A 57,671-nucleotide genomic window follows, 5' to 3' on the forward strand; every position below is an offset into this window, starting at 1 on the left:
ATACATGACCACCCCGCCGCCCGTTGTGATCCAGAGATTCCCCAGACGGTCCTGCATGATCCGCTCGGCCGCAAAAGGAGGCAATCCATCGGCGGTGGTATATACTTTTAGGGAGAGTTTCTGAGAAAATAAAATCGACGGACAAAAAAACATGGCCATTAATAAACGTGCGATAAATTTGTGATTTGAAAAAAATGCCATCATAAACGTTGCCTGTTCTGTTCCAGCTTCAGTTTTTTACGTCCTTCGGCCAGCGCCTCGTCATAAAGCGACTCCAGTTTTTTGTTGGCTCCGCGAACGCCATTGATAACATTTTCAGTCCAGTCAAGATATTCCCATCGCCGTTCAAACGGCCAATCTTTCGGAGGCGAATTCGTCACGTCGCGCACATTGCATATTTTGTCGCATATTTTGAGTTGCTTAGCCCGTATACTCTTTAGCGGCGCGCGCTCGATCTGTAGTCTTTTTCTTTCCTTCTTAGACAACCGTTTATCATCCGTCACCTCGAGCACCAGGTCAAGCACATCATTGCCAAAAAGTTTTTTTATCTCATCGGGCGAGGTCTCGGTGTCTTCGATCGTATCGTGCAGCAATGCACCCAAGATAACCACTATATCCCGAACTTCGCCTACATTCCAAAGAAGTTCTGCTACCTGAATGGGGTGATTGATGTACGGCGAAGCCTCGGCGTCTTTTCGCCGCTGATTGCGATGTTTCTCGGCGGAAAACTTCAGCGCCGACAAAATCCTTTCAATGTCTTTTTCATGAAATGCGGTCATATTTCTACGGTTTATTTTTTCTGCTCGCGATCATGGCTGTAAATGAACCTGCTCGAAGATCTTCTGCATTGAGTCCCGAGTGCTGAATCTCTTTTTCCGTAAATGCGCCGCATTGAATCCCTCGGTAAAAAAAATTCAATAAACCCTGCCCGCTCGCCGCATCATCGAACATTTGCCCGCTTAAAGAAGCCTGATTGCCCTTTTCGATGGACGATTTCATCCGCAACGACGCGGCTTCCAGTCCTTCTAAATAGAAATTATACACTGCCGCGTATCGAACGGGCAGATGTCCCGGATGAAGATCCCAGCTTTGATAAAATCCTTGCGATAAAGACCGTTGTACCTGAACAAAATAATTTTTCCAGACGCCATGCACGGCTTCTCTGTTTTCTTTCATTTGTCGAACTGATAATACTTTGCCGCTTGCGCGATGCGGCCCTACGGGAATCTGATGGATAGCCCCATCCGAAAGCCGCACACCTGTTCCGGCTAGAGCAACCTGCATGGCTTGGCGCGCAAAATCGCATGCCGGGTGATCAAGCGTTTGAAAACGAGATGAAATATTTAATCCGGTGGTATAATCGTACGGCCCGAAATGCGCCGATACACATCGGCCTTCACCTGCGGTGACTATATCGGTTAATGGCGATTGACCGTTTGATCCGATAATGACCTGCGGCGATTCGATCATGAATTCCAATTTCAATTTTCCGTCAGGCAGGCGATGCAGTTGTTCAAATGCTCTCAACAACCGAACTAGAGATTTTATTTGTTCAGACGATACAACCTTGGGGAGCGTCACAACAAAATTTTCAGGTAAGCGGCCGCCGCTTTTTTCGAAAAGAGTGGTCAGAAAAATATCGAGCGTGCGAATCGCCCGTTTTTTTGATTCTTCTGAAAATGATTTGATTCGAATTCCAAAAAAAGGCGGTAAAAGATTTTGTTCCATCGCGCTTGCCGTCTCATGGGCTGTGCGCATAGCCTCATGATCTTCTTCCGCGTCGGTGCGATATCCAAATCCGTCCTCAAAGTCAACGCGGTAGTCTTCTATCGGTTGATGAGTCAATTTCTCGATGATTCGATTGTAAACGGTATTGGCAATCCACGCGTTTTTATTTTTGCTTTCAGGTAAAGATCCTTCCTTCTTTAATTTTTTTCTAAGTACCTCCGCCTGCTTTTTTGAAGCCGGTAACTTCTTGTTATCCGGCAGACCTACTGCTCTTGCAAATTCGGCAAAGTTGGCGGCATGAGTATGTATGGCAATTAACGCTAGTTTGCCAAGTTTAGGTATCGTATCCGACTTGAATAAATGCGCGCCGCCGTAAAACGTGTGAACCGGCTGTCTTTCAGTCTTATCACCGGGATAGGTTTGCATAAATTTTTCATTGACCGATTTTAATGAAACCAAAACCTGCTGTTCCGTTTCCGATGAAAGAGAACGGTGAAGATTGGTGTCCGCTATGGCTAACTGTGCCGCTATACGACTCATAAATTATACCTTACATGATCCGCATTGACATTCAACTTATTCCATCACCCACGCAAGCAATGCCATGCGAATAATAATTCCATTCTGCGTCTGACGAAAATAGGCGGCTCGCGGGTCATTGTCAACTTCGGGAGCAATTTCATTTTCACGCGGCAAGGGATGCATGATAATGGCTTGGGGCTGCATTAATTTAAGCGAACCCCCGTCAATAAAATATCGCTTAACGATCTTTGAATATTCTTCATCGGTGCCCGGAAACCGGTCACGTTCTATTCTGTTTACATAAACAACATCCACTTCCGGAAGAACGGCTCGCAGATCTTCTCCCAACGTAAACCAAACATGGTTTTCTTCCAGATGAGATAGAATATCTTCTTTCATCTGCATCGGTTTCGGCGCAATAAAATAGAGTTTCACCCTTTCATATTTTCCGAGCAGATAGGACAGAGAACGCGCAGTTCGGCCATCGGCAAGGTTTCCAACCATGGCAACTTTCAATCCGTCCAGTTTATTCGTTTCCTTATGAATCGTGTAAAGATCCAATAGGCCTTGCGTCGGGTGTTGCCCTCCTTTTCCGTCTCCAGCGTTAATGACAGGAGCGCTTGAAACTTCGGCTGCTCGTTTCGCCCCGCCATTTTGATTATGCCGCAGAACGATCACGTCGCAAAAGTCGTCAATCACGCGGACGGTATCTTCCAGCGAATCCGATGGCGTTGACGAAAAAAATTGAGAAGCGCGTTCCGTAGAAATCACTTTGCCGCCAAGCCGCGCCATGGCGGATTCAAAGGATAATCGTGTGAGTAAACCCGATTCATAGAACAGCGACGCCATGATTTTATTTTCATAATCGCGCGTGCCTCCGCGCCGGAGAATCTTTTCCATGTCGCGCGCGCGATCGAACAATTCCACCAGCATGGGCAGAGTGAATTGTTGTGATTCTATGATGTGCCTCAGTTTCATTGCCGACCTCTTCTTATTGTCAAGTACGATAAATATGCGTGCCTGCTTTTCCATTCACGGCGTCACCCAGAAATTCGGGTTTTGTAATAATCACTTCCTCGCCGCCACGGGAAAGAAAGTCCACAGCCGCTTCCATTTTCGGACCCATGCTTCCCGGAGGAAATTGCCCGCTTTCCAAATATTGTTTTGCCTCTGCAAGCGTTATTCTGTCCAAGGCAATCTGATCAGGCTGCTTAAAATTTAAATATACGCGATCGGTATCGGTTGAGATAATAAATCTTTTCAATTCCAGTTTTCCTGCAAGCAATGCAGATGCCCTGTCTTTGTCGATCACTGCTTCTATGCCGCTGAAATTTCCCTGTTCCTGTATAACGGGTATGCCGCCGCCGCCGACCGCAATAACGATCATCCCGTCATTTACGCAATGTTTGATGGAATCGAGTTCGACAATTTCAATCGGTTTTGGCGAAGGAACCACTCGACGATATCCTCTGGCGGCATCATCCACAATGTGCCAGCCTAGTTCCTGTTTCCGCATTTCGGCGGTTTTTTGGGAAAGAAACGGGCCGATGGGTTTTGTCGGAAACTGAAATGCAGGATCGTCTTTTGATACAACGACCTGAGTAAGAATCGTAACGATAGAATGCGCCACCCCCAACGTATTCATTTCGGTTCGCAATGCGTTTTGTAAAATATACCCGATCTCACCTTGGGTTGAAGCGTCACAGCAATCAAGCGGCAGCGGATAGACTTGAGAAGAGGCCAATTCCGAACGGATAAGCTGCGCGCCGACCTGCGGCCCGTTTCCGTGCGTGATGATCAACGAGTGTCCTTGTTTGATGAGAGCCGCGAGATAGCGACAGGTCGTTCTCGCATTTTCTATTTGCTCGCCGATCAATCCGCTCTGGCCGTGGCGGATAAGTGAATTACCGCCGATGGCTATTAATATGGGTGTGTTCATACAATCGAAAAAAAATTATAATGAATGCAATGGCTCACCGCGAACATAGAAAAAATGAAAAACACATAACAAGAAATTAATAATGGTAAAGTGAAAATGTGATGCAGAGAACCGAAAGTGATAAATGTTGTAAACAAATTGTCCGAAGTAATCTTTTGTTAGAGATTTTTTGTTTTTTGTTTAGTGTTATTCATTAAAATATGCTAGGCGGTTACCCACAAATAATTATCCTTTGACTTCTTTCAGATACATCTTTGGAAATGCCGCATACCACGCCGACGCTTTCACAAGATGTTCCACCGGAATATGTTCCGTCGCCATGTGCGCATAGATTTCATTTCCAGGCCCGAATCCGATACACGGAATACCGTGCATTCCCATCACCGCAACGCCGTTGGTGCTGAATACCCAGCGGCTTACTTGCGGTTTTTCACCGAACAATCCTTCAAACGTTTTGACGCCCGTCTTGAGCGCCGGATGCTCTTCAGGAAGAAGCCATGTCGGATAATATTTTTTGGTAGGATAGGTTAGGCCTTTCCAACTTGGAACAGCATAATCGAGCACGACAACTTCTGCCTCTGCCGCTTTTACGCTTGGAAGATCCTGAATTTCCTTCACGGCAGATTCCAGCGTATCCGTTGCAGCCAACCTGCGATCCAAATGAATGGCAGCAGAATCTGCAACCGCGCAAAGCGACGGCGAGGTAGAACGGAACTCCGCGATCGTCACCGTACCTTTTCCGAGAAACGGTTCTCCTCCGAGGCGTTCGTTCAGTTTTTCAATATCCAACACGATCGGCGCCATTTTATAAACAGCATTCACGCCTCGTTCCGGTGCGGAACCGTGGCACGATACGCCCTTGGTGCGAACTTCAATTTCCATTCGTCCGCGATGACCGCGATACACGGCCAGATTGGTCGGTTCTGTGATCACGACGATCTCGGGACGAATTTTGCCCTCCTTGATAATGTATTGCCAGCAAAGCCCGTCGCAGTCTTCTTCCTGCACGCTGCCGACGACATACAGCGTATAATCGTCTTCAAGACCCAAATCTTTTATGATTTTCCCGCCGTAAACAATCGATGCGAGCGCGCCTTTCATGTCGCATGCTCCGCGGCCGTATATGATACCGTCTTTTTCGTCGCCCTTGAACGGATCCACTTTCCAGTTTTCCGGATTACCCACGTCCACGGTATCAACATGCGCGTCGAGTGCAATAATATGTTTTCCGTGCCCGATGCGCCCGATAATATTTCCCATCGGATCGATCGTTATTTCATCGTAGCGGCATTTTTCCATTTCCGTCTTAATGCGGGCGATTACATTGGCTTCTTGTGAACTCATCGATTTGATCGCGATCAGATCCCGGAGAAACCCCGCAACTGCGCGTTCATTCTTTTTCGCTTCTTCATAGATTTTCTTTAGCATGCATTAAGTCCTTCTTGTTTTGTAGTCATCGCACCTGAATTAAAATTAAATTGCCACAGGTTCACAAATTATAAAAATGATTCATCGTGAATCTGTGGCGATTACATCATCGCATTAAACTCGGTAATCAATTTATCAAACTGAGCAACTTCATCTTCAAACAACTCGCGCCAATATTCCGGTTCCCATTGATCGCGCAATTCTTCCGACGATTTGCCTTGCTGTTCGATCCAGGTAAAATACTTCAGATTATGAATGGTTTTTTTGTCGTAATAAGAAAGTTCTTTGTAGTAATCGATACCCTGATGCATCAAAGGAGCGGCGTGGTCTTTTGCAGCTTCCACGGAAGTGTAAGCTCCCCGCTCCTGTTTCAATTCATCAATACGGGAATGGTACATATCCGCGCCGTCGGTGAAAATGGTCAGGATCACATCATTAGAATTGAATTCAAAATGTTTTGCGGTCTTTATCGCTGAAAGCATATTCGAAACGCTGGAAATGCCCATCAATTTTAGATTTTCCAATTCATCGTTAGTAACTCCCGCTGATTTCAAATATTTTTGTCCTTCAGGTTCATTGAACAACCGAAATACGCGCATACAATCTTCATCGTCAATGGCCGAAACGGTATCCGTATTCCGAACGTTGTGCACCCACGGAATATGCTTATCGCCGATTCCTTCAATACGATGTTCACCAAATCCGTTCATCAACAGGGTCGGGCATTGCAGTGCTTCACTCGCAACGATCTTGAGATTAGGATGAATTTTTTTGAGATAATCTCCGGCGCCGATCGTTCCGGCGGAACCCGTTGCCGAAATATAAGCGGAGGCTCTGCCGTTCTTCACGCCGAGCGCCTGAAATGCTTCTTGCAGCGCGGGGCCGGTAACATTATAATGCCAGATCGGATTGCCGAATTCATCAAACTGATTAAAAATGATATTCAGCGGGTCTTCCCTCAATTCCCAGCATTTGTCGTAAATTTCCTTCACGTTCGACTCCGTTCCGGGTGTCGCAATCACCTCGGCGCCAATCCCTTTCAGCCACGTAAATCGTTCCTTCGACATGCCTTCGGGAAGAATAGCGATCGGCGTACAATCCAGGAGCCTGCAATCGAATGCGCCGCCGCGGCAGTAATTTCCTGTTGACGGCCAAACCGCCTTGTGTACGTCAGGATCAAATTCCCCGCTCACCAACCGCGGAACCAGACAGCCGAACGCAGCGCCGACTTTGTGCGCGCCGGTCGGAAAATATTTTCCAATAATTCCGATGATCCGTGCATTCACGCCAGTTATCGCTTTGGGAATTTCAAAATAGTTTACTCCTCCAAAACCGCCGCTCTTGATATCATTTTTCCAAGTAATGCGGTAAAGATTCAGCGGATTGATGTCCCATAGTCCTATGGATGGAAGTTGTTTCTTGACAGCATCAGGAATCAGATCAGGATTTCGCATTTGGGCAAACGTCGGAATGGTGATGCCGTGTTTCTTGCACCGAGCCGCCGTTTTCTTTGCAATCGCGTGATTTATTTTCTTAATTATCTTCGACATTATTTCTCCATTTTATTTTTTTGAGGACAGATATAGTAACCAGGAACCATTTTTACAAAACATGTTTGCCAACAACCGGAATGAAAAAAAATACTGTCATTCTTGTAAGAATCTTTTTGAATTTAAGGCATTACTGACACCTACATTAGCCAGAAACCCATTTATAAAACACCTGAGCGATAAACAACACTGTCATTCTGTAAGAATCCTTTTAAATTGAATCTCTCACTTTATTCAAAAAAGATTCCTGCAGAATGACATTTACTGCTTGACTAAAATTCACTGACTATGATTACCTTCTCTTGATGTTGTTTTCCAGTAATTGTTTCATTTTCTCAACCGGATTTTGCATGCGTGTCAAAAACATCATCGCCGCAATGACGAACGGCTTATAACCCGCTTCAGCATACGTCGTAAGACGGTATTTTTCAAACACATCTTTTGACACTTCGCCTTCGTCGCAGCTGACGCCGGAAATGTCCGCAGGAAGGCAGTGCATGTACAGCGCTTCGCCTTTTTTTGTTAATTTCATTCTCGGTTCGTCGCATTCCCAGCTCTTGAATTTGGCATTATTCGCCAGGCATTCTTTTTCAAGTTCCTTCAGCCCGGACTTGTCGTTGTTATTCAGCAGAACGGTCCTTCGCTGCATGACATTGAACGGCGCCCATGATTTAGGATATACAATGTCCGCATCTTTGAACGCATCCTCCATCGTGTTGACAATCTCAAACTTTCCGGCGGACTTTGCCGATTGTTTCTTCGCCTGTTCGATCACGTCGGGAATTAAGCCGTATCCCTCCGGATAGGCAAGTGAAACGTCCATGCCGAAGCGCGACATTAGCCCGATAATTCCCTGTGGAACGGACAGCGGTTTCCCGTAACTCGGTGAATACGCCCACGTCATGGCAATCTTCTTTCCCCGCAGATTTTCAAGCGAACCGAAGGTATTCTTTAACTGCATCAGGTCGGCCAGCGCCTGCGTCGGATGATCGATATCGCACTGCAGATTGATAACACTCGGGCGCTGATGAAGAATCCCATGGTCAAATCCTTCCTGGACAGCATCTCCAAATTCCCGCATATATTTATTTCCTTCGCCGAGAAACATGTCGTCACGAATTCCGATCACTTCCGCAAGAAATGAGATCATATTCGCCGTTTCACGAACGGTTTCACCGTGAGCGATCTGGGATTTTTCTTCATCCAGTTCGGACAGTCCCAGTCCCAGCGCATTGGCAGCCGAGGCGTAACTGAAACGCGTGCGAGTCGAATTATCGCGAAAAATGGAAATAGCAAGCCCGGTATCGAATACTCGCAGCGACTTCCCGGCTTTATGCATGTCCTTCAATAATTGCGCGACCGTAAGAACGGCTTTTAATTCCTCTTCCGACCTTTCCCACGTCAAAAGAAAATCTTTACTGAACATATTGGTTTTATAACCGGACAGTGTGTCGAATAACGTCTGAAATTCTTTTTGCATCTTATCCTTCCTTGTTTATTAAACCTAATCTCTCCCGCAGATCACGCTGATCTGCGCAGATAAAATTCTGTGGGCAAATGGAAACATAATGTATTTTCATTTCTAAAAATCGTTTGTATTCAAATTTTATAACCTTGTGCGAACCAAGCCAGCTTCGTGTTGCTTGCCCGATGGCGCGGGAGCGGTGTCTTGTTTAGTAGTCTATCTCAAATTTCTAAATTACTTGCAAAGTCAAGTGTCAGATAACGCTCAACTATACACAAACAACCTTCTGCACCAATCTGCAAAATCCGCGGAAACAAATATTATTTGACTATTGCCTTCGCCGCCGGTGAATCTCTCATCGGTAGTTTGTATCGGCGGATGCCGTCGAATTTATATAAAGCTCCGGCGACCGCTCCGGCAGTGGGAACCAGCCCGATTTCACCGACTCCTTTAGCGCCAAACGGCCCTTCGGATTCATGTTCTTCAATAAGAATTATTTCCGTTTCAGGCATGTCCTTCGCCCGCAATATTCCGAGGGAACGGAATTTGAATGATTCCGGCACTCCGTCTTTTAGTTTTAATTCTTCCGTCAGCGCATAACCCAGTCCCATGTGAATGGAGCCTTCCAGTTGTCCCTCAATGAGTTTCTTGTTTATGACTTTACCCACATCATGCGCTGCAACGAATTTTTTCAGTTTACCCTGCTCATCCAGAATACACACCTGCGTCGCGAAGCCGAACGACATATGCGTGATCGGTTTTTTCGTTTTATCTTCCAGGGCGGTCGTATAGTCGATCACAACTTCTCCGAAATATTTTTTTCCGGCCAATTGCGAAATCGTTTTACCGGCATCTAAATCTTTTTTCATTTCCTGTCCGGCCTTTATCACCGCGCGCCCACCGAGTACCGTTGCGCGCGAAGCCGTCGTCATGCCGCAAGGCGTCGGTTCCGTGGTATCGATATTCACGCGAACTTTTCTCGGGTCGATCCCCGTTACTTCGCTGAAAAACTGAATCATTACCGTACAGAATCCCTGTCCCATTTCTGTAAACCCGGTGTTGATCGTAATGGTTTCATCGGGATGAACCGTAACTACCGCCTGGCCATATTCCGCCATGCCGTTGCCAATGCCGACATTTTTGATCCCGCATCCGATGCCGGCGTATTTAGATGAATAATAAATATCTTTCACGGCCAGCAACGTTTTCTTAATGCCGACTGCGCGTTCAAATACCTGACCCGTACAAAAAGTGTCGCCGACATCGACCACATTGCGCCAGCGCATCTCCCACCCGTCGATACCGACCTTTTCCGCGAGAATATCCATCATTCCTTCCATGGCAAAGGAAGCCTGGTTGGCGCCGAATCCACGCATAGCGCCGCACGGTAGATTATTCGTGTACACCGCCAGCGCTTCGACATCCGAATGTAAAATATTGTAAGGGCCGCATGCATGCCCCGCAGCCCGCTCCAAAACTTTGGTCCCAACGGACGCGTATGCGCCTTTATCGCCGATCATCCGCGCACGAACGGCCGTTAACTTGCCATCGGCATCGCATCCAACGGTGTAAGTCATTTTGATCGGATGGCGCTTGGGATGAAGCCGAATGCTTTCTTCGCGCGTCAACGTAGCTTTCACCGGCGTTTTCGTCAGTATGGCCATCAGCGCAACTTGTCCCTGGATACTGATATCTTCTTTTCCGCCGAAAGCGCCGCCGTTGGTGATCAGCGTGACATTTACTTTTTCTTCCGGTAAATTTAGAAATGATGCAATTTGTTTTCTATCATCAAATACGCCCTGCCCCTGGCTGAGCGCTTCTACAATCCCATCTTTGAGATACGCAATGGAACTTTCCGGCTCAAGAAAGGCGTGCTCGATCATCTGCGTTTCAAAAGTTTTCGTTTCCACGAAAGCAGATGCCTTCAATGCAGAATCTACATCGCCGCGTCTTATGACCGAGTCAGATAATAGATTTGCGTGATCTGCATGAACCTGCACCGCGCCGTGTTTTAACGCTTCTTCGGGATCAAAAATACCCGGTAACATTTCATACTTAAGCTTTATCTGTTCAACGCCTTTGCGCGCCGTTCGCTCGTTGCTCGCAACAACCGCGGCGAGAATATCGCCGATGCAATGCGTAATCTCTCCTTCGGCAATAAATAACGGCCAATCTTTGTAAATGGTTCCCTGCTTGCGCACTCCGGTTACATCCTTTGCTGTTACTATACGCGCAACTCCGGCAAGGCGCTCTGCCGCCGAAGTGTCGATTTTTTCAACTTTGATCCGCGGGTGAGGTGAAAAAAGGAATGCGGCATACTGCATTCCGGGCATCGTCATATCGTCAATATACGGCCGCTCGCCCAAGGCAAACTTCTCGACGTCCATGCGCGGAAGACTTGATCCGATTTTCCCGGAGTAATCCGCTTCAGGTAACGGCTGTCCATTTAATGCTTTTGCCGCAAGGTCGATCGCATCAACTATCTTCACAAATCCCGTGCATCGGCAAATATGATTATTCAGCGCAACGGCGATCTCTTCGCGCGAGGGCGTTGGATTTTTCTGAATAAGGCTTTTCGCCCGCACAACAATTCCGGGAGTACAAAAACCGCATTGTGATCCGGCAGAAAGCGTGAACGCCTTGGCAAAAATGTCCCGCTCCTGTTCAGTAAATCCTTCCAAGGTAAGAACGCTCTTCCCCTGAACATTTTTCGCCGGAACCGCGCATGAAGATACCGCTTTGCCGTCCACGATCACCGTACAGCAGCCGCAAGATCCTTGCGGCGCACAGCCGTTCTTAGGCGAAATCAAACCCGCCTGTTCGCGCAAGACATCCATCAAGGAAATGCCGTCGTCGAGCGTTGCTTCAAATTCTTTTTCGTTTAATGTAAATTTCATAGCATTCATAATTTGGATCTATTCCTGTAAAATGATTTTTCCCACAGTTAACATAAATGTTCGCAGATACAATTTCTGCGTGAATCTGCGAGCGATGAATTTTATTTCTTAACTCACTATCCTGCATTCACAAAATGAACACGGTCTGTATTCAACATTCCAATCAATAACGTTTTCATCACAAAATAGTATCTCAAATCGATGACCGAATTGACCGAACCAGAGGCGTCGAGCACGTCGTTCGTTTCATAATCCAGACTCACCAGCGCCGAATGATTCCTAAAAATCGTTTGGCGGCTATTGCGGTCACGATGTAATTCAAATTCCTGATCTTTAAACCGTCCGAAAAGAATTACTTTTGTTTTGTCGGATTGCAAAACAAAACCGCTGTACGTAGGCCATTTTTTGTAGGCTTCCAAGGAACCGAAAAATCTAGGCTTTTCAATATAAGGGCCGCCGTCTTCAGGGCAAAACACGTCGCAATTGCCGCATTCATTGCACGCATCCGCATAATTTCCGATCTGGTGCTTTTCTTTTATCGCGAACGATCCGCCGGCGATCTTCTTCCAGCCTTGCGCACTAATTTCGATATGATTATAGTCAACTTCAATCGGTTCGATCTCAAAATAAAAATTGGCGTCGTTCGGACAGACCGGAATACATTTATCACAACTGATGCAATCAAATAAATGTAAACTGCTGCCGATCTTTTTTGGTAATTTATGATTTGCAGAAAAATGATACCGTGGATTCGATATACTTTTTTCCAATAACAGCCCTGTGTTGTGAAGAACGGAAGATGGCCTGGTGATTTCCGTACAGCCGGATTGTTTTGCTGTCAAAACTATGAATTCGTCAACGGACTTCGCGCCAAGTGATTTCATTGCTTTCTCAAGATTCGTCAAATAATTCGGCAATCTTCCGTATCCTCCAGGCCGCAGCAGATCCGTGCAGGCCGTTACCGGAACAAGTCCTATCGATACGCAATCCGCAAAATTATTCGCGTCAACTCCGGCTGAAAAGGAGATCGGGAAATCGGCGCCAAATTCTTTTCGCCAGTCATTGACCAGCGAAAGATGCAGGACGTGGAGCGGCTGGCCCGAAAGATACTGAACTTTGTCCTTCAGGAATTTTCCCTGATTCAGGACTTCCAGCGTATTGCCGAATTTCACACCCACAGTTTTTCCGTTTTTCTTACCGATATTCTGCAGCCGTTTCACTACGGCAACGGCATCTTTGAATTGGATATTCAGTTCATACGCTTTTGGATTCACGGAAACATTCGTGTAACCGAGTTTTTCATGCAGTAAATGTTCAAGGCGGGCCTGGCCGAGCATCGGAGGGTTCATCTTGATAACGACGTGAAATCCCATGTCGCCGAGCAGAAATTCACAGATACGCTCGATCTCATCGGCCGGCGTTCCGTGAAACGTTGACAATGTGATGCTGTCCGATATCTTTTTCCGGAATGGCAGGTCGCGGTATTGCTTGAACTCATCCGGAATTTCATTTCGAAATTCCTCAATAAGAACTGACGCATCTTTCATTCCGTTAAGCCAAGAACGAATCTGAGGTGACTGGATTCCGGCTAGGTCGTAGCCGACGCTCACATCGAAGATGGTATTAAATTGCGATGAACGGTATTTCGAATCCGGCGCTTCTAAGAATAACCAGTGTTTTAAAATATCGACCATCATGACCGCCTTGACATATTCTCTCGCAGATTCATCAAGGCGCAATTCCTGCGACCATTCCGTATTGTAGCCGATCGTCGCCATATCGATGCACGGGCGCGTGATGTCAAGTTGGTCTTTGATCTGAACGGTTTTTAATTCGATAATTCTTGAACCGGCCAACCATGCAAGAGCGATATTCTGAGTGAGTTGAGTGTGGGGCCCGGCGGCGGGGCCGACGGGATTGGCGGCTGGATTTCCGCACGATGTTACCGCGAGATTTTCATCGGCCGTCGGAGAGTAAAATTTCCGCAACGGCAGATCGAAGATCGTTTGGGCCTTCGTGTATTCGTAATACATTCTCCGCAAAAGCGTATTGAATGGAATGGGTACGAGTTCTGCCATTAGGTGTTATCCTCTCTACGGTCTTTCATGGGACCGTCTCCATCATTTTGATCCACATTTTTTTTGATTTTTGAGCGGCCGTTGAATAGATGCTTTCGAGATCGATGCCCGGGATCGTACGGTTTTTCATAACCCATTTCCCTCCAACCATTACGGACTCGATGTTTGCCGAACGCATTCCGAATAAATAATGCCCGAAGATGTTTTCCTGCGACATAGGCGTCGGCGCTACGTAATCCGATACAATAAGGTCGGCATTGGAATTCTTAGCCAGAGTTCCAAACGGCGAACCGAAAATCTCCGAAATACAGCGCTGTCCGCCGGAAATAAGTTGGGCTAAATCAATCGGCTGTTTTTGTAGTGAATCTTGACGTTTGAAAAACGCGATTTTCGCTTCTTCGAGCATATCCGAAGGAAAACCGTCCGTCCCGATCATTCCTCGGTTCTTAAATTGGTGAATCGGCGCAACGCCTACTTTATTATTCATATTCGAACGAGGATTGTTCGCAAGCCAAGCTTGAGACTTATTGAGCTTAGTATAATCCTTTTGTGAAAGATGAATGCAGTGGGCAAGAATAGATTTTTTTGTAATCATATTCTTTCGGGAAAGCCTGTCAATGATACTGCATCCGTATTTCTTTTTTGCGTCGGCCACGTCGCACAGATCTTCCGCAACGTGAATGTGAACGCCTGTTTTGTACGTCTCCGCTAGTTCGGCGCAAAGCGACAGCGATTCATCATTCAGCGTAAATGAAGCGTGTGCGCCGACAAGTCCGCGGAAATGTGAATTTTTGCCGTTTGCATTTATAAAATTTTCGTTCTCCGAAATGCCTTCGTCACGCTGTTTCTTGCCGCCGCGGTCAGTTACTTCATAGCATAACACGCCGCGCAGTCCAACCTTCGCCATCGCTTCTTTAATAATGTCCAACGAACCCTTGATCGCATTCGGCGACGCGTGGTGATCGATCATGGCGGTTGTTCCGCACTGAACTGCCTCAATCGCGCCAACCAGCGCGCTGTAATAGATCGTTTCTTCATCCAGCGCACGGTCCAATTTCCACCAGATTTTTTTTAAGACCTCTAGAAAATTCTTAGGAGGCGTCTTCGGCATCGGCATACCGCGGGAAAGTGAAGAATACAAGTGCGTGTGGGCATTTACCATTCCCGGTAAGACGATCTTTCCACGCAGGTCAATAACATCTTCGCCCGGATGCGGCAAGAGATTTTTTCCTTTTTCTAAAATCAAACCGTTATCGATTCGCAGGTCGATCATTTCTATAGAACCCGGAAAAAAGGTAACCGCCGTAGTGTTTTTTAAAAGTGTTTTTGTCACAACTCAACTCACTTAATTTTCCCGCGGATGCTGCAAATATACGCAGAGAAAATATCTGCGCAAATCTGTGAAATCTGCGGGAGATGCATTCATAATTATTTTATTCCACGTGATGAAAGAACCGTCGTCAGCGCCTCGATCGTTGGTCGCAGCGTAATCGGCTCCCCGGCCGCTTGTTTTGCAGATTGAATATCTTTGAGCCCGTTTCCGGTTACCATAACTAATGCAGTTTCATTCGGTTTTATAATTTTCTTTTCCAACGCACGCTTTAATCCGGCTGTGGAGGTGACGCCGGCCGGTTCGCCAAAAACTCCTCCGAGTCGAGCTGTAGATTTCATTGCTTCAAGAATCTCATCATCGGAAACGGTGATCATATCCCCGCGCGACAGTTTGATCTGCTGAATGGCTCTGCGCCAGTTGCGCGGAGTTCCCACGGCTATACTGTCCGCAATCGTATTGGTTTCAGTAGGAACAAGATCGTTGCCGGATATAAATGCATCTACGATCGCCCGCGCACCTTCTGCCTGAACCCCCAAGAGACGCGGAACGCGGTCGATAAATCCAAGACGTTTCATCTCCTGCAGTCCTTTACCGATTCCTCCGATGGTACATCCATCACCAACCGAAACTACCACCCAATCCGGCAGATCATCAATGCATTGTTCGGCTATTTCTAATCCTGCGGTTTTCTTCCCTTCAACTAAAAATGGATTCGTTCCGCTGTTTCGATTATACCAGCCAAACTTCTCACATCCTGCACGGCAAAGATCGAACGCGTTTTCATACGACCCTTCAACTTTTAAAACCGTTGCTCCAAAAATAAGAAGCTGGGTCACTTTCGGTTCAGGCGCGCGCTGCGGAACAAAGATAAAACTTTTCAAGCCGACCGCGGCAGAAAGCCCGGCAAGCGACGACGCGGCATTGCCCGTGGATGCGCAGGCGATGGTATCGAATCCAAATTCGATTGCTTTTAACACGCCGACCGAACTGGCGCGATCTTTAAACGAACTGGTCGGGTTTCGTCCATCGTCTTTCACCAATAATTTTTTTATTCCAAGATGCGAAGCAAGTCGCGGGGCATCATACACCGGCGTCCAGCCTACATACAAATGCGGTAATGGAATCTGGGCCGGAATAGGAAGCAGTTCTTTATAGCGCCAATGATCAAGTTTTCGCGACTGAATAACGGCCGGCGTAAAATATTTTTTAATTGAATCGTAATCGTATTGTATATCGAGGATTCCGTCAATCCCGCACTGCGGGCAGGTTTGAACGTTCCCATACTTGGATGCCGATCCGCATTTGAGACATCTTTGCCCAGTCACAAACGGAGGCGCGGTAAATTTACTTTCTTTGGAATCCAAATGATCTTTATTCATTAGAAAATGTAAGAATATTCCTGGATTAGTTCAACGCGATAAATTTCATTGAGATTTCGTGTGAGAGGCGTCCGTATTACGTTTCATGATGCGCGTCCAGAAGCGCTTTGATCTTTGTCATGAGAATATCTACGCCAACTTTGTTCTCCACACCGTGCGGAATGATGATATCGGCATAACGCTTCGACGGTTCGACAAATTGCAAGTGCATCGGCATGACAAATCGTTCATACTGTTCTAAAACCGAATCCAATGTCCGAGCCCGCTCTTTAATATCGCGTTTCAGTCTGCGAATAAGACGCACATCGGCATCGGTGTCGATATAAACTTTAATATCCATGAGATCGCGTAATTTTTGATTTTCAAGAATAAGTATACCCTCCAATAAGATCACCTTATGCGGCTCGATCAATAGCGTTTCTTGCCGTCGCGAGTGGGTTTTGTGATCGTAGGTCGGGATTTCAACGGACTGCCGATTCACAGCCATCTTCAACTGCTCGATCAAAAGATCGTTGTCGAACGCATCAGGATGATCAAAATTAAAATTGAGGCGTTTTTCGAACGGAATATGCGCAAGGTCTTTATAGTAGGAATCCTGCGCTATAATGACGACCTGATTTTGTCCACCGAACGCGTTGAGAATTTCCGTCGATACGGACGTTTTGCCGGAAGCGGTTCCGCCTGCAATGCCAATGAGAATCTGTTTCTGTTTCATGTGTTTATTCCCGCTTTCAAAAACGGGTTAGGGGGTTGTATTGAATTAATTACTGAGTCATTTCTGAACGTTAAACTTTGCTTTTTCTAATTTTTTCAGCGGCTAGCAATATCACTTCATTCGTTGCGGGCAAAGAAAATTCCGGTTCTATTTTGTGATCGCCAACTGCTGAAACCGCATCTTTAATGGCTAACCAGCATGACAAACCTAACATGAAAGGCGGCTCCGCAACCGCTTTACTGGAATGGATCGTATTTTGATTTGGAACATTTTTTAAAAGCGCGACGCGAAAATCTTTTGGAATATCCTGTACATTCGGAATCTTGTAGGTATCCGGCGAGTGCGTCAGCAGATTACCTTTGGAATCCCATTTAATTTCTTCCGTCGTGCACCAGCCGACGCCTTGAATATACCCGCCTTCAACTTGTCCGATATCAATTCCCTCATTGATCGAATCGCCGACATCGTGCAGAATATCCGCTCTCAGAATTTGATGCGCCCCGGTAAGCGTATCCACCAAAACTTCTGTGACGCACATACCGAAAGCATAATAATGGAATGGCCGTCCTTGTCCTTTTTCGCGGTCAAACCAGACATTCGGCGTTCGGTAATATCCTGTCGCGCTCAAGCTGATTTGTTTCATAACGGCTATGGGCATGAGTTCACCAAAAACAATTTTTCTTTTAACATGCCGCATATCGGAAACTGAATTCTCTTCAAAAACAATGTCCTCAGGAACGGTTTTTACTTCGAGCGCTTGTTCGTTAAAATGATCTGCCGCAACTTTTGCGAGACGATACTTCAATTGATCAATCGCGTTTTTAACGGCCATACCGTTGAGGTCAGTTCCTGCAGACGCGGCCGTTGCCGGCGCATTGGGTACTTTGGATGTGTTGGTAGGACTTACTTTCACAGTGTCGGCTGGAACGCCAAATTCTTTCGCAGCAATTTGTTGAATTTTCGTATGCAAGCCTTGCCCCATTTCTGTACCGCCGTGATTCACAAGAATGGTTCCGTCTTTGTAAATATTGACCAAAGCGCCGGCCTGATTTAAAAATGAAGTGGTGAATGATATTCCAAATTTTACCGGCGTGATCGTCAGTCCTTTTTTATAAAATTCGTTTTTCGAATTAAATTCATCCGCCGCTTTTCGCCGCTTTTCATAATCCGACGTTTTGATTAACTGGTCATAGATCAGGAACAGATTATTTTTTTCAACTTCTTCGCCGTAATGCGTGACGTTGTGCTTCTGGAGTCCGTAGAAATTAAGCTTCCGAATATCCGCCGGATCTTTTTTAAGATAACGGGCGATGCGGTCGACGATCGTTTCCATTCCGGCCATACCCTGCGGGCCGCCGAATCCGCGGAAAGCCGTATTGGAAGGCAAATTGGTTTTCCACGCACGTCCGATCACCTGCATATGTGGAATGTAATACGCATTATCCGCATGCAGCATGGCGCGTTCGAGGATCGCAAATGAAAGGTCGGTTGCCGCGCCGCCGTCGGAATTCAGCTCAACTTTCACTGCTTGAATTTTCCCATCAGAATCAAATCCGGCTTCATATCGGATTAAGAACCGATGCCGTTTGCCTGTGATTTTTTGATCGTCGTCTCTGAACAACTTTATTTTGACCGGCCGTTGTGTCGCATAACAAAGGAGCGCGGTCCACGCGGCAGTGTGATTTCCCTGCGTTTCTTTTCCGCCGAATGCCCCGCCCATTCGCCGAACTTCCACTTCCACTTCATTTTTAGGAATGCCCAGCACTTCCGCAATGATCGCCTGCGTTTCGGAAGGATGCTGTGTGGAACTAAACACCGTCATTTCTTTCTCTTCGCCCGGAATGCACAAGCAGGACTGCGTTTCAAGGTACCAATGTTCCTGCGCTCCGGTTCGTAATTCCCCGCTGATCACATGTTGCGATTCCTTTAATCCTTTTTCAACTTCTCCACGTTCAATTTTCCGCGGCGGGCCAAGAAGACTTTTTGCAGCCATTGCCTGTTCTATATCCAGTATCGCTTCAAGCGGCTCATATTCTATTTTGATCAATTTTTCCGCTTCAAAGCATATTTCTTCCGTCTCGCCGGCTATCAAAAAAATCGCCTGGCCGATAAAAGTTACTTCATCAACAGCAAGGCATAGTTCATCATGAACTACCGGCCCCATTTGATTTTGCCCGGGAATATCTTTGTGGCATAAAACGGCATACACGCCCGGAATTTTTTTTGCATCGGTGAGATCAAATGATTTTATTCTTGCATGGGCATACGAACTGTATACGACGCGACCTATCAGCAAACGTTCATCCGCAAGTATATCATCCACATACACCGATTCTCCGGTGACGTGTTTAATGGCGCTATCGTGAACGATCTGTGAATTCATAATACAAGTTAATAGTGAGTTGTGGCTATTTTGTTCTTACTCGATTCGTTGTTTTCAAAATAGAGAATAGCATCTTGCAAATTTCCTGACAATCTCTATTGATGGAGTCAAATGATGTTTTATCAATGTATTCTGTTTCAAACAAGAGTTGAAGCCAGTATTCGGTTTCTTTCGCTTCCTTGAATGCAATAGATACCTTTGCGGAGAATTCAGCTTTCGAAATAGCGCCGTTTGCTTCAGAAAGATTAGCTCCGATGGATGTCCCGCTTTTAAGTATTTGTTTTGAAAGAACAAATTCCTTCTTCTTCGATATTAGAAATTTATAAAGATTGACAATTCGAATCGAAAACTGAAACGCTTTTTCATAAACTTTACTTTGAGCCATTATTCACTTCTCACTATTCACTGTGTATCGCTCCAAAACTTCAACAACAGATTTCTCGCTGCGACTCTGCGAAACTCCTCTCCCGCTCGCGCATCGGATATCGGACGAAATTCCAGGTCAATTAAATTCATCGCAGCTTCTGCATTTTCCCGATTCCATATCCTGCCTGTCAGGAATTTTTCTGTTTTCCCCGCCCTCTGCGTTTTTTCAGCCATGCCGCCATAAACTAATTTGATATTTTGCACTTCTCGGTTAGCACTCAATTCCAGCCGGAAAGCGCCGCTCACAGTGGAAATATCGAGATCTTTCCGTTTAGAAATCTTATACGATTTGACTATCGTACCGTTTTTTAACTTCGGGATTTTCACTGCAGTAATGATCTCTTCTGTCATCCGCACCGTCTTACGATAACCTTTTACATATATATCGAGATCAACTTTTCGTTTGCCATGAATACTCTCCAGAATGACCTTGGCATTATAAGCCATCAATACAGGTAACGTGTCGCCAATGGGTGAGGCGGAACCAAGATTGCCTCCGAAAGTAGCAAGGTTGCGAATTTGTGGCGAGCCGAAAACGGATAACATATTGTGCAAAGCCGGAAAAACATTTTTTACTTTTGCCAAAACCCGATTCAGCGGAACTCCGGCGCCTACGATCATTTTTTCATCGTCCTCTATAATATCTTTCAGATCGGAAATCGCAGATAAATCGATGACCTCCTCGAGAAGTTCGTGCTTCTTAGTTACGCGAAGTGCGATATCGGTTGCGCCGGTAATAAAAATGGCTTTAGGGTGCTCTACTTTCAACAGCATCGCTTCGGATAATGTTGTTGGCCTAAAATATTTTTGCCGGGATGTTTGAATGTCAAGTGATTCGGAATTGATTTTCTTAAGTTGATCAAGAACGGATTCTTCTTCATCAGTGAACCGATCCAAGCCGTTGTGAACACAGGCCTCCGCAGTCGCTTCCACGATCGGGCGATAACCCGTGCATCGGCAGAGATTTCCGGTAAGCGCATCATCGATCGCCTCACGCGTAGGATGAAAATCATTTTTATACAGCGCGAACATGGCCATGATAATTCCCGGCGTGCAGTAACCGCATTGGGCGCCGAATTTCTGCACCATCGATTCCTGAACTGGATGCAGGCCGCATTGCGTTTCGCTTAAGTCTTCAACAGTGATCAGCCATTTTCCGTGAATCATGGGCAGAAAAACAAGGCAGGAGTCTATAGGCGTATACATCATTTTACCGTTTTCGTCCGGCTCCGCAACCACGACCGTGCACGCACCGCAATCGCCTTCCGCGCAGCCTTCTTTGGTGCCTTTATGATCGGGTAAACTGCGGAGGTAGTTAAGAACCGTCGTGGTAGGACGGAGATGTTTGTCTCGCTCAAAATCTATTTCAACGATCTTGCCGTCGAGAATAAATGAAATTGGTGAAGACATAAGTTTATCCTGCAAAGGAATACAGTATTCTATCCCATATTTATCATTAGTCATTATTCATTACAAACTACATGCTCCTTCTATACTGTCCACCAACCTGGTACAGCGCGCCGCTGATCTGCCCGAGTGAACAGCTCTTGACCGTCTCCATCAATTCTGCGAAAATATTTCCGTTTTGCAATGCGGTATGGCTCAGAGATTGAAGTCTTTTTGCGCACTCTTTATCATTGGCTTTCCAAAAACTCTTCAAGTTGATAATCTGCGCTTCTTTTTCTTCTTTGGTGGAACGGATCAATTCCGTTTGATGCGGCGTTTGATCGGGATTCTGGTTCAGAAATGTATTCACACCGACGATAGGCAATGCGCCGGTATGTTTCAGGCTTTCATAGAGTAATGATTCTTCCTGGATTTTATTGCGCTGATACATGGTTTCCATCGCACCCAAAACGCCTCCGCGTTCTGAAACACGGTCAAATTCCGTCAGTATCGCTTCCTCCACCAGGTCGGTTAATTCTTCGATGATGAACGATCCCTGCAAGACATTCTCGTTTTTCGCTAGCCCGAGTTCTTTATTGATGATCAATTGTATTGCCATCGCGCGGCGTACGGACTCTTCCGTCGGGGTCGTGATCGCTTCATCGTACGCATTAGTATGAAGCGAATTGCAATTATCATAAATCGCCATCAGCGCCTGCAGCGTCGTGCGGATATCGTTAAAACTAATTTCCATCGCGTGTAAACTTCTGCCGGAAGTTTGAATATGATATTTTAGTTTTTGTGAACGGTCGTTGGCTTTGTATTTATATTTCAGCGCAACCGACCATATCCTGCGCGCAACACGTCCGATCACGGAATATTCCGGGTCAAGCCCATTGGAAAAGAAAAACGACAGATTCGGCGCGAAATCGTCGACGTTCATTCCGCGCGATAAATAATATTCCAGATAAGTAAAACCATTGCCCAGCGTCAGCGCCGCCTGCGTGATCGGATTGGCGCCGGCTTCTGCGATATGATAACCGGAAATACTGACGGAATAATGATTCCTTATTTTTTTCTTTACATAGTATTCCTGCATATCGCCCATCATCTTCAGCGCGAATTCCGTTGAGAATATGCAGGTGTTCTGCGCCTGATCTTCTTTTAATATGTCGGCTTGAACGGTTCCGCGCACCACGCTCAGCGTATGCGTTTTGATTTTCTTATACGTCTCTTTGTCAACTAATTGATCCCCCGTGATTCCGAGCGTACTATAACCGAAAAGCACACCGTCATATTTGATCGCTTTTTCATAGTGCGGATGGGAATGATCGACTTTCGGTTTCTTCAGTTTATCTGCCTGTCCGTGCTCTCTTAGATATTTTTCAATCTGCTGATCGATCGCCGTGTTAAAAAACATGGCAAGTATCATCGGCGCAGGCCCGTTGATTGTCATGGAAACGGACGTGTTGGGATCGCAGAGATCAAATCCGGCGTATAATTTTTTCATATCGTCCAGCGTGCAAATGGATACGCCGGAATTTCCGATCTTGCCGTAAATATCCGGACGATAATCCGGGTCTTCTCCGTAGAGCGTAACAGAATCAAAAGCCGTTGACAGCCGAACAAATGCCTGATCTTTTGAAAGATAATGAAACCGGCGATTCGTCCGCTCCGGCGTTCCTTCACCGGCAAACATCCGTGTAGGATCTTCACTGCTGCGCTTGAACGGAAATACGCCTGCAGTATATGGAAATTCTCCCGGAACGTTTTCTTTCATGATCCACTTCAGCAGATCGCCCCAATCCTGATACGATGGCAGCGAGACTTTTGGAATACGCGTTCCGGAAAGCGATAAAGTCGAAAGTTCGTTAACAATCTCCTTGTCCCTGACTTTCGTAACCATCTTGTCCTGCGCATACAGTTTCTTGAAATGATCCCACTCCTTCAGGCGTTTCTTAAATTCGGGCCTGAGACGGATATTCAGATTCTCGATCATCTGGTCGATAGCATGAATTACATCGCCTGCATTCGAGATTTTGTCAAAGGTGATTTTCGAAGTCCCTTCCTCCGCGCCGCCTAATTCAAACGATTTTAATTGTCCTCCCGCGAAAGCATCCTGATTCTTAAAAATTTCTTTCGTGCCCTTTAATTGATATAGTTTCCGCGCAATATCCGACTGCTCCAATACAAATTGTCCGTATGCGCGCGCCGTATCCGTGATCTCGCTGAGATAACGCGTTCGCGCCGGCGGAATAATATATTTCTTTTCGCTCATTTCCTGCGTGAGTACCATCGACGATGTCCAGTCTATTTTCACTTTTTCCTTAATCGCGCCAATGAGATGCATATACAGCATATTGACGCCGGGATCGTTGAACTGGCTCGCTATAGTTCCAAATATCGGAAGCGCGTCGTCTCCGGCTTCAAATAATTTGCGGCTGCGTTTGTATTGTTTACGTACATCACGCAATGCGTCGAGCGAACCGCGTTTATCAAATTTGTTGAGAACGACGATATCTGCAAAATCGATCATATCGATTTTTTCCAATTGCGTCGCCGCACCAAAATCTGAGGTCATCACGTACATGGACACATCGACCAGATCAACAATTTCCGAATCCGACTGCCCGATGCCCGCCGTTTCCACAATGACCAGGTCAAACGCCGCCGCTTTTGTGATCTCGATCGCTTCCTGAATGGCTTTGCTCAAGGCTAAATGAGATTGACGCGTGGCAAGACTGCGCATGTATACGCGAGAATGTACGATGGAATTCATCCGGATACGGTCACCGAGCAAAGCGCCGCCCGTCTTACGTTTCGACGGATCAACGGAAATGATCGCTACCGTCTTATCTGAAAAATCGTTGATGAACCGGCGAACGAGTTCATCCGTGAGCGAACTCTTTCCCGCACCGCCTGTACCGGTAATGCCAAGCACCGGAATGATTTTGCTGACTTTGATCTTATCTATTTTTTTTCTCAGATCGGTCAGTGTGCCGTTACGCGAGCCCTCGACAATTTCCTCAGCATAAGTGATCAATTGCGCTATCGCCTTTGGATCTTTCTTAGACAAACCTTCCACTTGCCCGTTGAGATGATCGATAGTGGAAAAATCGGTTTTGCGTAGCATGTCGTTGATCATACCTTGCAATCCCATATTACGCCCGTCTTCCGGGGAATAAATTTTTTCAACGCCGTAAGCTTCGAGTTCGCTGACCTCCTCCGGCACGATGACCCCGCCGCCGCCGCCGAATATCTTGATATGCTGCGCGCCTTTCTGATTGAGCAAGTCCCGCATATATTTAAAATATTCGACATGGCCGCCTTGGTACGAACTGATCGCAATCGCCTGCGCGTCTTCCTGAATGGCGGTATTCACCACGTCTTCAGCCGAGCGGTTATGGCCGAGGTGAATGACCTCCGCTCCCGACGCCTGTAAAATGCGCCGCATCACATTGATCGACGCATCGTGTCCGTCGAACAAGCTCGCCGCGGTGACAAAACGAATCTTATGTTTAGGTTTATAGACTTCAGTTTCCACGTTTTATCCTTTTCAATTTATAATTCATAATTTCAAATGTTCCCGATTATCAATCTTCTATTACGTATCGTTCCACAGGCTTTCTGAATAAAAACACTAACAAAGCGCCAAAGACAAATCCGCCGAAATGTGCCCACCACGCGACCCCGCCGGTATGTGCCTCTGCCCCGAGCGCCATCGTTCCTTGAAAAAACTGCAGCAATATCCAAAAACCTAAAAAGAAATACGCCGGAATTTCAATGATCTGAATAAAAATAAATATCGGGAGTAAGGTCACTACGCGCGCCTTTGGATACAAAACAATATACGCACCCATGACTCCTGCAATCGCGCCGCTCGCGCCCACCGTCGGGATGGGCGAATCGGAATTTAGATAAATGTGTGTAAATCCCGCTCCTAAACCGCAGAGAACGTAAAATAACAAAAACTTTTTGTGGCCCATTCGGTCTTCCACATTGTCGCCGAAAATCCACAGATACCACATATTGCTTATCACATGCATCCAGCCGCCATGGAGGAACATAGAAGATACCAAAGGGCCGAATCGGCCGAGATAGTCAGCCGGTTGGTGCTGCGCCATCCAGAAATATTTGGCCGGAATGATTCCTAAAACACTAAACAAAACACCTATATCTGATCCCAAAAACCATTCAAAAATGAAGACGGCTCCATTGATGATCATCAATGTAACAGTGACAACGGGAAACGTAGAAGATGGAACGGTATCTCGGAGTGGAATCATTAATTATAGTATTGTTTTAGATTCATCAATTCCCTCTTGTTCCGACTTTGATAAGGTGGTTATAGGGATTGTTTTGTTTTCTCAGCAAAAAATTTATGCGCTTGCTGAGCAGTTGCAGACATTCTAAATGTATAAATTCTGATGGGTTTTTCCAATGACTTTCTCAATACTTATCCCACTTCACCAAGCCCCAATTTATCGTAATATTCTTTCATGAATTTTTTTCGAATGAACGCGTTTTCCGTGCTCCGCAACTGTGGATCGTTTTTGACAAGATCGAACGCCGCTTGGCGGGCCTTTTTCATCAGTTCCTGATCGAACAAAATATGCGCCATTTTAAGTTCAGGCAGTCCGGATTGTTTGGTTCCAAAAAACTCTCCCGGCCCGCGCAACTTAAGGTCCTCTTCCGCGATCTTGAACCCGTCGTTCGTTTCTTCCATGACTTTTATTCGCGCCAAGCTCTCTTCTATCAGCCCGTCCTTGGCCAACATCAATACGCAGTACGACTGTTCGCCGCCTCGGCCCACGCGCCCGCGCAACTGGTGCAGTTGCGTCAGTCCAAATCGTTCCGCATGTTCGATCAGCATGATCGTCGCGTTGGGAATATTTACGCCAACTTCGATCACGGTAGTGCTAACCAGAATGTAAATTTCATGGTTTTTGAATTGCGACATCACGTTTTGTTTTTCAGGACTTTTCATTTTTCCGTGCAGGAGTCCAAGTCGCAGATCGGGAAATATTTTTTTGGATAAATATTCAAAAGCTTCCGTTGCCGCCTTCAGATCGGATTTTTCCGATTCTTCAATGAGCGGATAAACGATGTAACATTGCCGCCCTTTTTTGATTTCGGTGCGAATAAATTCGTAGATTTTTTTCCGCGCGTCCTCTTTACGGGAAACCGTTTTGATAGGTTTTCGGCCGATGGGTAATTCTGCTATAACAGAAATATCAAGATCGCCGTACACTGCCATCGCCAACGTGCGTGGGATCGGCGTTGCCGTCATAACCAAAACGTCCGGGTAAATTCTTTGTGCAACTGCCTTCTGCCTGATCTCCGCTCTTTGCATGACGCCGAAACGATGCTGTTCATCAATAACAATGAGTCCTAATCTCTTGAATTCGACCTGCTCCTGAAAAATCGCATGCGTTCCGATCACAATATCCGTCTGATGATTTTGAATGTCCGAGAGTATTTTTTCACGATCGCTTTTTTTCTGTCCTCCTTTAAGCAAACTGACGCGGATATTCATACTCCATAAATATTCTTGAATAACATAATAATGCTGTTCGGCCAGAATTTCCGTCGGCGCCATAAACGCAGTTTGATATCCGTTCTCCACGGCAATCAGAATAGCGAGCAATGCCACGATAGTTTTGCCGCTGCCGACGTCACCCTGAATCAAACGGTTCATACAATGCGGCGACTGCATGTCGGCGTGAATCTCCCGCAGAACTTTTTTCTGATCTGCGGTAAGCTGAAACGGTAATTTTGAAATCAACTCTTTCGTTTTGTCGCCCACTTTAGAAAAAACTATTCCTTTTTGCGCCGATGTGATCCTCTTCTTTCGATAAGCCATCATCAATTGAAGATAAAAAAGTTCTTCAAATTTTATCCGCTCTTGCGCTTTTTCTAAATTGTCCATCGACAGAGGAAAATGGATTTGACTATACGTAGCCTGAATCGACAGCAATTTATTTCTTTCCACGATAGGCCGAGGCAAGGTTTCTTCCAATGTATCCGTCATCGGCAAAAGCGGCTTGATCAGTCTGCGGAAACCGCGGCTGTCAAACCATTTTTTGCGCAGCGCCTCGCCGGAAGGGTAAACCGGAATGATCGACCCGGTATGCAGGAAGTTATTCTCTTCTTCATCTTCCAATCGGTCAAATTCCGGATGCGTTATCTGTCTTTCGCCGTTGTAGAATTCAACCTTCCCGTACACCGCGAGGATATTGCCGCGTTCAAAAGCATTTTCATAATATTGCGCGCCTTGAAACCAAACAAGATTAATGTGCCCCGTATCGTCTTCCAGAATTAAACGAAATCGTGATCCCCAGCCTTTTCTATTTTTAATCAATGAAAAATTCTCCACGCGTCCGACGACGGTTGCCGCCTCATGGAGTTTCAGGTCTTTGATCGGTAAGACATGCGAACGGTCCAGATAGCGTCGCGGAAAATAATTTAATAGATCCCACAAAGTAAAAATGCCTACTTCATACAGCGCTTCGGATCTTTTCGGGCCGATACGCGGCAAAAATTTTACGTCGGTTTGCAAGTCATGGATCATAGTTTTTATATAATTGTTTTATTTAATCTTACAAGCAAACAATGTGTAAGTGTCTTTTTACACTTTAACTAATAACAAAAAATATCGGCTAATAATCAATTGATTTTCAGCATTTCATGACCTAAATTAATCTACGGTTTTTTGTAGAAATTTCATTTACAAGAACACGTTAGTCCAAATTAACCCTCGATCGATTTTATCCCAAATTAAAAATAGCAATGACTAAAACGGATACCAATACACATACGATCATGATCGTGGACGATGAAGACGAAGTTCGGGAAATGATTCGCCGGATTCTTCGGTTCTCACAGTTCAATGTGATCGAGGCTCGCGACGGAAACGAAGGAATGGAAATGGCGCTCTCGCATCAACCCGATCTCATTACGCTCGATATCATGATGCCGGGTAAAGACGGAATTAAAATGTGTGAGGAACTCAAAGCCAATCCGCTGACAAAACACATCCCTGTTATCGTACTCACCGTGGCCGGCAACCGAAAGAAAGTAATGAACGCGGGCGCCGATCATTATATGAATAAGCTATTCTCAATCGACGAATTTATCAAAGTTATCCATAAATTACTCCCAAAAAAACCCTCGAAAGTCAATTAGCCGCCCTATTCTATCTTGGCGACCGTAATCTCCTTTTCAATTTTTTTGACCTCTTTTTTTTCAGACAGCGAATCAATTTGTACGATGTCGTACAATTCCAGATCATCAAAAGCTCCGTTCTTCTCGCTGTTGTCACGCTTATTTTTCAAGCACTCGATTCGCCCGAGATCGTTACACAAAAAAATTCGGCGCCGGCCTTTTTCTTTGAATAGGTCGGACACAACACGAAATTGATTTGTAAAATTTCTTTTCGGCGCAATAAATTCCGACAGATGAATATTCCGCCGGCTTAAAATAAGATAAGAAAATTTCAGTGACTTCCTGATGTGTCCCACCATCTCGTCCAATATTTCAATGAATTTTGGCCTCTCCCATGGCATGTCGTGATGACACCAGTCCTCGGGATTTGCCAATGCAGGACAACTATTGTGCGTGAAACATGGCGCGTACATAACCCATCCGCTTTGCAAAAGTCGGTCCCTTAATTCCAGTAATCGCCGTGACGAATTTTTCAATGCCGGTTCGATAAGGATGACAAAACCGTCCGGTAATAAATTCCGTTCCAATATATTAATAAATTGTTCCTCACCGTTTTTAGTTAATTCATTCAGAACATTTCCTCCGGTTATAAGATTGTAGCGTTGATCTGTGAGGCGGATGTTCTCAATATCCATTGGATGAGTTTCTAATTCATACTTCCAATCAAATCTTTCATAAAATTTCTCAAGCGTTTGCAGCGCAACGGATGATTGGTCCCATGCAGTGAAGTGTGTTCTGCTAGATGGAAAATTCTCTGCGAGCCACGATGATAAACTAATAATCATCGTGCCCGTTCCGCTGCCCAAATCCAATACACACAAAGCGGAATTCCCTTTGAAAAATTCTGATTTTTTTAGTTCTCCGAGCGGGTAATACATTTTCAGCAGGTTACACGTTGTATAATACAATAGATATGCGTCGCAATATTTTTTGTCATCCAGGTACGTTTTAGAAACAAATACATCCCGTTTCCTGTTTTTTTTAAGACCCGCGGACATTTCGCTGATCGTTTGCGCAAAAGGTTTGAGTTGCTTCGGAACGGGATTTCCTAAGGAAAGGTCAAATTGCGATTCAAGAGCGGAGAGATAAAGTGATGGGAGGAGAAGCTTTTTGCTCATCGGGATCTTGTTTCCCTGGAATTATAAACTTCCGTACTAGTCAGCTTACTTCTTTTATCCCGCAGATACCGCGAATTTTTTGCGCAGACCATTTCTGCGTGTATCTGCGAAATTTGCGGGAGATGGTCTGTATTTTTTAGTGTTGCTTCGCGTGTTTCGCCGGCAACAAAGTTATTGGGACTTGATCACGTCCATTCCCATATATTTTCTCAGCACCTTCGGAACAACCACCGTGCCTTCATCGGTTTGATAATTTTCAAGAATGGCCGATACAACACGCGGCAAAGCCAGAGCAGATCCATTGAGGGTGTGAACAAATTCCGGTTTTCCAGCGGTGTCCTTAAATTTGATATTCATTCTTCGCGCCTGGAACGCCTCAAAATTACTGCACGACGAAACTTCCAGCCATCGTTGTTGCCCAGCAGACCAAACCTCAAGATCGTATTTTTTCGTCTGAGTAAATCCCATATCCCCTTTGCACATGAATAAAACGCGATAAGGCAGTTCCAGTTCTTGCAAAAGCTTTTCCGCATCCTGTCGCAAACTTTCTAATTCGTCATACGATGAATCGGGATGAACAAATTTGACCAGTTCAACTTTGTCGAACTGATGCAGACGATTAAGCCCGCGAACATCTTTTCCGTACGAGCCGGCCTCGCGGCGAAAACACGGAGTATACGCGGCGTATTTGATCGGCAATTGATCAGCTTTCAATACCTCCTGCCGATGAATATTCGTCACCGGAACTTCCGCCGTAGGCACAAGATAAAACTCATCCCGCGTCACGACGTACATTTGATCTTCCTTATCGGGTAATTGTCCTGTACCTGTCGCGCTGTCGGCATTTACTACAATAGGAGGCTGAACTTCCTTGTATCCATGCTCACCAGCCTTATCGAGAAAAAAATTGATCAGCGCGCGCTGGAGTTTAGCGCCGGCGCCTTTGTACACAGGAAACCCCGAGCCCGCAATTTTTGAACCTGTGGCGAAGTCAATCAGGTCTAGTTTTTCTGCCAACTCCCAATGGGGCTTCATTTGAAAATCCGCCTTAGGCATCTCACCCCATGTGAATATCGTCTTATTGTCTTCCGGCGTTGATCCGTCAGGAACCGACGGATGAGGAATATTCGGAACCGTAAGTAGAAGCTGATTCAGACTTGCCTCCGCGGCTTTTTGCTGTTCGTCCAAAATCTTAATTTCATCGCCGACCTTTTTCATTTCGGCAACCAGCGCGTCCGCATTTTGTCCGGATTTTTTTAATTTCGCTATTTCTTCAGACGCTTTATTTCGTCGCGCTTTTTTTTCTTCAACTTTAAGAATGATCGCTTTGCGTTCGTCATCAAATTTGACGAGCGAATCAAAATCTACATCGAACTTTTTCTCTTTGGCGGCCTTTTTCACCAGGTCTAAATTTTCGCGGATAAACTTCAGATCAAGCATAGTGTCCTCATCTTTAAATGTCCATTTTCGAACTTTGCCATGATAACCAAAAACGAATTGAAAATCAATAATTACAAAATGATCCCATACCTTTTGCTTGAATACAAATCGTATTGTGCTTACATTATTCTACTCGAGTTCAAGTTTCACTTCTGAAATCCTATGAAGCACATACACGCCGTTTTAATGAAAAGATTCCGCACTCTTATCGTCTGGTGGGTCAAATTACTAGGTTTTATTTTCAAGTCGCCTGTGGTTTATTATGTCACTACTGTTCAAACCCGCATTTTCGACCGGCACAAACTGACGACTAACGCCGCCGCAATCTCATTTTTCTTTTTATTGAGTATCATCCCGATGCTCTTCATCGTTATTTCGTTACTGGGAACGTTTGTTCAGTCCCCGGAAGAAGCGGAATTATTTATAGTCAATTTTGTGTCCAATCGTGTCCCGGAAAGTTCACGCCAGTTTATTTTAGATCTGGTTATCCAAAGCAATTTGATCAGCAACGTTAAAGGCCTTTTGGAAAATAAAGGGTGGGTCAGTATAATTAGTATCGCCTCGCTCCTGTGGACCAGCAGCGGCGCGTTTGCGGCCGTGGAAGACGCGATGTCGACCATATTCGCCGTGAAGGCGCGAAATTATTTTGTCAGCCGGCTGGTCGAAATGGGTATGGTCCTAATCATCGGTTCGGTTTTTTTGTTGTCCAACATGGTCAATGCAATCTTGCAAATGCTGAAGGACAGCAGAGCGAACTTATTCAACGTCGATTTTTCCAATCTCCCTTACGTTTGGGATATTATTACCGAAGTTATGCCGGTTGCACTGACCATACTTATGTTCTACATCATCTACAAGATTCTTCCGCGCACGGATATATTCAACCGCGCAGCTTTGCTCGGCGCGGCCGTAGCGGGCATTCTTCTGGAGCTAAGCATCCACGGGTTTGCCTATTACGTTCAAAATTTCGCGCGATACAGCGTTTTTTACGGGTCAATCGCCGGAGTCGTCATTACCATTTTTTCAATTTACCTTTCATCGATCATTTTATTAATCGGCGCGGAAGTCACGGAAATAGCTAATACGAAGATGGTCAATACAAGGGAACTGCAACTTACGATCAAGGATTTCGAATAGAGATGGGAATAAATAAAACATCGTTGCCGGAACTCCACCCGCGTTACGAGATCCAGGAACAGATCGGCGAAGGCGGCATGAGTTTTGTTTACAAGGCATGGGACCGCATTTTTCAGAAATGGATCGCTTTGAAATGCGCCGGACCGGACATGGCCAATCCCTCCGCCTTCTTGCGTGAATATGAAATTTTATATAATCTCCAGCACCGGCACTTGCCAAAAGTTTACGATCTGTATTCGTCTCCGGACAAGTTGTTTTTCACCATGGACTGGGTTGAAGGAAAGAATTTAGCCGAATTTGTTGGCGCCGGACAAAAGCTTACTCCTTCCTTATTCTATTCTGTTTTTTTTCAATTACTTTCTTCACTTCAGTATTGCCACAATCACGGAATCGTGCACTACGACCTGAAACCTGAGAATATTGTTTTACAAAACGATGCGGCCGGGTCAGCGACTTCGATAATATTGATCGATTTTGGCCTGGCACGAATGGAAAGTGAAGTTCAGTCTGATACCGGACAGGGGACTATCCAGTATTCTTCTCCTGAAATAATCAAAAAAGAAAAAACCGATCGCAGGGGCGACCTGTATGCCCTGGGTGTCATTTTACTTGAAATGGCCGTCGGTAAAAATCCGTTTGATGACGCCAATGTAGTAAATGTCGTAGTCAATCATCTCGAAAAGAAAATCAGCTCCATAGACTCGAATTATACTTTTGTTACTGAGGACGTCAAAAAAATAATTTTAAAGTTATTAGAAAAGGATCCGAAATACCGTTATCAAAACGTAGAGGAGATTTATCGGGACCTCAATCCAATTCGTACCCAATTCCAGCCTATCGAACTCGAAGATCACATCGTTTTGCATTCCGGCTTTGTCAATCGTGACAGCGAATTGGCTCAGTTGACAGAGGCTACTGTACAATTTTTCACCGAAGGGCAACCTGATAAGACTTCAATATTTGGGATTACCGGAGAAGCAGGCGTCGGCAAATCGACATTGTTAAAACAATTCAAAATGAATCTTGAAAGAGACGGCTACGTCGTCATGTCATTGCCTACGGCGCCTTCGCATAGTCGTAACCAAGTCCGTTCCTTTCTTCGCCACATTTATTACTTTACGCAAACGGCAAAACCTTCGGATGAATTCATTCGGGAATGGGAATGGATTCAGGATACAAATCCGGAAAATATTCTGCTAGATCGTGATAATTTGTTTTCCGGCCTTTCCGATTTAGTATTGGGATCTCTAAAAAACATTTCACGGCTCTGCGTTCTTATAGATGACTGCGATCAACGGAATGATTTCGAAAACGATTTTTTTAGTTACCTTTTCAGGAAATTGACGTTTGAGTCGCCGTGCAAGATCGCATTTTATTTGAGTGCAGTTCACCATGACGCGCCGTTTATTCAACTCAAAAATTTCGACCCGCCCTCCACTGCCTCTTTTATCAAAACTTTGCTCAATGACCCTTCTATAAGTGAAGAGATCACCGGTAAAATATATGATGCAACACGCGGCAACCCTTTTTTGGTTCACCACACGCTTGAATATCTTATTCAGACGGAAAACCTGATTGTAAGTAATCGGGAGTGGCAGCTCAGCAAAGAAGAGCCGGTTTCAATTCCTTCTTCCATTCAAGAGTTTGTCCTGGCTAAGATCAAGAACTTGACGAGCGAAGACAAACAGATTTTGGAGGCCGCGTCGATTTTCCCTTCTTCATTTGCCCTTAATGAGATGCGCGTTCTTAATGCCGATACCGCACTTTTGGTAAAATTTCAGCGGTTAGTAAACAGAGGACTTATTAATCATTCCAATGGATCTTTTATTTTCAGCAGTCAGTATTTGCGCGAACATGTTTACAAAAACATACCCATGGACATTGTAATGCAGCATCACCTGCAATTGGCGCGTCATTACGAATCGCTTGATGCCGGGAAGTTCACATCAGCGCTCGCCTTTCATTATTTTAATTCATCTGAAAAGACCAAGGCCCTGCCTTTTCTTCTGGAGTTGGCAAGTATACAGAAAGCGGCATTTCTGCCAAGAGAAGCTCTCGAAAGTTTCCGGCAAGCGTCTTCGATACAGCGCAGTATAGATCAAAACGATCCGTTGGTTGACACATTGTTCAAGATGGAAGAATTGTATGATCAATTGGGTGAACGCAAAGATCAGGAAAATATCCTTCAGGACATCCTTGATATTGGGGGCCGTCAGAACAACCAACAGACTATCCTGCGCGGCCTCTTACGCCGAGCCAATTACCTTGAGCGTATATCACAATTTGAAGAATCACAAAAGGTCTGTGAAAAGGCGATTGTAATTTCCAAAGAAAAAACAAATGACTTTCTACTTGGACACTTGCATCGTCAACTCGGAAGAAATTTTTATAATCGCGCCATGTGGAATAAAGCGCTGGATAATTACCGGGAAGCGCACCGACTCGCGGTGAGTTCGGATGACCAAAAGCTGGAGATGGAATGCCTTAATAGTTTGGGAACGGCTTACGGATCCATCGGAGATTATGAACAGGCAAAAGAATATTTTATCAGATCTTTCGACCTTGCAGAAAAACGTCAGGATATAGAACGAAAGATCAATGCGGTTTTTAATATTGCGCGAATTTTCTACAAAACAAACGATCTGGACCAGGCTATTGCATATCTAAATAAAACGCATACGTGGATTAAGAGCACAAGGAACAAAAAGCTTGAACAGCGGCTTTATCAACAAAGCGCTCTAATCTATCTCGATATGCACAAATACGAATATGCGTACGATTATAATGAAAAAGTCCATACTCTGAGTAATGAATTAGATGATTCATCTGCTGTCGGAAGAACTACAGCCAATCAAGGGCTTGTTTATCTGCGTCTCGGAATGTACAAACAATCCCAAATGCACCTTAAACAAGCAATCGAGCACGCAATCAGTTTAAACAATAAAAAAGATCATTTTAACAGGCGTCTTTATGAGGCTGAACTACAGTTGGCGCAGGGGGAATTTGATAATGTGGTTCACAATGCCACAGAAGCTTTAAATTACTTTCAAAAAGATGAAAACCCGGAGCTTTCATTCTACGCCAAATTGATCTTATTACGCATTGGAATCGAAACGGGTTTCAAGAACATATCATATTCGGCGGTTGAAAAACTAACCGGGCCGTTAGCCGATTTATCTGATATTCACCGCTCCGATATAACGGCTAGCTTAAAAATTCATGCACTTAACTTATTGTCCAAAGCAATGCGACTTACCGGGAACTTATCCAAAGCCATTACCTATTCAAATGAGGCAGTTGCTCTCCTTGACAAACAAAAATATTTTGAATTCAGTGCCGGCGAAATTTATTATAACCACTACCAGACGATACTTGGTTCCCATGCGCCCAGAAGCCTTATCGGAAATTATCTTGAAAAGGCTTTCGATAAGATTAAAGAAATCGAAAGCAATTTGAAGCGTTCGGATTTCAAGTCAAGCTTTATGAGCCTGCCCATAAATCAGGAAATCATCAACGAGTACAAACATTTTTTCAGCGAAGAAAGGGAATTTGATATTCAATCATTTCAAGTTTTATATGAAATAACGCAGAATATCAATTCGATCCTGGACTCGGAAACATTATTTGACCGAATTATGGACAATGCCATTGAGAATACCAAATCGGATCGCGGATTGATTCTCATAAAGTCAGAAATATCCGATCAGTTCGATATGAAGGGGGCTCGCAATATCGACCAGGAAACGCTTTCAGATATGACGCATATAAGTCAGAGCATCGTTCAGGAGGTCTATCAAACCGGCCAGTCCATCGTTACGGCCGATGCCAATTTAGACGACCGCTTCAAAGCACGGAAAAGCATCGTCGCATACAACATTCGATCCATTATGTGCGTTCCTCTGAAGATCAAAAATAATGTTATCGGCGCGGTGTACGTTGACAAACAATTTGACACAAATTATTTCAGTCCGAGAAACCTGAAGTTCTTAGAATCGTTTGCTAACATCGCCGGTATTGCCATTGAGAACGCCCGCTTATATGAAAAACTGAATCTCGAAAAAGATTATCTCAGCAAAGAAAATATTGAACTCAAATCGGAGATTCAGGAGAAATTTCTTAAATACCATATTATCGGTAACAGTAAAATGATGAGGCAGGTTTTCCACCTGATCGAAAACGCCGCCGATAATTCGGCCAATGTTCTAATAGAGGGCGAGAGCGGCACCGGGAAAGAACTGGTTGCGAAGGCAATTCATTATAACGGTATCCGTAAGAATAAAAAAATTGTAGCTGTAGATTGCGGCGCATTGCCGGAAAATCTTCTTGAAAGCGAGCTATTCGGATACAAAAAAGGCGCGTTCACCGGCGCGAATAGTGACAAGAAGGGACTATTTGAAGAAGCCGACGGAGGGACGATCTTTCTTGACGAAATTACCAATACGTCACTTAATTTCCAATCGCGCCTGTTGCGCGTTATCCAGGAAGGCGAAATCCGCCGTGTCGGAGATAATGACATAAGAAAAGTGAATGTTCGTACGATCGTTGCCACCAATCGGAATTTACTTGAACAGGTTAAGGCCGGTTTTTTTAGAGAGGACTTATATTACCGTTTGAATGTAATACCCATTTCACTGCCGCCGTTACGCGAGCGTAAAGAAGACATTCCTCTGTTAGTTCAGTTTTTTATCGACAAACACAACAAACTTAACAATAAAAACATTCAAGCCATCAGTAACGACCTGATGGAACGATTAATGCAGCATCCCTGGCCCGGGAATATTCGTGAACTGGAGAATATTTTGAGCCGCATGATCCTTTTCGCAACTCAGGATAAATTAACTTCCGAGAACTTGCCGGACGAAATAAAAAAATCCGAGCCGTTTGACTTATCTGTCGTGCCCAAACAAACGCCCGCCATGACCGATTTAGCGCAAAAATCTCTTGAGCAATTTGAAAATGAGGCGGCACGAATCGAAAAGGATTACTTTTCAAAGATCCTCGAAAAAGCCGGTGGTAACAAAACAAAAGCCGCAGAAATGCTGGGCATTAAGCGGACTACGCTGAATGATCGATTAAAAAAATTGGGATTATAAAATTTCGATGTGCTAAAAATACTGCCCAACAATCTTCGATCGAATCCGAAGTTTTATTTTAAGATAGTGTACATCTCAAGTTCTGTATGCTCTATCAGTAATTGTACTTCGATCAAAACATCATTGTACGCGATAAGGCACGGCTATCATATACGAATCGTACGGCTTTGCGCGCTTGTTAATAGTACTTATAGTCAGAAAGTCGATAACCAGCTGGTTATAGCCGCGCTTCTGCGAAGTCTCGACATATACCGTTTTTCTATAATAATCGGTAAAGGGAATTCGCATCATTTCCAGTCGACGGCGGTATTGGTTGCTCTGGGTGTCTCTATTCTTCCCGTTGGTAATAAATCCAACCGGCCGGTCGAAGGCGTCAACCCTATTTCTGACTTTCACCAACACCATGATCGAATCATTATTTTGCAACGTAACGGGATGATGGTAGAAATTCACTATTTCTGCCGGATCGTCAACGAAAATAGTCTGATCAGGCGTCACAATCCAAATCGAATCTATAGAAATCCTTGTGTTTTCCGCCAATGTTGCGGGATCGAGCGAACTGCCATACGCCGCAGAAACAGTCAAGGGTTGCCATTCGTCTTTGGTTACCGGATTATTCCTTTGCACGAAAGTGATCGAACGAGAGAGTTGGTGTCGAAGCGGTTTAAACGACCTTGCTCCGGCGCTGTCAACGATGAAACTGCCATTGAGTCGATAACGCACAGTTGCATAAGCGAGCGAATCCTGAAATATGATGTCGATTGGTTTTATCCTCTCGACCCCATTCGGGATATATCTTCCAAATCGAAAACCGTTGGCAGCATTCATCCAGAAATCCGAAGCGCCATTTTTGGCAAGCGATTTTGACAAATCAGCCGCGTATAACGAATCGCCATCGTTATTCAAGCCGGGCGCGAATAGGCCTTCTTCGTCAAGGTCGATTATCTTCTGGATTTGAATAGATGTATCCGTAAAATCATCGTCACCCAATCCGCAACCGACCCCCATGATCGTTACGAAAAAAGCTAAGGCCGCAACAGCTATTCTATATTTCATTAATAACATATGAAACACCTCCAGTGTCTTTGCATCAATTTACTTCAACAATCATGCCTATATGATAAATATATGTTTTTTATCGACATTTGATAGTTAAAGATTGTGATTTGTCAAACAAAATTTCGTCTATTGACGGTTTTTCCGTCAAACGAATTTATATGAATACTGACAATCTATGAAGATAAGTTCGCTTAGTAAACAAGAATTATGAAAATGCATATGCAATTAACCATCCCAGTCATCAGGATATTGGCGATGAATAAACCTATATTAGTATACAGTGATGATTTTTTTTTAAATTTTAATCGCTGATCTTCTTCACCATTTCTTTGAGACTTGGTGTCTTCGTGGCTTGCCAAATACCCTAAATCCTAAAAAATTCTTGACTTTTTGGGCTCAGCCGATTACATTTCGCCTCTTTGTAAATTGCTCAGTAGCTCAATGGCAGAGCATTCGGCTGTTAACCGAAGGGTTGTAGGTTCGAGCCCTACCTGAGCAGCTCAAACCCGTCTCTGCCTGACGGGTTTTCTTGTTTACGAAACACCGTAAAAAAATGAAAAATTATCTTTCATCGCTGATACTTCTCGCGATCCTTTTTTTCTCGTCGCAACTATACTCCCAGCAAAGCCGTTTTTATATTTACGAAAAGAACGATAAAGTTAATGTCGCGCCGTGGCTCAGATACAATAAAGGCGAAGGCCTTTTCACGGGCGCTTCCAGCCAGTATTTTTTTAACGAGAATTTTTTCGCAGACGGGAAAGCAGGTTACGCCGTTGCCGGTAAGTTTCCGCGGTATATGATCGGAATTCAAAAGAATTTTCAATATGAAAATAACGAATTCATTCTGCGCGCCGCGTATTATGACCTGACCGAAACGAATGACCAATACGTGTTGCCGGACTGGCAAAACTCGATGACCGCACTTTTATTCAAACTCGACTATTTCAATTTTTACCGCACACGCGGAACGACGCTGACATTTGGCCAGAACTGGAACGGAACATATAAAATAGATATATCCGCCGGGATGCGAAATTTTTACTCCATGCGGAACAAAGCAGAAGCGAGTGTGTTCTCAAGCGGCGGCGATAAAATCGACGGTAAAAGAGCATTTGCTCTCAATCCGCCGGTAGCGCAAGGCAGGGATTATTTTATTGCTTTAGATTATGATATTGATTTCAGGCCTTCGCCGACTTCATTCGTGAATGCATGGCATCTCCGCGGCCGCTACGAAAATTCGATATTGCTTCACGACATTGCCAAATCGGATTTTTCTTATCAACGTATGTATCTCGAGTTCAATCGCTATCAACGATTATTTACAAAGCAAAAATCGCTTTTTACGCTGAAATTAGCATCGTATCAGGGCAAAACTCAATTTACAGCGGATACCGCGGGCACACCGCTGCCGCAGGATCAATTCCTATACGACATCGGCGGATACGGAAGTTTGCGCGGATACTCGTACAGGGAATTCCAGAACGGCAACCGTCTCGCCATATTTAGTTGGGATTATTTTTTTAATGGAACGTTCCTTCCTAAATCCTTTTTGACAAAGATTTGGGGGTTAGGTCAGATTTTCAAGAATACCGACCTCATGCTTTTTGCAGATGCCGGTTATGTCTGGAAGGTTGATCATACCAAGCCGGTGGTCAGTGTTGGCGGTATCGGTGTAAAAGATATTCGCGCCGATGCCGGTTTCGGTTTGGCCTTAACGGAATGGATCCGCTGCGAAGCCGCTTTTCCACTGAGAAAGGGTGTTAAAACCGAACGCGGCGATTATGTAATCTACCTTCGATTCACCCCTAAATTTTAGTTTCGAGCCTCATGAAATCTCCAAATCATGACGATCAATATTTTTACGTGATGCCTGAAGACGTCGATAACCGCCAATCGGTGATACTGCGAGGCGAAGAAGCATTCCATTGCACCAAAGTATTGCGGAAAAAAGCAGGCGATCTTTTTTTTGCGGTTGACGGTTCGGGTAACGAATATCTCGTTGAACTGGAGGAGGCGCACAAGGATACGGTATCGTGCAGGATTATAGACAGCAAGACACGGCTTAGGGAATTACCGATGCATATCACGTTGGCACAAGCCCTCGTAAAACACGATCATTTTGACCTTGTGGTTGAAAAATGCACAGAACTTGGGGTCAGCACCATAATTCCACTGGAGACCGAACGAAGTTTAGCCGATCCAGGTAAGAATAAGTCTCGCCGCTGGCAAAAAATTATGATGTCGTCGATGAAACAATCCAGGCGATCGGTCCTTCCGCGACTGGACAATGTAACCCCACTGGCTGAACTTGTAGAAAAAAGCAACAATTACGATGTGAAAATCATTTTTCATGAAAAATCTGATCGGCCCGTGTTTGATTTTACAAAAAGCATGATTATCACCGGGACGAAGATGCTTGTTCTCGTTGGGCCGGAAGGCGGGTTTACCGAATCAGAACACCGTACGGCTGTCAGCCGTGATTTTATAAGTCTCTCCTTAGGACAACGACGCTTAAGAGCTGAAACAGCCGCTATCTGCGCGATCGGCATTTTCTCGAACCTCTGCACCCCGCAAAACACCTAAAAATCAGCGTTTTTTGGGTATAGTGGCTCAAAACACCTCAAAATAAGGGCTTTCCTTAAAATAAAACTTGACAAACCTCGTTTCATGAATTATATTGTACCATCCTGAATTTACGCGGACTACCCATTCTAAACACCGTCTGGTTAGGCATCCGCAAGGGTCGTCCGAAATAAAAGTGTTCAAGCCTGAAAAATTGTCTTTTTGTTCCTTTACAATATTTTTCGTGCATATCCGGTTGAATCACAAATGGAAAAGATAGGTTCAGCCTGAGCGCAGTCGAAGGCTGACTTTTCTATATTTTGTCATGGTTCGACAAGCTTGTCCTGAGCCCTGACGAAGGGCTCACCATGACGTATGTGAGTAAAACGGATAAGCACAATATTTTTTCTACCCTGTCTTTTCATGCTTCACGAGAGAATTCCGCGCAACGGAATGAAGCATGACAAGTATGCGCGCGTATAATAATAGTTGTATACGCCGTTTTTTAATCAAACAAAGGAGTCATTAAAATGACCAAAGCAGAGATCGTTGCCAGAATGGCAAAAGATGCCGACGTGCCAAAAACCAAAGCCGAAAAAGCTTTGAATGCGTTTGTGGACGCCGTCACCGGTTCGTTGAAAAAAGGTAAAGCCGTAACATTAGTTGGTTTCGGAACCTTTGGCGTTTCCAAAAGAAAAGCTCGTATGGGAAGAAATCCCCAGACCGGCGCTGCCTTGAAGATTGCTGCCGCAAAAGTTCCTAAATTCCGTGCCGGCAAAGCTCTCAAAACGGCCGTAAGGAAAAGTTAATTTTTAGCTCGCTTCGTAATAGGTAAAAGCGCTAAGAATTCCGTCCCTTCGCCTCTCGGCGGAGGGATTTTTTTTCTTGCACTCCACCTCATATTATTTTACCTTCTGAACACCCATTTACAAGCACGCTTTCAGCGTTATTTAAAATGTCCAGTTTTCGAATTGCAGTATTTGCCTCCGGGCAGGGCTCTAATTGCCGAGCCATTCACGACGCCATTGTAAATGGAAAGCTCAACGCCGAGATCGCCTTAATTGTCAGCAACAACCCGGATGCAGGCATTCTCGCATGGGCAAGTGAAAAAGGACTCACCCATATCTGTATTGCTTCAGAACAATTTGAAGATAAAAAACAGTTTCACGATACGCTCCTAAAAACTCTGGCATCACATCAGATCCAAATGATTGTGTTAGCCGGTTATATGAAAAAGATAGGACTGCCGTTGATTGAAGCTTACCCAAATAAGATCTTGAATATTCATCCCGCTCTGTTACCTGCATTTGGCGGGAAAGGGATGTATGGCGAGCATGTTCACAAAGCGGTTATTAATTACGGAGCAAAAATAACGGGGGTCACCGTTCATCTCGTGGATCCTGAATACGACCACGGTGCGATCGTCATGCAAGAGGCTTTGGAAGTAAGTGACAATGACACGCCGCAAACGCTGGCGGAACGGGTGCTCGCTTTGGAGCATCGGATTTATTATCAGGCAGTCCAGTTATTTGCAGAGAACAAAGTGATTGTACAGGATCGAAAAGTCTTTCTTTCAAAAAACATATCATAGAAACGAAACGAACAGGAGGAGTTACATGAAAATCCTAAAATTCGCAGCCACGTGCATACTGCTGGCCGGTTTAACTCTGGGACCGCTCTGGGCACAGGGAAAAACCTCGATGGATGCAGAAAAACAAGGGATTGCCATTGTCCCTTTCGATTACGTGGCGCTGAGCAAGAATTACGGAGCGACCGAATCCTATTCCGCAACGGGTGCGCGATCGGTACAGTGGAGAGCCGGAAGTTCGGATGTTTTCTCCGATGCCGACCAAGTCAAGGCCTTCGCCGATGCGGCCACAGAAAAAGTGACCAATGCCTTCGTTAAACTGAAACGATTCAAAGTCCTTTCACGCAAGGACGTTGAAAAGATCATGAACGAACAAAATTTTCAAATGTCCGATAATGTGAACACGGAAACTGCCGTCCAGATGGGCAATATGCTTGGAGCTGCTTACATGGTGATGGGGCAAATGCAGAATGTGTCCGCCACAGAAATCAAAGACTCGAAAGGGAAAGCTACAAATTCGTACACCGGTAATGTAGAAATGCAGCTTCGCATCGTGGATCTTGCAACGGGTGAAATTACGGCGTCGAAGGATTTTAAAGGCGACAAAGGAGGCGCTGAAGCCGCTGTAGCAGGTATGCTGGGCAGTTTTATGAAAAAATCGGGAGGCGCAACCAATGTTGTTGCTACTCTTGGCGGTTCCAATACGCCGTCTAATGCGGCTTTTGCGGCGTTGGGCGAGGCTGAAGACAAGGTTTACGAATGGGCAAAATCGGCATTCCCGGTCGAAGGTGAAATTTTTGAAATTTTGAAGGAAAGTAAGAAAGAAGGCGCTGTGCGGGTCAATATAACTTGCGGCAAAGATATCGGCGTAAGAAAAGACGACATGTTCAAAGTTTATATTGAAACGGAAATAGAAGTTGCAGGCAAGATGCGTAAGAAGACTACCGATCTTGGTAAATTATCCGTAAAAACCGTAGCAGAAGACGGGTGGTCATCAATATGTGACGTTGAAAAAGGAGGAAAGACTATTTCTGATAATTTCAAAAACGGCGTGAAAATGAAAGTGGTAGGCGTAAAGAAATAACTCTATTTTAATAGCAGATTCTAAAACTCCCGAATGGTTCAGTTCGGGAGTTTTTTGTTTATAACCGTTCTCATAAATTCTTCAAAATTTCGTAACGACCCTTTAATCACCAACTCGTTACTCAATACGGAATCCAAGATTGCCGGCGTGTTTCTGAATCCTGAATAATTCTTTATTAGCGAATAATTACTCCGAAGCCTGTCGAATGAATTCGTTAACGCGGTCAAATGCTCTTGATACTCTGAAGAAGGTTTCAATATAAGCGTGTGAAGGCTGTCGAGATAATCCATGTTATATTTTTCGGCCGACTTATAGTTCTCAGACTCGATAACCCTCTTTATTGCCGCCTTCCAGTCAGTGTTTGTTCCTGCACGCAACATCATCGCAAACCGCAGGTTAAAATCATTGCTGCGATGGCCGAGTTCAATGGAAAAAGCCAATATCCTGTCCTCGTATCTTTGATGCTTTAATGAATCCAAATTTCGTCCAGGTAAAATTGGAAACTCATTTGTAATTACGGTTTGCCGCTCGGGTTGCATCGTTGCTTCCGGTTCCGTTTTTTTCTTAGAGCAGGAAACGCCGATGACCATCAAAAATACGACGAAAAGTAGTAGATTGAGCTTTATCATGAGTAACTGACTTTTTAATGCCACGTAAGTTAACCTTTGATTACGATGTTTACTAATTTATCCGGCACGACGATCATTTTCACAATTGCTTTTCCTTCGATCCAATGTCCTGCCTTTTCTTTTGCCATCTTTTCGAGAACATCTTTCGAGGCGCCCTTTTCGACAAAAAGTTTATCGCGCAATTTTCCATTCACTTGTACAACCACCGTAATTTCATCATCCACAGTTAATGTTTCATTATACTCCGGGAATGAAGCTCTTGCCAGCGACGTTGTATGGCCTAATTTTTCCCATAGTTCCTCCGCAAGATGGGGCGCGAAAGGCGCTAGCACCAGTACAAACGGTTCAAGGATCTTTCTAGGACGTACTGTCGTCGGCGTCATCTCATTGACAAAAATCATCATTTGTGAAATGGCCGTATTAAAGCTTAGTGTTTCAATATCGCCGCTGACTTTCTTGATCGTTTTATGGAGAATTTTTTTCAGTTCCTGCGACGGTTCGATATCTTGAAGTTGTGAACTGATCCTTCCCTCCGCATCGATGTAGAGCCGCCATACGCGCTGGAGAAAACGATACACACCTTCAACTCCATTCGTACTCCAGGGCTTCACTTGTGTCAAAGGCCCCATAAACATTTCATACAATCGAACGGCGTCAGCTCCGTATTTGGAAATAATATCGTCGGGATTAACCACATTGCCGCGAGACTTGGACATCTTCTGGGAGTCTTCGCCAAGTATGAGACCTTGATTTACAAGTTTCACAAACGGCTCTTTCGTTGAAACCAATCCCATATCATACAGAACCTTGTGCCAGAAACGCGCATAGAGCAAATGAAGCACGGCATGTTCCGCGCCGCCGATATACGTATCAACAGGCATCCAGTATTTTTCTTTTTCAGGATCGCAAAAAACTTTTTCATTGTGGGGGTCGCAGTACCGAAGATAATACCAGCATGAACCCGCCCACTGCGGCATGGTATTGGTTTCGCGGCGGGCTTTATTTCCGCTGGATGGATCAACTGTATTCACCCACGATTCCATCGCGGCAAGCGGCGATTCACCGGTTCCGGCCGGCTTGTAGGAACTCAGTTCCGGCAGCATCAGCGGCAATTCAGATTCCTCCAGCGGCTTGATGGCGCCGTCTTCCATATGTATCAGAGGAAAAGGTTCTCCCCAATATCGCTGACGCGAAAAAAGCCAGTCGCGGAGTTTATAGTTTATTTTCGACTTGCCCATACTTTTCTTCTCAAGCCATTCGATGGTTTTTTTCTTGGCATCGTTGATCATAAGCCCATTAAGAAAATCACTATTGATTGCCGGACCGTCTCCGGTATACGCTTTACCGTCAAAACCCGAGGGCGGCTGAACCGTGCGAAGGATCGGTAATTTGTACATTTCAGCAAATTCCCAATCTCTTTCGTCCTGCCCGGGAACCGCCATGATCGCGCCCGTACCGTAACTGATCAAAACATAATCCGCAATCCAGATCGGAATTTCTTTTTGATTTGCCGGATTGATCGCGAACGCGCCTGTCCATACACCGGATTTCTCTTTTGCAAGTTCAGTCCGTTCCATATCACTTTTGAGCGCGGCTTTGCGTCTGTACTCATTGACAATTTTCTTTTGTTCGGAAACAGTAATTTTTTCCACCAGAGGATGTTCCGGCGCCAGAACCATGTACGTTGCCCCGAAAATCGTATCCGGACGGGTGGTGAATACCGAAAGAGTATCGGAAACGTCTTTGATCTTGAAGTGAATCTCTGCGCCTTCACTTTTCCCGATCCAGTTGCGCTGCATATCTTTAATGCTTTCCGGCCAATCAACCAATTCAAGATCTTCAAGAAGCCGATCTGCATACTTTGTAATTTTCAGCATCCACTGATGCATCGGTTTTCGAACTACCGTAAACCCTTTTTCGATCTGTTCCGGTACTTCTTCATTGGCGAGTACAGTGCCGAGTTCCGGACACCAGTTCACAGGAACTTCGGCGATATAGGCAAGCCCTCGTTTGTACAGCTGTAAAAAGATCCATTGCGTCCACTTGAAATATTTTGGATCGGTGGTATTGACTTCTCGGTCCCAGTCATAGGAAAACCCGAACATTTTCAGCTGGCGGCGAAACGTGTCGATATTCTGCTGTGTGGTGATAGCGGGATGAACGCCGGTTTTGACGGCATACTGCTCCGCCGGCAAGCCGAAAGCATCCCAGCCCATCGGATGCAGGACGTTAAACCCTTTCATACGTTTATACCGTGCAATGATATCCGTCGCGGTATATCCCTCCGGATGGCCGACATGCAAGCCCGCGCCCGATGGGTACGGAAACATATCAAGCACGTAATACCGTTTATCTTTTGGAAATGACGGGTCTTCGGTGGTCTTGAATGTTTGATTCTTTTCCCAATAATCCTGCCATTTTCTTTCGATTTCATTAAAGTCGTATTTGGCTGCGTCTGCTCTCTGTTCCGGTTTTTCTGACATGTTCTTTCCTTGAGTGTAAATATTCCCGCAAATGGCTCAGATGGACGCAAATAAAAAACGTCGATTGCGTGCGATACGGGTTACATAACTTAATGCGCTTATCGGATTCTCTCACAGTTAGCGAATTACTTGTCAGCCTGAGCTTGTCGAAGGCTGATTTTATTGATCGTTTGTCATGCTTCGACAGCTGCTCCTGAGCCCTGCCGAAGGGCTCAGCATGACTTTGTGAGCCAACCCGATGAGCAGGTAACTTAATGCGGTAGCGGAAATGGTTTCCGAGAACTACAGCGCACGAATTATAAAAAAAGTGTGTGCCAAATGCAACCCCTCCTTAGCCTCATTTAAAACTGAAGGGACTGGGTATGTTTTCAGCTGCCACACTCAAAAAAAAGTGCAAAATCATGACGAAAGTCATAGTTTATTGAGATTTTTTTTACGAAAATTAGACTATTAATCTTAGAATTCGGCTATTAATTGACCGAAATTCTGAATTCAAGAAGACTAAAAAGTTTCAAATCATATTCAACTAAAATATCAGGAGACTGATTATGTACAAGGATATTCAAGTGCCAAAGGACGGCGCAAAGATCACTATTGACAACGGAAAACTGAAAGTACCGGATAATCCAATTATACCATTCGTCGAAGGCGACGGCACGGGACGTGACATCTGGCGGGCATCGGTTCGCGTTTTTGACGCTGCGGTTGCGAAAGCTTACGGCGGAAAACGCAAGATGCACTGGATGGAAGTGTACGCCGGTGAAAAATCATTTAAGATGTCCCAAAGCTGGCTTCCGGATGAGACGGTCGAAGCTTTTAAGGAATTTTTGGTCGGCATCAAAGGACCATTAACAACGCCGATCGGCGGCGGCATCCGCTCGCTGAATGTAGCGCTTCGTAAACTGCTTGATCTGTATGTTTGCCTGCGCCCGGTTCGTTGGTACAAAGGCGTTCCCTCCCCGGTCATTCATCCTGAATATGTGGACATGGTTATTTTCCGAGAAAATACTGAGGATATCTATACCGGCATCGAGTTTCAATACGGCACAGAGGACAATAAAAAGTTCAAACAGGTTTTTAAGGAAGCCTTTCCAAAAGAATACGCTAAAATGCGATTCCCGGATACAGCCGGTATAGGGATCAAGCCGGTTTCCGTCGAAGGTACTGAACGTCTGGTTCGCGCCGCAATCACGTGGGCGCTGCTGAATAAACGCAAGAGCGTGAATTTCGTACACAAGGGCAATATTATGAAATTTACGGAAGGCGCTTTCAAGGATTGGGGTTACACACTGGCCGCGCGTGAATTCAGAAACCAGATCGTTACCGAACGCGAAACATGGATTCTGGGAAATAAAGAAAAAAACGCCAACCTGAGCGTGGAAGAAAACGCCAAGGCGATCGACCCCGGTTTTGACATGATGTCGCCGGCACAGCAAAACGACATTACGAAGGAAGTTGAAGCGGCGCTGAAATTATGGGATACGCATGGCGACGGCAAGTGGAAATCCATGCTTCTCATTAAAGATTCCATTGCCGACGTGAGTCTGCAATTTACTCTGATTCGTCCGCGCGATTATGATGTGATTGCCACGCTTAACTTGAACGGCGATTATCTCTCCGACGCGCTTGCCGCGCAGGTTGGCGGCATCGGGATTGCGCCCGGCGCTAATATTAACTATGTCACGGGGCATGCGATATTCGAAGCGACGCACGGAACGGCTCCAAAATATGCCGATCTCGACAAGGTGAATCCCGGCTCGGTAATTCTTTCTGGCGAAATGATGTTCCGTTATATGGGCTGGACTGAAGTGGCCGACCTGATCGTCAAAGGCATGGAAGGGGCTGTAGCTGCCAAGACCGTTACATACGATTTTGCCCGCTTAATGGACGGCGCAAAAGAGATCAAGTGCAGCGAATTTGCAGATGCAATGATCAAACACATGTAAGAAGATAAAATCAGATTTCTAAAAAAAGTCACCCTGACTTGTCGAAGGGTGACTTTTTTTTATTGTACTTTTTGAATTAATTCCGAAGGCCGTGAGTTACTTCAACAAAAAATCCAGATTGGCGCCTGGCTTATATTCGGCCGGTACTTCATTTTTCCTGAAAATTTTCGTACCGTTGATCCCTCCAAGCATAACGGATGCGCCTTCGATGCGAAGCCAAGCTCCTTCGCGCAAACCCACGACGACGGTATCGTTCATTTCGTGGAACTCATTGATTCGCTGTTCGCGTGTCTCGCCTTGATGGGTAGAATTCGGATCCGGATCAATATAGTGCGGATTGATATTGAACGGCACGAGCCCCAGCGCGTCAAATGTCGGCGGATACACGATCGGCATGTCGTTGGTCGTCTTGATCGAAACGGTGGCAACATTGGTTCCGGCGCTTGCGCCGATGTAAGGCATGCCGTTTTGAACTTTTTCCCGTATGACCGTAATTATTTTCTCGTCGTACATTCGTTTTAACAAACGAAATGTATTTCCTCCGCCGATATGAATTGCTGAGGCGGTTTTCACGCCCTCACCGGGATCTTTGAATTCATGAATGGAACGAACATCAATACCCATCTTTGCGTAGCGCTCACGGGTTTTGGCCGTGTAGCCGTCCAGATCATTGAGGGCGTATGGAACAAATAAGATCGATCTAATTTCGCCAAGAAAATCTTTGATCTCGCCGGCGCAGTGATCAAGAAAACCGCCGCCGTAATTGGTGGAATTGCTGATGAGAAGTAGTCGCATAGTTTTTTCCTTAAGTTATATAATTATCAGTGATCATCGTGATCATCGTAACCATCGCGACCATCGTGAACATCGTAAACACCGTGAACACCGTGAATGCTATCAACTTACAAATCGGCTAAATAATAAACATCTTTCACAGCTTTTCCGCTTTTTTCTTGTTTCACAACCAAGGCTCCTTTGGCCCGTAATTCAATAATTCTCGGGTTAATATAATTTGTGTCTTCATGACAATTCTCCGTCAACGTTCCGCAGCATTAAGAAGTTATTAACGTGGAAATTGTGCAGCGGTTACTCGAATTGATGCAAAGTTTAACCAATTACATCTTCATGGTCAATTGAATTCTCCCCTTGGCAATATCCACGCCCAGAACCTTTACGTCCACCACATCGCCCACTGCTACGACTTCCATCGGGTTCTTCACGTACTTGTTGGACAACTGGCTGATATGAACCAGCCCGTCCTGTTTGACTCCGATATCCACAAAAGCGCCAAAATCAACTACGTTTCGAACAGTTCCTTTGAGTGTCATGCCTTCCCGCAGATCCTCCATTTTCAACACATCGGACTTGAAAATCGGTTTCGGCATTTCTTCTCGCGGATCGCGCCCGGGTTTTTTTAAGTTTTCAAGAATATCCTTCAAGGTTGGCAAGCCCACGCCAACTTCGCCCGCAATATTTTCAAGAGGAAGATTTGAATTCTTTAATTGAAGATCAAGGAGATTTCCTGCAATTTTTGGATCAACAATACTAAATTTACTAAGCAGTTTTTCCGTTGCCAGATAGGATTCCGGATGAATGGATGTGTTATCTAATACATTCTCTCCGTCAGGAATTCGCAGGAAGCCCGCGCATTGTTGAAAAGCTGCCGGTCCGATGCCGCTGACCTCCAGCAATTGTTCGCGCCGCACAAATTTGCCTTTGGCATCCCGGAATCGAATGATCGACGTAGCCGTTTTAGACGAAAGCCCGGAAACATAGGTCAGCAGGGATGCGGAGGCCGTATTTAGATTGACGCCAACATAATTCACTGCAGATTCGACTACGGACGTCAGCGTATCGGCTAAACGTTTCTGATTGAGATCATGCTGATACTGTCCAACGCCGATGGATTTAGGATCGATCTTAACCAATTCAGCAAGTGGGTCAAGCAAGCGTCTTGCAATAGAAATATTGCCGCGCTGAGACGCGTCAAGGTCAGGAAATTCCTCCTTCGCGATCTTCGATGTTGAATAGACCGATGCGCCGGCTTCACTGACGATAGTATAGACCAACTCCAGCTCCCCCTTCTCCTTTTTCAAATCGGCAATAATATCTGTAACCATGGCTTCGGTTTCCCGCGACGCTGTTCCGTTTCCGATTGAAATGACTGTCACCCAATATTTTTTGACGAAATTCTCTATGATTTTTATCGACGCATGAATTTCTTTCTGGGGTTCATGCGGATAAATCGTATCGCCGGCGAGATACTTACCGGTTTCGTCGATCACTGCAACCTTACAACCTGAACGGAATCCCGGGTCGATGCCCATGATAACTTTGCCTTTGGTCGGAGCCTGAAGGAGTAAATTTTTCAGATTGACTCCAAAAACACCGATAGCATGTTCTTCCGCTTTTTCGGTGAACTCGCCACGCACTTCCCGTTCGATAGAAGGAGCGATCAGACGGTAATAGCCTTCCTGAATAGCTTCGACAACTTGTTCACGAAATATCGATTTTTGTTTTTTTATATATCGATTACCAATCAAATTACAACAAGTTTCTTCATCCACCTTGAGGTTGACTCGGAGTTTTTCTTCACGTTCGCCGCGATTGACCGCCAGAATGCGATGCGGCGGCATTTTGTTAATCGCTTCTTTGTAATCGTGGTACATTTCGTAATCTTTGTCATCTTCCGCTTTTTTCTCCACAATCAGAATTCCATCGTCTTTGGTGAATTCACGAATGACTTTACGAACGCCCGCATCTTCGCTGATCATTTCTGCGACTATATCCCGCGCGCCCTGCAGAGCCTCTTCGACAGACCCCACTTTCTTTTCAACGCTAATATATTCTTTCGCATAATCCTCGACAGCGCCCCGTATCACTTCCTGAGCCAAAATTATGAGAGCCAAAGGTTCAAGGCCTTTCTCCTTCGCAATAATTCCTTTGGTTCGACGTTTTGGTTTGAAAGGCAGGTAGAGATCTTCAAGCTCTTGTAATTTTGCAGCGCTTTCAATTTTCTTCCTGAGTTCTTCAGTCAGTTTCCCCTGTTCGTCAATGGACTTTAGAACCGTTTCTTTTCGAGCTTCGAGGGCGCGATAGTACGTCACCTTATCAAGAATACCGCGTATCTGATTTTCATCCAGACTGCCCGTAACTTCTTTTCGATAACGTGTGATAAAAGGAACCGTGTTTTCGAGATCAAGCAGTTCCACCGTTGCATGAATATTCCGTTCAGTAATGGATAACTCTTTTGCGATTAATCTAATGATGTCATGTTCGGTCATGAAACAATACTCCTGAGTGATAAAGCAGGCCGCAGAAATCAAAGAGGCACTATGAGCCCGAAAATTATTTTCGATCTGTGTGTCAGTTGGATGTTGAGTTTATTTTAGCGTTTGAATAATAACCGTTTTGGAATGAAAATACAAGGGGCTGAATATTACGTAATAACTCGTATTGAGCATTCAACTGAATAGAGTAAATTAGGATACATTTATCTAAAATAACTATTTCATTCAGATCATTGAAAACCTATCTTCTGAAAAGAACCCAGGTAATTCGTAGCCCATTGGCTAAGGTCTTTGAGTTTTTTGAATCGCCTGAAAACCTTTCGATAATTACACCGCCATGGTTACGGTTTGTTATAAAGACGCCATTGCCAATCGATATGAGATCCGGCACCGTGATTGAATACACCATACGATGGCTTGGCATACCGGTTCGATGGAAAACTAAAATTACGGACTATGAACCGCCGTTACGTTTTGTTGACGAACAAATCACTGGTCCTTATTCCTTATGGCACCATACACATGTTTTTCGTGAAACAAAAGGGATGACTGAAATGACAGACACGGTACGATACCGGCTCCCGTTCGGCATCTTCGGCCAACTGGTTCATTGGCTTCTGGTGCACAGACAATTACAAAAAATTTTTGATTTTCGCTATCGAGCAATCGAAACGATATTCAATAGCATCCATTCTTAACAGGTGAATTGAAACGCGGAGTATTTTATGAAAATCGTTTTAGCCGGCGCAACCGGATTCATCGGTCAAAAGTTGATTGATAAGCTACTGGCAGATGAACACAAAATCGTTATACTTACACGGAATCCCAATAAGGCAAGGAACACGTTTGGCAGTAGTGTGAATGCGATTAAGTGGGATGCGCATTCAACCGGCGATTGGTGCAATGCTATCAATGGTTCAGGCGCTGTAATCAATCTGGCCGGAGAATCTTTAGCGGCTAGTCGATGGAACGAATCCCAAAAACAACTATTACGCGACAGCCGAATTAATGCAACTCGTGTGATCGTTCAGGCGATTGAAGGATCATCCGACAGGCCGTCCGTTCTGGTTAACGCAAGCGCAGTCGGCTATTACGGAGATGTGCCGGACGATACGGTTACAGAAAAGTATCCTGCCTCTAACGATTTTCTGGGAATCTTGAGCAAACAATGGGAAGATGAAGCGCATCAAGCGGATCGTTTGGGCGTTCGTGTTGTTTGTTTGCGAATCGGAATTGTCCTCGGCGGCGGCGGCGGAGCGCTGGAGAAAATGATTCTTCCGTTCAAATTTTTTATCGGCGGGCCGCTGGGCTCCGGCAAGCAATGGTTTCCATGGATCCATCGGGACGACGTAATTGACAGCATTCGATTTGTTTTGATGAACGAAAAAATTACCGGCGCGGTCAATCTGACGGCGCCTAGTCCGGTCACGATGAATGATTTCTGTAAAACACTCGGCAGAGTCATGGGCCGTCCTTCTATAATGCGCGTCCCAGGATTTGTATTGAAATTGGCCGTTGGGGAATTCGCTCAGTTTCTTCTGGCTGGCCAAAAAGCCGTTCCGGATAAGCTCTTGAAGAATAAGTATCAGTTTCTCTATTCCGACCTTGAGAAGGCTTTGAGAAACATACGGGTATAGCAGATTCAATTCCGGAGATTTTGTTTTACGGTAGCCGTTGTGTCAGTAATCCACGCGATGCTTTGCTGCAAATAGGACACATAGGAGTTAGCCTCATAGTGGCCCAACCCGTCTGCGATCACCAGCTCTGCGCGCCGGTTGTTTGAATGCATAACTTCAACTGCTCGACGAACGGAAGCGGTGCCAAAGAGTTCGTCATGCTGACCTTGAATGACATAATGCGGAACTGCCCCCGTCAGAAATCCGACAGGCTCTGATGCCATCGGAATCGCTGCAAAAAAAATATCGGAATATTTATCGGCATAGTACCACGTCCCAATACCACCCATACTATATCCGGTAATAATGATTTTCTGAGGATCCACCGGCCATTCGTCTATGGCCATTGATATAAAAGACATTACCGCTTGCTCGCTCTTTTTGTCTAACCATGATTCTCCGGGCGCGTCCGGCGCTACGATAATAGCTCCCAAATCTGATAATGCCGGTTGCACCAAAACCTGCATGTAATTGTTTCCGCGATAGGGCGTTGCGGGGCCTGCATAATGTAATGCAATAACGAGCGGAACTTTTTTATTTTGTGGAATGACCGGAACCCACAATCCGTAAAGTAAATCATTTCCGTCACTCATTCTCGCTGACTCCGTATGGAATCCTGCGGATAAAACAACATCGTTAATATCCTGCCTGTTGACATAAACGCCAGATGTTTGTTCACAAGCGCAAAGACCGAAGAATAAAACAAATACAGAAAAGCGAATCATAATTATCTCACGTATGATTTGAAATTTTTACGTAGAATTCTATTTGCGGTTGCATTATTATTTTTTTTGAAACATAAATCTTCGGCTTGAGTATATAGGTTCAACTGTAGAGGAGATAGTGAATATGAAATTTTTCTCAATTGTTTTTGCAGCCTGGATATTGGTTTATTGTCATGATATCACTGCACAGGAAGCAAAACCCCGCTATTTCTATGGCAGCGTGAATTATATGTTTCCAAAATACACGGAGCCTCTAGCCAGCCGGGCTTCTTTTGCTTCACGCGTTCCTGAATCAGCGCACATACCTTTACATATTGATGCTGTTGGCTATTACTTTAGTTACAAAAAATTGACTTTAATCGGCGGCGTGATGCAGGTCGATATCGATCGTTACAGCGCCTATAGTGAAAAGCTCCAGGTTGAATATTATCAGCCGTCTTTCAGCGTTTTCCATTATCTCGACGGACAAATTGGTTCCGGCTTATTTATCCGTGGAGATATCGGCCCTGCGTTTTTGCGCATTTCTTCAAACGACCAAGGAACCGAAAAATCAAATATTGGATGGGGTTACTTACTTGGAGCGGGCGCTTCGCTGTCAACGGGATCCACTATTCTGCTTGCCTCAGCAAATTTCGCCAGTAAATCATTTCACGATAAATCGTACCGGTTTTTCAGTTTGGGCCTTGGTATCATGATTAAGAAGGCCAATTAAATGTTTTCACAAAATTAAATTCCGCACTATCCTTCATTTTCATTATCCAATTTATTTCAACTCTTCTTCCATTTGATTGTGCATCCGATCGCTTTAGTAAAATTAACTGCGGGCTTCTGTCCTTTAATCAGCGCGTTAATTGCCGCTTCCACGTATTTATTTTTTGCAGCATCGGCGTTCTCGGTATTGTCATCAATGGCGCCTATGTAAACCACCTCAAGGCCGCCTGATGTTTTTTGAAGAACATACATGTGCGGCGTGCGCGTGGCGCCGTACGTTCTGGCTATCTCCTGCGTTTCGTCTACGAGATAAGGAAAGGTGAATTTCTTTTCTTTGGCGCGCGTGATCATATTATCGAACGAGTCCTCAGGATAATCCGTCGGATCGTTCGGATTGATTGCGATCACGGGATATCCGAGAGATGCAAATTTTTTGTCCAACGCAATGATCCGATCTTCGTAGGCTTTGGAATATGGGCAGTGATTGCAGGTGAACGTGACGATGAATCCATTGACATCATCTCCGTAATTTTTCAGCGACACATATTTTCCGTCCACATTTTTCAAGCTAAAGTCACGCGCTTTATCCCCGACTTTATAACCTTGAGCCAAGAGATTTCCGGCCAAAAGTAAAAACGCAAATAAAAAGCTAACGGTATTTTTTTTCATATTTAATTCCTTTCAATGATGGATTGTATCAGGGATTGAAGTTCCTCTAACGAAAATTTCTTCTCATAGAAAACCCGTATATTTTTCTTCGAGTTGACGATCAACGTTGCAGGAATCGCACCGGACCACTCCGGACTGACCTTATCTATGTAGGAATTGGCATCGGGTTCGTCCAGCAAAACAACGGCCGATCGGATATTTTTTTTCTTCACGAACGGAATCACTTTTTTTTCAAGTTCCGATTTAAAATCCAGGCTGATCAAAACCACTTGCAATTTTTCGTTCTTATATGTTTCATTCACCGTTTCAAAATGCGGTAATTCTTCCACGCATGGACTGCACCATGTGGCCCAGAAATTGAACACATACGTGGTGTCGTTCTGTTTATTTAACGATGTAACAAGTTCCTGAAAAGAAACTACATGTACATTCTGCGCATGAGCATGGGATGCCAGAAATAAAACACTAAAAATTACTACGATTGGCTTTATACTAATTATCTCTTCTTTTAAGGATTGGTATTTAATTAAGATCTCTGATACAACGAATAGAAAATCCATATTGTGGATGTTGAGGAGCCCTTCGCAAAGTGTCATGTTTGGCACTGACTGTCCTTGACCAAACAAAGTGAGAATCCACCTGCGTCGATGACCAAAAAACGGCCGTCAAACCAAATCGATTGTCGAATCCATTTTCATTCCAATATCCTGCCGGCCTGGCAGAAAAGCCTGTTTCATTGGTAGCGTTCTTGTCGGTGTGCCAATATAAGCTATCTTTCAGTTTCGCTGCTCCAAGGTCACCCAAGTACTCTCCAAGTATTTTCCATTCATCATCGGTGGGCAAATGCCAACCTTTCGGAACAACTCGAATGGCCGTGTGCCAATCATATAAACGGCCGTAAATCCTCACATTAATTGAATCGTTGTTAGGCAGATAAGATACGGCGGGCTCTCCGTCGCAGGTTCGTGTAACGCGAAGATTTTCAGTCATCCAAACCTGTGTACCAATTTGCGCAGTATGGTAACGATTGCCATCTATGTCGACTGCCAATCCACTGCTGTTTCCGGATTGCCCACAAGCCGGGGCAAACGAAGTGAAAATAAGTAAGAATACGAGAGCTAACGTCGCACATGAATTTGACATAAATTCATCTCTAGAAGTGTAAAAACTGGTGTTCCGTATTACGTTGACCAAGGTAAAGTTGTTTCACCCGGTTTGAGTTAATTTATTTAGTTTGCTATTGCGATAACTAAACGAAAAATACACGACCAGGCCGATGGCAAGCCAAATTGAAAAACGAAACCAATTGGTCGTGCCCAATTCGGTCATTAGATAGAGACAACTGGTCAGGCCCAGAATGGGTATCAATGACAGTTTCTTTACATAGGCGGCAACAGATAATCCGCAGGATACCAAAATAAACAGAAGCATCGGAATTTTGTGTTTAAAAACGTCCCAACCGAATTCTTTTCCTGCAGGGTCCTGCATACTGAAGAATTGATTCCAGCCCTCACCATTATATTGATAAGACAAATAAATCCCAGTCGCCAACAACGCGGGAACGATATAACGGCTATTCACATACGGAATTTTAAATTTGGGTGTCGGAGCGGATTTTGAATTCTGCAAGACCAGGGAACCTCCGCAAACCAAGACAAACGCAAATAGCGTTCCGATACTTGTAAGGTCGGTCACCTCGGTAAGATTCATAAACAAAGCCGGAACAGCCACTACGAAGCCTGCTATGGCGGTAGAGAATGACGGCGTGTGAAATTTCGGATGAACTTTAGCAAAACGTTTTGGCAGGAGTCCGTCGCGGCTCATCACCATCCATATACGAGCCTGCCCGATCTGGAATACCAGGAACACGCTGGCCGTTGCGATCACCGCGCTGATTGCGACAACGCCGCTGAGCCAGTTTAATCCAACCTGTTTGAACACAAACGCCATCGGGTCGCCAACGGCTAATTCTGAATAATTGACCATGCCGGTCAGTGTCAATGAGATG

General features: G+C 45.0%; 43 protein-coding genes and 1 tRNA gene (1 of these 44 running past the window's edge). 13 read left to right on the plus strand and 31 right to left on the minus strand.

All coding sequences use genetic code 11. The annotated features are described in order from the left end of the window. The 19 genes from F9K33_05955 to recG all read right to left on the minus strand — a co-directional run. On the minus strand, positions 1-204 hold a 204-nt coding region (locus tag F9K33_05955), incomplete at its 3' end, for a hypothetical protein (protein ID KAB2880189.1). Then, positions 201-755, minus strand: a complete 555-nt coding sequence (locus tag F9K33_05960) for a bifunctional (p)ppGpp synthetase/guanosine-3',5'-bis(diphosphate) 3'-pyrophosphohydrolase (GenBank protein KAB2880254.1) — start codon at positions 753-755, stop codon at positions 201-203. The genes F9K33_05955 and F9K33_05960, both read right to left, overlap by 4 nt. 28 nt (positions 756-783) lie before the next feature. Further along, positions 784-2,268 (minus strand): phosphoenolpyruvate kinase, encoded by a 1,485-nt coding sequence (locus F9K33_05965; protein ID KAB2880190.1) that lies wholly within the window; start codon positions 2,266-2,268, stop codon positions 784-786. A gap of 36 nt (positions 2,269-2,304) precedes the next feature. Further along, complete coding sequence (gene pyrB, locus F9K33_05970; protein KAB2880191.1) at positions 2,305-3,282, minus strand: aspartate carbamoyltransferase; 978 nt, start codon at positions 3,280-3,282, stop codon at positions 2,305-2,307. Continuing rightward, positions 3,248-4,189: a carbamate kinase gene (gene arcC / locus F9K33_05975; protein KAB2880192.1), complete on the minus strand. Its 942-nt coding sequence runs from the start codon at positions 4,187-4,189 to the stop codon at positions 3,248-3,250. The genes pyrB and arcC overlap by 35 nt, the downstream gene beginning before the upstream one ends. Before the next feature lie 225 nt (positions 4,190-4,414). Next, positions 4,415-5,617, minus strand: coding sequence for a YgeY family selenium metabolism-linked hydrolase (locus F9K33_05980; protein ID KAB2880193.1), 1,203 nt, complete (start codon positions 5,615-5,617; stop codon positions 4,415-4,417). Between the two features lie 101 nt (positions 5,618-5,718). Further along, positions 5,719-7,167: a pyridoxal-phosphate dependent enzyme gene (locus tag F9K33_05985; protein ID KAB2880194.1), complete on the minus strand. Its 1,449-nt coding sequence runs from the start codon at positions 7,165-7,167 to the stop codon at positions 5,719-5,721. A gap of 292 nt (positions 7,168-7,459) precedes the next feature. Beyond that, complete coding sequence (gene ygeW / locus F9K33_05990) at positions 7,460-8,647, minus strand: knotted carbamoyltransferase YgeW (GenBank protein ID KAB2880195.1); 1,188 nt, start codon at positions 8,645-8,647, stop codon at positions 7,460-7,462. Positions 8,648-8,952: 305 nt separating this feature from the next. Further along, positions 8,953-11,538, minus strand: coding sequence for a selenium-dependent xanthine dehydrogenase (xdh, locus tag F9K33_05995; protein KAB2880196.1), 2,586 nt, complete (start codon positions 11,536-11,538; stop codon positions 8,953-8,955). 107 nt (positions 11,539-11,645) lie between these two features. Then, the gene (locus F9K33_06000; GenBank protein ID KAB2880197.1) at positions 11,646-13,607 is read right to left on the minus strand and encodes a glutamate synthase; all 1,962 of its coding nucleotides are present in this window, start codon (positions 13,605-13,607) and stop codon (positions 11,646-11,648) included. A 25-nt stretch (positions 13,608-13,632) separates the two neighbouring features. Next, positions 13,633-14,940 carry a putative aminohydrolase SsnA gene (ssnA, locus tag F9K33_06005; GenBank protein ID KAB2880198.1) on the minus strand — a complete coding sequence of 436 codons (1,308 nt, stop codon included), beginning with the start codon at positions 14,938-14,940 and terminating at the stop codon, positions 13,633-13,635. A 95-nt stretch (positions 14,941-15,035) separates the two neighbouring features. Continuing rightward, on the minus strand, positions 15,036-16,319 hold the full coding sequence (gene thrC / locus F9K33_06010) for a threonine synthase (protein KAB2880199.1): 1,284 nt from the start codon (positions 16,317-16,319) through the stop codon (positions 15,036-15,038). A gap of 76 nt (positions 16,320-16,395) precedes the next feature. Next, complete coding sequence (locus F9K33_06015) at positions 16,396-17,034, minus strand: uridine kinase (GenBank protein KAB2880200.1); 639 nt, start codon at positions 17,032-17,034, stop codon at positions 16,396-16,398. Between the two features lie 70 nt (positions 17,035-17,104). Continuing rightward, positions 17,105-19,417 (minus strand): xanthine dehydrogenase molybdopterin binding subunit, encoded by a 2,313-nt coding sequence (gene xdhB / locus F9K33_06020; GenBank protein KAB2880201.1) that lies wholly within the window; start codon positions 19,415-19,417, stop codon positions 17,105-17,107. 25 nt (positions 19,418-19,442) lie between these two features. Continuing rightward, on the minus strand, positions 19,443-19,802 hold the full coding sequence (locus F9K33_06025; GenBank protein KAB2880202.1) for a four helix bundle protein: 360 nt from the start codon (positions 19,800-19,802) through the stop codon (positions 19,443-19,445). Positions 19,803-19,819: 17 nt separating this feature from the next. Then, positions 19,820-21,307, minus strand: coding sequence for a xanthine dehydrogenase small subunit (gene xdhA / locus F9K33_06030; GenBank protein KAB2880203.1), 1,488 nt, complete (start codon positions 21,305-21,307; stop codon positions 19,820-19,822). 13 nt (positions 21,308-21,320) lie between these two features. Then, the gene (locus F9K33_06035) at positions 21,321-24,773 is read right to left on the minus strand and encodes a methylmalonyl-CoA mutase family protein (protein ID KAB2880204.1); all 3,453 of its coding nucleotides are present in this window, start codon (positions 24,771-24,773) and stop codon (positions 21,321-21,323) included. A gap of 49 nt (positions 24,774-24,822) precedes the next feature. Then, on the minus strand, positions 24,823-25,515 hold the full coding sequence (locus tag F9K33_06040; GenBank protein ID KAB2880205.1) for a rhomboid family intramembrane serine protease: 693 nt from the start codon (positions 25,513-25,515) through the stop codon (positions 24,823-24,825). Between the two features lie 170 nt (positions 25,516-25,685). After that, positions 25,686-27,800 (minus strand): ATP-dependent DNA helicase RecG, encoded by a 2,115-nt coding sequence (gene recG, locus F9K33_06045; protein ID KAB2880206.1) that lies wholly within the window; start codon positions 27,798-27,800, stop codon positions 25,686-25,688. Between the two features lie 218 nt (positions 27,801-28,018). Between recG and F9K33_06050 the strand changes: the two genes are divergently transcribed. Further along, positions 28,019-28,414: a response regulator gene (locus F9K33_06050; protein ID KAB2880207.1), complete on the plus strand. Its 396-nt coding sequence runs from the start codon at positions 28,019-28,021 to the stop codon at positions 28,412-28,414. A gap of 5 nt (positions 28,415-28,419) precedes the next feature. On the opposite strand, the gene F9K33_06055 is transcribed toward F9K33_06050, so the two are convergent. Continuing rightward, the gene (locus F9K33_06055) at positions 28,420-29,571 is read right to left on the minus strand and encodes a class I SAM-dependent methyltransferase (GenBank protein ID KAB2880208.1); all 1,152 of its coding nucleotides are present in this window, start codon (positions 29,569-29,571) and stop codon (positions 28,420-28,422) included. A gap of 171 nt (positions 29,572-29,742) precedes the next feature. Then, a complete protein-coding gene (gene serS, locus F9K33_06060) occupies positions 29,743-31,011 on the minus strand; it encodes a serine--tRNA ligase (GenBank protein KAB2880209.1) in 1,269 nt (422 codons plus the stop codon). Between the two features lie 162 nt (positions 31,012-31,173). On the opposite strand from serS, the gene F9K33_06065 reads away from it, so the two are divergent. Together F9K33_06065 and F9K33_06070 are read left to right on the plus strand one after the other, a co-directional pair. Then, on the plus strand, positions 31,174-32,148 hold the full coding sequence (locus F9K33_06065; protein ID KAB2880210.1) for a YihY/virulence factor BrkB family protein: 975 nt from the start codon (positions 31,174-31,176) through the stop codon (positions 32,146-32,148). A gap of 2 nt (positions 32,149-32,150) precedes the next feature. Beyond that, a complete protein-coding gene (locus F9K33_06070) occupies positions 32,151-37,241 on the plus strand; it encodes a protein kinase (protein ID KAB2880211.1) in 5,091 nt (1,696 codons plus the stop codon). Positions 37,242-37,361: 120 nt separating this feature from the next. Here the strand turns inward: F9K33_06070 and F9K33_06075 are convergent, their stop codons facing one another. Beyond that, positions 37,362-38,306, minus strand: coding sequence for a hypothetical protein (locus F9K33_06075; GenBank protein KAB2880212.1), 945 nt, complete (start codon positions 38,304-38,306; stop codon positions 37,362-37,364). A 421-nt stretch (positions 38,307-38,727) separates the two neighbouring features. Here F9K33_06075 and F9K33_06080 point away from each other — a divergent pair. From F9K33_06080 to F9K33_06105, 6 genes are all read left to right on the plus strand, one after another. After that, positions 38,728-38,799, plus strand: a tRNA-Asn gene (locus F9K33_06080). 54 nt (positions 38,800-38,853) lie between these two features. Next, complete coding sequence (locus F9K33_06085; protein ID KAB2880213.1) at positions 38,854-40,116, plus strand: BamA/TamA family outer membrane protein; 1,263 nt, start codon at positions 38,854-38,856, stop codon at positions 40,114-40,116. An 11-nt stretch (positions 40,117-40,127) separates the two neighbouring features. Continuing rightward, positions 40,128-40,883 (plus strand): 16S rRNA (uracil(1498)-N(3))-methyltransferase, encoded by a 756-nt coding sequence (locus F9K33_06090; protein KAB2880214.1) that lies wholly within the window; start codon positions 40,128-40,130, stop codon positions 40,881-40,883. Positions 40,884-41,392: 509 nt separating this feature from the next. Then, positions 41,393-41,671 carry an HU family DNA-binding protein gene (locus F9K33_06095; protein ID KAB2880215.1) on the plus strand — a complete coding sequence of 93 codons (279 nt, stop codon included), beginning with the start codon at positions 41,393-41,395 and terminating at the stop codon, positions 41,669-41,671. 146 nt (positions 41,672-41,817) lie between these two features. Then, complete coding sequence (locus F9K33_06100; protein KAB2880216.1) at positions 41,818-42,453, plus strand: phosphoribosylglycinamide formyltransferase; 636 nt, start codon at positions 41,818-41,820, stop codon at positions 42,451-42,453. Positions 42,454-42,478: 25 nt separating this feature from the next. Further along, positions 42,479-43,534 carry a hypothetical protein gene (locus F9K33_06105; protein ID KAB2880217.1) on the plus strand — a complete coding sequence of 352 codons (1,056 nt, stop codon included), beginning with the start codon at positions 42,479-42,481 and terminating at the stop codon, positions 43,532-43,534. A 38-nt stretch (positions 43,535-43,572) separates the two neighbouring features. Here the strand turns inward: F9K33_06105 and F9K33_06110 are convergent, their stop codons facing one another. Beyond that, positions 43,573-44,187: a hypothetical protein gene (locus F9K33_06110; protein ID KAB2880218.1), complete on the minus strand. Its 615-nt coding sequence runs from the start codon at positions 44,185-44,187 to the stop codon at positions 43,573-43,575. A 5-nt stretch (positions 44,188-44,192) separates the two neighbouring features. Next, on the minus strand, positions 44,193-46,646 hold the full coding sequence (locus tag F9K33_06115) for a leucine--tRNA ligase (GenBank protein ID KAB2880219.1): 2,454 nt from the start codon (positions 46,644-46,646) through the stop codon (positions 44,193-44,195). A gap of 548 nt (positions 46,647-47,194) precedes the next feature. On the opposite strand from F9K33_06115, the gene F9K33_06120 reads away from it, so the two are divergent. Further along, positions 47,195-48,592 carry an NADP-dependent isocitrate dehydrogenase gene (locus F9K33_06120; protein ID KAB2880220.1) on the plus strand — a complete coding sequence of 466 codons (1,398 nt, stop codon included), beginning with the start codon at positions 47,195-47,197 and terminating at the stop codon, positions 48,590-48,592. A gap of 96 nt (positions 48,593-48,688) precedes the next feature. On the opposite strand, the gene pepE is transcribed toward F9K33_06120, so the two are convergent. Both pepE and F9K33_06130 read right to left on the minus strand, forming a co-directional pair. Beyond that, a complete protein-coding gene (gene pepE / locus F9K33_06125) occupies positions 48,689-49,387 on the minus strand; it encodes a dipeptidase PepE (GenBank protein ID KAB2880221.1) in 699 nt (232 codons plus the stop codon). 320 nt (positions 49,388-49,707) lie between these two features. After that, entirely contained in the window at positions 49,708-51,876 is a 2,169-nt protein-coding gene (locus tag F9K33_06130) for an RNA-binding transcriptional accessory protein (GenBank protein ID KAB2880222.1), read from the minus strand. A 254-nt stretch (positions 51,877-52,130) separates the two neighbouring features. Here F9K33_06130 and F9K33_06135 point away from each other — a divergent pair, with 254 nt between their 5' ends. After that, complete coding sequence (locus F9K33_06135; GenBank protein ID KAB2880255.1) at positions 52,131-52,580, plus strand: SRPBCC family protein; 450 nt, start codon at positions 52,131-52,133, stop codon at positions 52,578-52,580. 27 nt (positions 52,581-52,607) lie between these two features. After that, positions 52,608-53,519, plus strand: a complete 912-nt coding sequence (locus F9K33_06140) for a TIGR01777 family protein (protein ID KAB2880223.1) — start codon at positions 52,608-52,610, stop codon at positions 53,517-53,519. Positions 53,520-53,524: 5 nt separating this feature from the next. Here F9K33_06140 and F9K33_06145 read toward each other — a convergent pair whose 3' ends face one another. Further along, positions 53,525-54,283, minus strand: coding sequence for a hypothetical protein (locus tag F9K33_06145; protein KAB2880224.1), 759 nt, complete (start codon positions 54,281-54,283; stop codon positions 53,525-53,527). Between the two features lie 124 nt (positions 54,284-54,407). Between F9K33_06145 and F9K33_06150 the strand changes: the two genes are divergently transcribed. After that, the gene (locus tag F9K33_06150) at positions 54,408-54,995 is read left to right on the plus strand and encodes a hypothetical protein (GenBank protein ID KAB2880225.1); all 588 of its coding nucleotides are present in this window, start codon (positions 54,408-54,410) and stop codon (positions 54,993-54,995) included. Positions 54,996-55,051: 56 nt separating this feature from the next. Here F9K33_06150 and F9K33_06155 read toward each other — a convergent pair whose 3' ends face one another. From F9K33_06155 to F9K33_06170, 4 genes are all read right to left on the minus strand, one after another. Then, a complete protein-coding gene (locus F9K33_06155; protein ID KAB2880226.1) occupies positions 55,052-55,663 on the minus strand; it encodes a thioredoxin family protein in 612 nt (203 codons plus the stop codon). A gap of 2 nt (positions 55,664-55,665) precedes the next feature. After that, a complete protein-coding gene (locus F9K33_06160) occupies positions 55,666-56,259 on the minus strand; it encodes a TlpA family protein disulfide reductase (GenBank protein ID KAB2880227.1) in 594 nt (197 codons plus the stop codon). Beyond that, positions 56,186-56,806 carry a hypothetical protein gene (locus F9K33_06165; GenBank protein KAB2880228.1) on the minus strand — a complete coding sequence of 207 codons (621 nt, stop codon included), beginning with the start codon at positions 56,804-56,806 and terminating at the stop codon, positions 56,186-56,188. The genes F9K33_06160 and F9K33_06165 overlap by 74 nt, the downstream gene beginning before the upstream one ends. Before the next feature lie 63 nt (positions 56,807-56,869). Beyond that, positions 56,870-57,671: the 3' portion of an amino acid permease gene (locus F9K33_06170; GenBank protein KAB2880229.1), read on the minus strand. It continues 947 nt past the right edge of the window; 802 of the gene's 1,749 nt are visible here — the last part of the coding sequence; its start codon lies off the right edge, out of view — the gene reads right to left on this strand; the stop codon is at positions 56,870-56,872.

This window comes from bacterium (assembly GCA_008933615.1).
GTDB lineage: Bacteria > CLD3 > CLD3 > SB21 > SB21 > SB21.

Excerpts from the sequence above, each read along its gene's own strand:
- F9K33_05965 (KAB2880190.1), bottom strand. The coding sequence starts at position 2,268 with ATGAGTCGTATAGCGGCACAGTTAGCCATAGCGGACACCAATCTTCAC.
- pyrB (KAB2880191.1), bottom strand. The coding sequence starts at position 3,282 with ATGGAAAAGCAGGCACGCATATTTATCGTACTTGACAATAAGAAGAGG.
- arcC (KAB2880192.1), bottom strand. The coding sequence starts at position 4,189 with ATGAACACACCCATATTAATAGCCATCGGCGGTAATTCACTTATCCGC.
- F9K33_05980 (KAB2880193.1), bottom strand. The coding sequence starts at position 5,617 with ATGCTAAAGAAAATCTATGAAGAAGCGAAAAAGAATGAACGCGCAGTT.
- F9K33_05985 (KAB2880194.1), bottom strand. The coding sequence starts at position 7,167 with ATGTCGAAGATAATTAAGAAAATAAATCACGCGATTGCAAAGAAAACG.
- ygeW (KAB2880195.1), bottom strand. The coding sequence starts at position 8,647 with ATGCAAAAAGAATTTCAGACGTTATTCGACACACTGTCCGGTTATAAA.
- xdh (KAB2880196.1), bottom strand. The coding sequence starts at position 11,538 with ATGAATGCTATGAAATTTACATTAAACGAAAAAGAATTTGAAGCAACG.
- F9K33_06000 (KAB2880197.1), bottom strand. The coding sequence starts at position 13,607 with ATGGCAGAACTCGTACCCATTCCATTCAATACGCTTTTGCGGAGAATG.
- thrC (KAB2880199.1), bottom strand. The coding sequence starts at position 16,319 with ATGAATAAAGATCATTTGGATTCCAAAGAAAGTAAATTTACCGCGCCT.
- F9K33_06015 (KAB2880200.1), bottom strand. The coding sequence starts at position 17,034 with ATGAAACAGAAACAGATTCTCATTGGCATTGCAGGCGGAACCGCTTCC.
- xdhB (KAB2880201.1), bottom strand. The coding sequence starts at position 19,417 with ATGAATTCACAGATCGTTCACGATAGCGCCATTAAACACGTCACCGGA.
- F9K33_06025 (KAB2880202.1), bottom strand. The coding sequence starts at position 19,802 with ATGGCTCAAAGTAAAGTTTATGAAAAAGCGTTTCAGTTTTCGATTCGA.
- xdhA (KAB2880203.1), bottom strand. The coding sequence starts at position 21,307 with ATGACTAATGATAAATATGGGATAGAATACTGTATTCCTTTGCAGGAT.
- F9K33_06040 (KAB2880205.1), bottom strand. The coding sequence starts at position 25,515 with ATGATTCCACTCCGAGATACCGTTCCATCTTCTACGTTTCCCGTTGTC.
- recG (KAB2880206.1), bottom strand. The coding sequence starts at position 27,800 with ATGATCCATGACTTGCAAACCGACGTAAAATTTTTGCCGCGTATCGGC.
- F9K33_06050 (KAB2880207.1), top strand. The coding sequence starts at position 28,019 with ATGACTAAAACGGATACCAATACACATACGATCATGATCGTGGACGAT.
- F9K33_06055 (KAB2880208.1), bottom strand. The coding sequence starts at position 29,571 with ATGAGCAAAAAGCTTCTCCTCCCATCACTTTATCTCTCCGCTCTTGAA.
- serS (KAB2880209.1), bottom strand. The coding sequence starts at position 31,011 with ATGCTTGATCTGAAGTTTATCCGCGAAAATTTAGACCTGGTGAAAAAG.
- F9K33_06065 (KAB2880210.1), top strand. The coding sequence starts at position 31,174 with ATGAAGCACATACACGCCGTTTTAATGAAAAGATTCCGCACTCTTATC.
- F9K33_06070 (KAB2880211.1), top strand. The coding sequence starts at position 32,151 with ATGGGAATAAATAAAACATCGTTGCCGGAACTCCACCCGCGTTACGAG.
- F9K33_06075 (KAB2880212.1), bottom strand. The coding sequence starts at position 38,306 with ATGTTATTAATGAAATATAGAATAGCTGTTGCGGCCTTAGCTTTTTTC.
- F9K33_06085 (KAB2880213.1), top strand. The coding sequence starts at position 38,854 with ATGAAAAATTATCTTTCATCGCTGATACTTCTCGCGATCCTTTTTTTC.
- F9K33_06090 (KAB2880214.1), top strand. The coding sequence starts at position 40,128 with ATGAAATCTCCAAATCATGACGATCAATATTTTTACGTGATGCCTGAA.
- F9K33_06095 (KAB2880215.1), top strand. The coding sequence starts at position 41,393 with ATGACCAAAGCAGAGATCGTTGCCAGAATGGCAAAAGATGCCGACGTG.
- F9K33_06100 (KAB2880216.1), top strand. The coding sequence starts at position 41,818 with ATGTCCAGTTTTCGAATTGCAGTATTTGCCTCCGGGCAGGGCTCTAAT.
- F9K33_06105 (KAB2880217.1), top strand. The coding sequence starts at position 42,479 with ATGAAAATCCTAAAATTCGCAGCCACGTGCATACTGCTGGCCGGTTTA.
- F9K33_06115 (KAB2880219.1), bottom strand. The coding sequence starts at position 46,646 with ATGTCAGAAAAACCGGAACAGAGAGCAGACGCAGCCAAATACGACTTT.
- F9K33_06120 (KAB2880220.1), top strand. The coding sequence starts at position 47,195 with ATGTACAAGGATATTCAAGTGCCAAAGGACGGCGCAAAGATCACTATT.
- pepE (KAB2880221.1), bottom strand. The coding sequence starts at position 49,387 with ATGCGACTACTTCTCATCAGCAATTCCACCAATTACGGCGGCGGTTTT.
- F9K33_06130 (KAB2880222.1), bottom strand. The coding sequence starts at position 51,876 with ATGACCGAACATGACATCATTAGATTAATCGCAAAAGAGTTATCCATT.
- F9K33_06140 (KAB2880223.1), top strand. The coding sequence starts at position 52,608 with ATGAAAATCGTTTTAGCCGGCGCAACCGGATTCATCGGTCAAAAGTTG.
- F9K33_06145 (KAB2880224.1), bottom strand. The coding sequence starts at position 54,283 with ATGATTCGCTTTTCTGTATTTGTTTTATTCTTCGGTCTTTGCGCTTGT.
- F9K33_06150 (KAB2880225.1), top strand. The coding sequence starts at position 54,408 with ATGAAATTTTTCTCAATTGTTTTTGCAGCCTGGATATTGGTTTATTGT.
- F9K33_06155 (KAB2880226.1), bottom strand. The coding sequence starts at position 55,663 with ATGAAAAAAAATACCGTTAGCTTTTTATTTGCGTTTTTACTTTTGGCC.
- F9K33_06160 (KAB2880227.1), bottom strand. The coding sequence starts at position 56,259 with ATGACACTTTGCGAAGGGCTCCTCAACATCCACAATATGGATTTTCTA.
- F9K33_06165 (KAB2880228.1), bottom strand. The coding sequence starts at position 56,806 with ATGTCAAATTCATGTGCGACGTTAGCTCTCGTATTCTTACTTATTTTC.